This window comes from Gluconobacter sp. OJA (assembly GCF_039638325.1).
In the GTDB taxonomy this organism is placed as follows: Bacteria; Pseudomonadota; Alphaproteobacteria; order Acetobacterales; family Acetobacteraceae; genus Gluconobacter; species Gluconobacter cerinus.
The window spans coordinates 112,801-169,101 of record NZ_JBDIWI010000004.1; the positions used below are offsets into that span (position 1 = coordinate 112,801).

A 56,301-nucleotide genomic window follows, 5' to 3' on the forward strand; every position below is an offset into this window, starting at 1 on the left:
GGTATGGCCGCCAGGATCTGGGCATCAGCCATATCCGTTTTGGCGTGTTCGGAAAGGTAACGGCGTAGAGCCTTGACCCGTTTTCCCTTGACGCGAGCCACGGTGACGCCAGCATCTGCAAGATGGTGGGCAACAGGAAACCAGCTCATGCCGGTTGGCTCCATGATGGCCTGAATGTGGTCATCCGCCCTCAGCCCCATCACGGCTGTCTGAACAAAAGCGGCGAGTGAAGGCTGATCGTGCCTGAAACGAATTGCACGGCCATTAGGGCGGCCATCGTCATAGATCTGAGCGAGGTGATCTCCGCGAATGGCCAGATCAATACCAATGGTACGGAATGTCATAGTCGGTCCTTTCTGGTGAGGGAACCAACGCTACGGTCACAGTCAGGTGTGTCATTCGTGGCCGATCAACTTCACTCAAAGCAGACGCCACAATCTTGTTACTCTTGCCCCGTCAGCGCGGCCGGACCGGGTTCATGCTTCACAAAAGACGAGACGATCGGCGGATCTCTCAGGGACTTCAGCCCCGAACCGGCCTGGTTCGCTCTGAGAGTATAGACCCGGTTCCCGGCATGCCGGGAACCGGGTCTGATCCACAACCACGTCTCCGAAGCCTGCGCTTCTCCGACTTTCTCCATGGCATCAAACCCGGTCCCGCTATCGATACCTGGGATTTGTAGCCAAAGAACGGGATGGCAAGATCGCTGGATGGCATGGTTCCATCATCCTGCTGCTTCGCCTTCGTGAACTTCAGCGTCCATCGTGCATGCCTGTCCTTGTGCGACAGTTTGGAGGGCTTGTCCTGCCAGTCTTCAGGAATACGGCCTGCTCGCAGATCCGCTTTCTCTGCGTTTGTATTGCGCTGCTTCGGAGCCGCTACGAGCGTGGCATCCAGGATCTGGCCTGACATCGGCAGATAACCAGCGCTGCGCAGGGTCGCATCAAAGCGCTCAAACAGTCTTTCAATGGCCCCCGCCTGTGTCAGGCGTTCACGGAACAGCCAGATTGTTTTGGCATCGGGCACCCGATCTGAAAGTCCCAGACCAAGGAAACGCATAAAGGAGAGGCGATCGTTGATGAGATACTCTGTCCGCTCATCAGACAAATTGTTGAGCGTCTGGATCACCAGGATCTTGAACATCAACACCGGATCAAATGGCGGTCGCCCGCCCTTGCTTCCATCTGAATAGGCCAGAGCCTTCTCCAGATCAGGGCGGAACACCTCAAAATCCACAGTCCGGGAAAACGCTTCAAGCTGATCGCCAAGACCGCTCAAACGAGCAAGCCGCTCTTCAACATCAAAGAAACCAGGCTGTTTCATTATTCATTCATCCACCCAATCACCACAGGAGGTATGGAATCACAGATACGCACTCAAAACCATGGAGTTTTTAGAACCCTCCATGTATAAAGGCATCTTAAAAAGAGAGAGCTTTTTAGGATGCCTGTGAGGCGCAGTAATGAACTATGCGCCTCCATTGTTAGTCTGTGACGCCAGTGTCTGGTCCGAAAGTTTCGTAACGGAGATGTTTGGCAGGAATGCCGGCTTTGACCAGGCCCTGAATCGTATCATGCATGAAGCTCACTGGCCCACAAAGATAAACCGTGGCGCTGTGAGGAATACGGTTTGCGATCCACTCGGCGTCTGGACGTCCGTCTACGGATGTCAGACGCGTTTCAAGAGTGATTCGACCGCCTGACTTGCGAGTGATATCTGCAAGGCGGCCAGAAAATGGCGCGGCATCAGCAGAATGAGCGATCTGTATGATGCTCACAGCCGGGCCATGGGAGCGGGCCGCAAGATTTTCGATCATGCCGATCATCGGTGTTGCTCCAATGCCCGCGAAAACGAATGCTACTGGAGCATCAAAGTGTTCCGGGAGAACGAAGTTTCCAGCCGGCGGGGAAAGACGTACTGTGTGGCCCTCACAGTCCTTACTGTTCAGCCAGGAAGAAACCACACCATCCTGCACGTGGCGCACGCTGATGGCGTAAACTTCGTGGTTCGGGCGGGAAGTGATGCTGTAGTTACGACGCGTCTGGCCGTAGCCCGGAATATCCAGATCGACACCCAGAAACTGACCCGCGACAGGCTGGATGACAGGTTTACCGTCTATGGGCTTCAGCTCAAGTGTCGTGACATTTTCACATTCGCGGATTGCATGGACAATTTTGAAGGTACGCCAACCGGTCCAGCCACCTTCGGCGTGAGTGCTGGTATCATAAAGCTGATGTTCACGACCGATCAGGATATCAGCAAGAGCCCAATACGCGCGACCCCAGGCATCAAGAATAGCTGGTGTGGCAGCATCACCGAGAACATGCTGGATCGCTCCCAGAAGAGCTGTTGCGACATGCGGATAATGTTCGGGAAGAATTTCCAGACTGACATGTTTCTGCGCAATGCGCTCTACAGCGCTTCCCATAACACCAAGATTATCGATGTTTTTGGCATAGGCCAAAACGGCCATAGCGAGAGCACGCGCCTGTGTACCTTTGGACTGATGGGTAGGATCGAACAGTTCGGAGATGGCTGGGTTTGCCAGAAGACGGCTGTACATCTCGGTTGTAATAGCCAATCCATGCGCTTCAAGCGCAGGAACGGTAGCCTTGATGATGGCGATGACGTCTGGAGTGAGACTGCGATCTGAAGTGGACATGGTCCGTCCTTTATAGATGTATATTATCTACACCTTTAAGGGCGTGACTTCTTTCTGTCAATCTGTCAAAGGCCTCGTATGCGCTTAACACTTCATACCGATTACGCACTGCGGACCCTTCTTTATCTGGGCGCGCGTCCGACTGTACGCATCTCAATCCGAGCCATTGCGGAAGCTTATGGAATTTCTGAAAATCATCTTGTGAAGGTGGTGCATCGGTTAGGACAGGGAGGGTTCATCAAGACCATCCGAGGCCGGGGCGGAGGCTTGCTATTGGCTCGTCCTGCGGAAGAGATCAGTATTGGGATCGTGGTAAGGTTCACGGAAGAGGACATGACACTCGTAGACTGCAATGGCGCGTCTCCGGGCGGGCGCGCCTGTCTGCTGTCCCCGAATTGTCCATTGCGAAGCGTTTTGGGAGAGGCCTTGCAGGCTTTTCTGGGAGTTCTTGATCGTTACACTCTAGTCGATCTTATGAAGCCGACAGATCTCGCCATACTGTTTCCAGAGCTAGGTTTCGTGGACAAAGGTTGACATTAACTTCCGTGATTGATTCAACGCTGCCTTTTGGAGGCGTCGTTGGGCGAGCGAATTGGGCTTTCGGACGAGGAATGGACAATCATTGGGCCGCTGCTTCCGCCTGAGACGGGTCGTGGCTGCCGCCCGACACGAGGTAACCGGCTGTATTTCGAAGGCATGATGTGGATTGTCCGAACAGGGTCGCAATGGCGGCACCTGCCTGATGACTATGGTAAATGGAACAGCGTGTTCCGACGTTACCGACGATGGGTGATGACGGGCGTGTTCGACGCGATGCTCGAAACGCTGGCTGAAATGGTGGAGCGAGATGCCACCGCTGATATGATCGACAGCACAGTGGTCCGAGCACATCACTGTGCCGTAGGTATAAAAAAGGGTCTCAGGAAACCGAGGCGCTTGGCCGATCGCGTGGTGGTTTCACCACCAAACTGCACGCCCGATGCAACGCCAGGGGACGGCCACTCGGTTTTGTCCTGACGCCGGGACAGAGGTGGCCTCATTTTTCGGACAGGTGTCTAAGCTCTCATGACCGTCATTAGGGGAGTGCAGTTGCAAGAAGCCTACACCATGACTGGTGTCTGGTGTGACCAAAAACTGATAGTGGACCTGACGGGTGTGCCGCGAGCCGATCGACGACGATTGATCATGCTCTCATCCGCGGGTTGGCTACCGCATTTCCCATTTCCGTCGTGGGCCTTCCTCTCTCTATAGACGGGCGTCGGTCGAAACCTGCCCCAGCTTACAACGAGGATTACCCATCTTGCCTGGTCTTCGCGGCACGCCCGTCAGGTCCGATGACCGGGCGAAGGAAGCCGTGTCAGGTTGGTTGCACGCGGCGACCGATATCCCAGATGAAGCCGACCAGCTCGCGCGCGATCGCCGTGATTACTTTCGGCAAGGCTTTACCGGATGCCGCTAAAGTTCGGTAGCGCTGGCACAAGCGAACTTGCGCCTTCCATGCAATTGCCCTGATTTCCTCTGGCAAGTCCTCGACACGCGCCCGATAACGGCGCTCCTCGCGTGCCGGCAGGCGGTATGACCAGGCTGCCTCAACCAGCATTGCGCGTGTTTCTCGGTTTCCGGTTTTTGTGATGGCGCCGCGACGGGTACGGGTGCCACTGGAAGCCTCTGATGGCACGAGACCAAGCCAGCCCATGAGTTGTTTGGGTGTTTCAAAACGGCTGAGGTCCCCGATTTCTGCAGCAAGCGTTATGGCCACGATGGGGCCGACACCGCGCAACGCCTGCAATGCCTTTACTACTGGCGCGAGTGACCAGCGCGGTAACGCCTCCATGAGCATGGTGTCCAGTCGATCGCAACGCTGCTGAGCTTCTTCAATGCGTCGGATGCTTTCACCCAGAATAAATTGCTGATGTGGTATTTCAAATGCCTGACTTCCCAGCCATCTCCAGTGCGCTTTTGTCCAGTTCGTACGACCGGTGAATTTACGCCCATGGCGCAACAGAAACCCCAGAAGCATCTGTCGGCAGGCAACAAGATCCTGTCTGACCTGGCGCCGACTGCGTACGAGGTCTCGCATAGCCTCGTGTGCCGGATCCGGGATCCAGATTGCCGTCAACTCACCCGATCGCAACAGTCGCGCCAACATTTCGGCGTCTCTCCTGTCCGTCTTCACCCTGTCGGCTGGCTTGCGCGGTATTACAGATGGGGCGATGACACTGCAGTCCATACCCATGCCCAGCAACTGGCGATGGATGCCGTACCCGCAGCCACCTGCCTCATAGCAAAAGTGGAGTGTCGCATCAGGCGTAGCCAGGCGCGACACCAGACGTCGTATGGCCTCGGGCGTGTTGAGAATTGTCCCGTGGAACCGGATTTCTCCCGATCGCCCATCGTCTGCAACAGCCACGGCAATCGTCTCTTTGTGGACATCCAGACCGATGAATTTTACCGTCGACATTGTCATTCTCCTCTCGTGACAAAGTGAGCTTACGCTCCTCCTGACCTCGGAAGGCGAGGCAAATGACGGTCATTGGGTCTATAATCCGACCTGAGAGAGGACGGGTTTTATGGGCAAGGTTACGCGCAAGAGGTATGCAGCGGAGTTCAAATCACGGGTTGCGCTGGAGGCGATCCGCGGGGAGCTGACGCTGGCGGAACTGGCTTCGAAACATGGTGTGCATCAGACGATGATTGCCCAGTGGAAGCGCCAGGCAGTCGAGGGCATGGCGGCAACCTTTTCGGGGAAGGCGGTGTCTGAGCCCCCGGTCAGCCCTGCTGATGTGGAGAAACTACACGCGAAGATAGGCGAGCTTCTCGTGGAACGGGATTTTTTACGCGATGCCTCTGCTCGGTTGGGCGTGATCAGAGGCGGCAGATGATTGACCCGAAGCGAGCACGTCTGCCGATCATCCGGCAATGCACGCTGCTACAACTCAACCGGTCGGGCGTGTACTATCGGCCTGTGCCACAGAACGAGGCCAATCTGGCGTTGATGCGGCTGATCGACGCCCAGTTCCTGGAAACGCCGTATTATGGCTCGCGGCAAATGACATGGCATCTGCGCCGCCTGGGACATGAAGTCGGTCGCACGCGGGTCCGGCGGCTCATGGCGATTATGGGGCTGCGGGCGATCTACCAGAAGCCACGCACGAGTGTGCCCCATCCAGAGCATCGGAAATATCCGTATCTGCTGCGGGATCTGGTCATCGACCGGCCCAACCAGGTCTGGTGTTCCGACATCACGTATATCCCCATGGAACGGGGATTTCTCTATCTCGTGGCGATCATGGACTGGTTCACGCGCAAGGTCCTGTCCTGGCTGGCGTCTGTCGAACACGATGGACGCGGAGTTCTGTATCGAGGCGCTCCGGGATGCGCTGATGCGCTACGGCACCCCGGAAATTTTCAATACGGACCAGGGCTCACAATTCACGACGCCCCGTTTTACCGGGCTCCTGGAAGAGCGTCAGATCCGTATCAGCATGGATGGACGTGGGCGCTGGCTGGATAACGTGTTCATCGAGCGTCTGTGGCGGTCGCTGAAATACGAATGCGTCTACCTGCACGCCTTTGAGACCGGATCAGAACTTCGAGTGGGGCTCACGAAATGGATCACCCATTATAACGGGCAGCGTCCGCACGCAGCACTGGCTGGACGCACGCCCGATGAGGCGTATCATGACGTGCCGACGCCCTCTGGTCCGGGGTTAACCCCGAACCAGAGGGCCAACAGCAGCGCCGTCAGAATGGCGGCATGACAACAACCGGGTATAGCTTATTCAAACCCAAAAACTGTCCGAACAGACGGGTCCACCTCTCTTCAAACGCTACCCGATTGGGTTCTTTCATCTCGATATCGCAGAGGTCCAGACCGCTGAAGGCAAGCTGTACCTCTTCGTTGCCATCGATCGGACAAGCAAATTCGCTGTCACACAACTCGTCGGGAAAGCTGATCGGAAGACAGCCTGGGAATTCCTCGAACATCTCCTGAGCATCATCCCTTACCGGATCCACACTATTCTGACCGATAACGGCATCCAGTTCGCTGATCAGCCCCGTAACCGCAATACGGCCTGGTCTCGCCCCATGCGCTTCGACATGATCTGCGAAGCTCACGGGATCGAACATCGTCTGACGAAACCCAATCATCCCTGGACGAACGGTCAGGTTGAGCGGATGAACCGGACGATCAAGGAAGCAACCGTCAAACGCTTCCATTACGACAGTCATGAGCAGTTGAGGACACACCTCAACGACTTCATGGCAGCCTATAATTTCGGGCGAAGACTCAAGACCCTCAGTGGCCTCACACCTTACGAATACGTCTGCAAAATCTGGACTTCAGAGCCAGAAAGATTCATCATCAATCCAACCCATCAAACCCCGGGACTAAACACCTTATGTGTTTCCAGCCTGTTATGATGACCTCATGAACGCCCCTGGCCAGGGGCGTTCATGAGGTGAGATACAGCGCTTAACACCTGGTAGCCTGACCACGTTTTCTAGCAGGCTGATCTCGCCTCTCTTCACCGTCTCGAACAGTTGACGGCGGCCCGCCTTCGGGACCGCGAACATAAGAAAGAGAGAGTGATATGTCTGCGCAAACCGTCATTGGAATAGACGTGTCCCGAGACTGGCTCGATGGCTTTTGCCTGCCAGAAAAGCAGAGATTTCGTTTTCAGAATTCACCTGATGGCCATGCCAGATTACTGGAAACTCTTCAGAGTATGCCGGACGGTCTCAAAATTGGGTTTGAAGCCACCGGTGGACAGGAATGGGCACTCTGGCGTCTTCTCATCAGTATGGGACTCAATGCAGTCCAGTTGCCTCCTGCACAGATCAAAGCTTTCGCACTCTCCATGGGGAAACGCGCGAAAACCGATCAGATCGATGCGGAATTGATTGCGCGCTTTATGGCTTTTCGTCCAGAAGCAGGACGAACACTGCCGGATGTAAAACTCCAGTTTCTGCGGGTACTGACGGTGCGCAGAGCTCAGATGGTGGAGGCACGTAAACGGCTTTCTGCCCAGATTTCGGCGCGCCGCAAACAGGGTGTGAGCGCTGAACTGGAGGACATGGACAGCAGTCTCAAAGCATTTCTCGAAAGCCAGATCAGCGAGCTCGAACAACGGATTGAAAGCGTTATCGCAGAGGCAGAAGAACTCTCCGCGAAAGCAGAACTTCTCCGCTCCATTCCTGGTATCGGCCCGGTATCAGTCTCCATGCTTCTCGCAGAAATGCCGGAACTCGGCCGTATGACGGCGACAGAAGCTGCTGCCATGGCCGGACTTGCACCAATGGCTCACGATAGTGGCGCGATGCGGGGGAAACGTGTCATTTCAGGGGGAAGAAGATCTCTCCGTCACGTCTTGTTCCAAGCAGGATTGGCAGCTGCCTGCCATAATCCTGTTCTGAAAGCTGTCGCCAAACGCATGAAACAGCGGGGTAAGCCACATAAACTGGTGATCGTCGCTATCGCACGGCGTCTCATCACAATCGCCAACGCCGTCCTCAAAACAGGCCTGCCATGGCGCATTAGCTCCGCCGCTTAAACACAGTTGCTAATCCGGCGTCCAATCTTCAGAACGTAATCCATTTACCCGAGTAAATTCTCGTAGGTTTCCGCTTACAACGACCAGTCCTTTGCTCCGGGCATGCCCCGCAATCATTAAGTCATACGGTCCGATAACACACCCACGGGCTTCCAGATCAGCCCTGATTTCTGCTGTATGTGCTGCTGCATCATCGTCAAATGGCAAAACAGACAAACGCGCAGCAAAATGCTCTACCTCCCGTCGGATTTTTGCCGGATTTTGAGATCTTTCCGCCCCATAGAGGAGTTCGTAAAGCACAACATCTGAAATACAGAGGGCCTCGGCGTTATCGTTGAAACGCTCGCGTAAGCCCTTTGGACGGTCACGCAAGACACGGATACAAAAATTTGTATCCAGAAGATAACGTAGCATCAAAAGCTTTCGCGGTCCTGCATTGCAGGTTGATTGCGTTCGGGTAATTCAGTGCCGGAGGACGAAAAAAAATCATCCCATGCGGCATGCGCAGGCGCAATAATGCGTCGTACGCCATCGGGAATGATCACGACATCCTTCAGGCCAAGGTCAAAGGCAACTGCTTTGGGAAGCCGTACAGCCTGAGAGCGATTGGAAAGAAAGAGAGTTGTGCGGGCAAGCATGGCATCCTCCATAAGGGATATACTAAACGTATATCCATAAATTGATCTGATACCAACAAAATTCGTTCAGCTTTGAATTGGGCTATTTTCCGTCACCGTTCTGGAAGCCAATGTCCATAACAAACATCAAAATAGACGACGGCTTTTTATCTTTTTCCGCCGAGATCAGACCTACCCCTCTTCCCCCGAAGAAGATTAGCCATAGTGTATTTCATACTCCTTAAGATTCATTCCAATCCGATAGGGCCCTTCGAACAGATCCCCAAGGGCCAGACGCCTTCGCAAGGTCAAACGGCGTTGGGCCAGATGATACATTCGGTCATGCAGCAGATGGCAGCGTTGACAGAGTGCACGCAGATTGCGCCACCGGTTGCTGGTGGGGTCGTGATTTAGATGCGCCGCTGCCAGAACTACCTTCGTCTGTCGCATTTGCAGATGCTCGATCAGGTCCGGGGGTGAAACCCGTCTGCCTCGGCCATTGAACCAGTGCCCTGTTTCCGGATGTTTCCATCGGCCACCCGGTAAGACCTGAAGGAATTGTCCATGGGGTCGACCACACCGCTGGCACAGTCCCCTAGCCCGCTCGAACCGCACCTGTCGGCTCAACTCGGGCCAGTTGAGAGGATATAATGCTTTCAGTTCCGGTCGGATCGGCATTTCTATCCTTTAGCACAAAAACAACGTTTAACGACGACGTCTTGCGGAGCCTGACCGCCTCCTCTCCTAGAAAAGATCCACCCCGAGCATATCGCAACCCCTGGTGGAAAACGGAAAACCAGCCCTATGCTCTCGACCATGACGTCCTCTGTCTCCGATCCCGTCCGTCTCGCCGAAGCCCTCCTCTTCCAGAGCAGCGGTCCTGTGTCCCGAATGACGCTGGCGCGGGCTCTGGGAGACGACGTAGAAATCGTCCAGATCCTGAACCAAGTGGCCAGACGCACCGAGGGGCTGGGGTTTGAGTTGGTCGCGGCCGGAGACGGCTGGATGTTCCGCACCGCCCCCGACCTGGAGGAAGCCCTGAGGGCGGTATTGGAGCGACCGCCAGAACGCCTGCCCCGGGCCGTGCTAGAAGTGCTGCTGCTGATCGCTGCGCGTCAGCCGATCACACGGCCCGAGATTGAAAGCTTCCGGGATGCCGCCCTTTCGCAGAAGACCTTGGCTCTTCTGCAGGAAAAGGATCTTATTCGCAGCCTCGGTCGCAAGCCAGTGCCAGGCCAGCCGCAGCTTTGGGGGACGACCGAGACCTTCCTCGTGACCTACGGCCTGAGGTCCCTGGCCGAACTGGATCCGCTCCTCGAAGGTCTGAGAGGCCCGCTTTAAGGCCTTTGGGGCTCTTTCTGCGGGCTTCTGGGACTGCTTTTGCTTATTTTAACACGTGGTAATGTTCTCTTACCGCGTGTTAGATCAGGGTTGCCTTAATTGCTGTCTCACGGCAGACTTGTTGAGTGTTTCAGAGGGAAGATCACCGGCATGACAGTCCCGACAGAGCCTGCAGAGCGTCTTTCCGCAGCGCCCTCCCCCGCCTTGCAGAGTGCTCTGGACGCGGCAAAGGACAGTGCCCGAGCGGCAGCCTATGCGCCCGAAACCCTGCGGGCCTATGCCCATGACTGGCAGGCCTTCTGTCATTGGTGCGACGAACACGACACGTCCCCGCTTCCGGCCGCTCCTCCTGTCGTCGCGGCCTGGCTGCACAGTCTGGCCCCGCACTTCAGCCGCTCGGCTCTCAACCGTCGCCTGGCGGCCGTCGGCTATCAGCATCGCATGCGGGGGTTGGAGTGGAGCTCCGGCCATGCGGCCATCCGCACCACTCTCCGCGCGGCAGGGCGTATGTATGGCGCGCCGCAGAAACAGGCCGCTGCCCTCACCTCCCAGGAACTCCGCAAGCTCGTCGCACCCGAGCATAGCAAAACCGCCGAAGCGCTGGCGGATCTGCGCGATCGGGCCCTTCTGCTGATCGGCTTTGCCGGGGCGCTGCGACGTTCGGAACTGGTTGCTCTGACGACGGAGACCGTCCGGATCGTGGCAACCGGCTTGAAGCTCCATATCGCCCGCAGCAAGACAGACCCCGAACACCGGGGCGAAGACATTTTTTTGCCGCGCGGCAAGCATCGCGAAACCTGCCCTGTCCTGGCTCTAGAGCGATGGCTGAAGAAGGCCGAGATTATTGACGGTCCCCTCTTCCGGTCGATCAACCGCTGGGAGCAGGTGGGACGCGATGCCCTGCATCCGGATGCCGTCCGGCAGATCCTGCTGCGCCGCGCCAGGGTGGCCGGACTTAAGGTGCCTTCCGGGGAACGCCTCAGCCCGCATGGGCTCCGTGCGGGCTTTGTCACCGAGGCCTTCCGGGCCAATGCCCGGGACGAGCAGATCATGGCACACACCCGCCACCGGGACCTGCGCAGCATGCGCCGCTATGTCCGTCGGGCCCGTCTGGACCTGGACTCTCCCGCCCATCTTCTGGACCTGTAGCCCATGCCACAAACGACGGCTGAAATCATCGCGGACCTTGATGCGACAGTCGCGCGCCTGGAAGCCTATCGTCTGGAACTGGAAGCGCGCCCCGTTGCCCACGGGTATCTCGAACCGGGCCCCAGTGACGACGATGAACCGGGGGTCGGCTTTCGTCTCCCCACTCGTCCAGCGCTCACCCGCCACACCCCAAGGCCACCGGCAAGCGGCACGGCGTTTTCAATCGCCGGGTCAGAGCTCTTAGAGCCGAAAACCTCTCTTTATCGTCCGCTATTCAATCCTCAACCGGACTGGCTGGCACATGTCTTGACCGTCACAGGGTCAGAAGCCGTGCTGGCCCGGTTCCGGGCGGCAGCTGCGGGGACTGGCCGTCTATCGTGGGGGCCGGATGTCACCAACCGTGAAGATCTGAGCCGGATCTTTCCCGTTGGTGACGCCCGGACAGCCGCTTTGATCGACCAGATTGTCCAGAGCCAGACGGTCCTTCTCGAACGGGAGGCAGGATCGGGCTCAGTTCCGTTTGATCTTAATGCCCTTTGTCCCATCCCTCTGGATCTTCTCTCCCTCGGCCCCGCTTCCTCCATGACACAAGCGTGGCTGTGGGAGCACTGGGGAACCTCCCGGCCACTGCAGCAGGTCGACGTCATGGATGGGCATCCGAAAAAGAGCACCAACCGCTGGAGTGTTTCTTTCTGGTCGGCGGACTGGACGCCCTGGGCGGCTCTTCAAACCATTGCGACCCAGTGGTCCGACCTCAGCTTTTCCATACGCCCGCTTTACGATGTCTAAGGGACTGCTTTTGGAAGTTGGAGCCTGGCAGGGCCCGCTGGAGGCGCTCCTGCAGGCCGTCCGTCGTCGTGCGATAGATCTTCGGACGCTTCCGCTGAGGGAGCTGATCGACCAGTTTTTGACCTGCGTGGAAGAGCGGCTTAAAAACCGTCCGCTCGAACAAACTGCGAACGATATTGTTCTGGCAGCGACCCTTCTTCAAATGCGCTCAGCTCTTCTGCTTCGGGAAGATACGAAAGAGCACCTTGCCGCCCATTCAGCTGCCAAGCAGATCCAACGCGCCCTACTTCGAAAGGACACGCTTTTGCGTGCCGTGGAGTGCTTTGAAACTCGGCCTGTGCTGGGCGAAAGTGTTTTTGAGCGCGGAAAACAATCCCCCTCGCCTTCTGCTGCTGAAACAGCGTCTTCAATCCTCACCCGGGATCTACTGGACGCGCTTTTGTCAGCATCTCGTCGGAGGGCAAGGCTGCGGCCTCCAGAGAGTATCTTCCAGCCTTCTTTTGTACCACGTGTTTCTGTTCAGGACGCTTTGGCATGGTGGCAGCGGAAAATTCGGGACCATCCGGAGAGCACGTGGGACCTCGTCGAGGGCGTGATGAGTCTTTCTCCCCGAGAAAGTCTTCAAAGCCTCACCCAGCGCAAGGCCGAGTGGGCTGCTCATCTTTCGGCAGTTTTGGAACTTGAAAAACGAGGAGAATTATATCTTAGGCAGTTGCACCTGCCACGAACATTTGCAGTTGATCGTCCCTGACCAGCTATCCCGGCAAGCTTACTGTCGCACTGAGCGGATTCAGAAATATCTTCGATATCTCACTGAATTTATGGCTAATTTTATCCTATATTTAGAAATTAGGCCATTAGAATCAATATGTTTGGTTCTCTATTCAAACGGTACGATGAGAAATTTTTGCACCGCCGAACGGCCAGCTTATTGTGCCACTCAGTTGTTTGGACTCTTCTCGCTCTATCCCCCTCGCTGTCCGCATCATCTTCTTTCACACCTTTTGGACTCTACTCGCCCCCTCTTGGACTTTCCTCGCTCATTGCCGACAGCCGCAATCCACAGCGATTTGAATTTAAAACAGTTATCCCTTGGGATCTCCTCGCCCATTTCTTGGGCTTTGCTCGCTATAATGGCGGTTATCCCTTGGACTCTGGTCGCACATATCTAATAGATATATCTAATAATCTTCCTAGAGCACGCGAGCAGAGTCCAAACCACGGCGAGTGGAGTCCAACGGAGTTCTGTGGAGAACTCGCCGCGAGCAAAGTCCAAATTGACACCCGATCGCCGGCCATGGAAAGTCACGTTCATGGGTGAAATACACAACCTTCTTGAACGCCATGGACTCCATGAAGCTCGGCGACAGGCGTCTCTCGATGGGCAGCTAAGCCGTGTATGTGTCGATGCTGCTCATGAAGTATTAAGTGATGAAGCTTTACAAATTGGCATCACTCATTCGGGCTTTGCGATGGCTGCTCTGCCTCATAAAAAGACTGAAGAGACCATATGGGAACGTGAAGGCGGAGGAATCAAGCTCCTTATTGAAAGCGGCTTAAACGACGACAAAACTCCCGTTGGTATTCCATACGGCTCAATGGCTCGTATGATTCTCCTCTATTTACAAACTCAAGCAGTAAAAACACAATCCCGTGAAGTCGAACTTGGCTCTTCAATGAACGCTTGGCTTAAAGTAATGGGAATTACTGTTGGTGGGAAAACTTATAATTCCGTAAGAGACCAAGCAAAAAGAATAAGTCAGTGCAGGCTAACATTTTTTCGCGTTCACAATGGAGCGAAGATGGTTAGTAATGGAGCATTTGTACGGGATGCAATCTTTCCAATTCAGGAAGATGAAAATCAACCTTCGTTTTGGAGAGAAGTTGTTCGCTTAGACGAAAGTTTTTACGAAAGCTTGATTGACCATCCTCTACCACTTCGGGAAGTAGCGATTCGTCAAATATCCGGAAAATCAAAAGCGATAGATACATATATTTGGTTAGCTTACAGGCTACATATACTCAAAGAACCAGTATCTATCTCGTGGCATGCTTTCAAAGGGCAGTTTGGACCAGAATATGCGCGTATGCGTGACTTCAAACGTGATATTACAGGCCCACTAAAACTAGCCCTCTCTGTTTATCCAGAAGCACACGTAGATGTTGATATGGAAAAAGGGTTGATACTATATCCCTCCCCTCCTCCAGTACCAGAGAGACGTATACTAGGTCGTTAAATATATAACTATTAAATCGGACAATAAAGATAAGGCCAAATATTGCTTGTTGGGCGAAACAATAAGCAATTTGGATAATGCCTATATCGCTTTAGAATCATCTGAAAAATTATCGCTTGCCCAGGCAATAAAGCTATCAGGACGAATGAGCGGGGCATAAAGGCCCCAATAGCCCTTCGCATTACAAGCAATGTAAGAAAGCTGATCCTGATAACAATCAGAAAGTTTTCGCAAAGAATCGCTCTTACTGAGATCAAGTAGAAGAGTTTTTCCGTTTAAAAGATGTTCCTTCAGGTGCGTCCGGTCACTCAGTTCGAAATCACCAGTGACGTGCCCCCTTTTTTGTATCCACTCAAAAGGAGAGTTCCGGTTTTTTATGGCTTTGGGTTGATGGGATGACAAGGGTCTCGGGGGCATGCCCCCGAGACCCTTGTCTGGCGACCTGATCCGGTGTCCTGCCACCCAGCTGGGAATGGGGGCGCACCGTATTGTAGTCTTCCCGCCAGTCAGCCAGAACCTGTCGCGCATGGCTGAGGGAGGTGAACAGCGTTTCGTTGAGGCATTCATCCCTCAATCGGCCATTGAAACTTTCGACAAACCCGTTCTGCTGCGGTTTCCCCGGGGCGATATAATGCCATTCGATCTTCATCTCATCGGCCCATTTCAGGATGGCATGGGATGTGAATTCCGTCCCGTTGTCGCTGACAATCATGAGAGGTTTGCCATATCGCTCCACCAGCACCGTCAGTTCCCGCGCCACACGTCTGCCTGACAGCGATGTGTCGGCAACCAGTGCCAGGTTCTTACGACTGAAATCGTCGATAACAGCCAGAATGCGGAACCGGCGGCCACAGATCAGGGCATCCGAGACAAAATCCAGGCTCCAGCGCTGTCCGGGTTCCTGGGGGATGGTCATGGGAGAGCGCGTTCCCAGTGCCCTCTTTCGACCGCCCCGATGACGGACTTTCAGACCTTCCTCCTGGTAAAGGCGGAACAGCTTCTTGTGATTGGGACTGAAGCCTTCCCGCGCCAGAAGATACCCCAGGCGGCGATAGCCAAAGCGGCGTCGTTGGTCCGCCAGTTCCCGTAGGCGCTGGCGCAGGGCAGCATCGTCCGCTCCGGTAGAAACATACCGCGCGACACGCCTGGCAACACCAATAAGCGCACAGGCTCGGCGTTCACTCAGGGTCAGAGCTTCCTGAATGTGTCGGACCGCCTGCCGTTTCGCGACAGGCGTTACCACTTTTTTCCAACAATTTCCTTCAGGGCCGCATTATCCAGCATGGCATCCGCAAGAAGACGTTTCAGGCGGCTGTTTTCATCTTCCAGCGCCTTCAGCCGTTTGGCCTCGGATACCTCAAGGCCACCATAACGGGTCTTCCATTTGTAGAAGGTCGCGTCACTGATCCCGTGCTTACGGCAAAGATCAGAGACCTTCAGCCCGGATTCCTGTTCCTTCAGGATCCCTATGATCTGCTCTTCCGTAAAACGACTGCGCTTCATCCGTCCGTATCCTTCTCGATCGGACTCTACTTTTAAATGGTTACATTTCCGGGGGGCACGTCAGTTGGCATTCTGGTGCCAGTCCAGAATATTCCCGCCACCCCCTCGATATCCGATATCGCGATGTTTGACGCCCTTGATCGCATGATGACACACGATATCGCTGTCATGGAGGCTGCCGACCGGGAACTGACAGCACGACTGGTCAGCACGTTACGCGCCGTTCCGGCTATTGAGCACGGGCTGCCGAAGCAGGTCATGTCCGAGCAGCGTGTCGAAGCTGTCAGTATCGGTGGGCCCAGCGCATCCTGTACGCAGACAATTATGATGACCTCGAACGGTCAGTCGGCGCCGATCGTTCATGTGTCGAGCACCGGAGGCAAGGCCTGCTCAACGCTTGTATCATCACTGACCGTTGGAAAGCCCGAGAGTCAAAAGCCTGAGGCCATGACCTTGACCCCCGCCGTGGATACGCGGAAGACAGGTTCCGTGAACGAGCATGCCGGGAGTGTCCTGTAAAAAGCAGTCCCTTCCCGCAGGAACGAAGCGATGCGGTTCAAACGGACGGTGAACGCTTTTGATCTGTGTCGTGTCCTGCATGGCGATACGCTCCGTTGTGGGAAAGCCCAACAGAAGGCGTGAAACAGTATAATTCGGTTATTGGATGGGAAAACGGTTATGGATGATATTTCTCTGAAACGTTCCTGGCACAGCAGGGACTGGTCCCGCCTCATCAGACTGTTCAGCGGCCTGACATTCTATGAGCGCTTTGAACAGGCGATCATCTTGACCCTGATCGCGCTCATTATGCTGGTCAGCGCCGTTGCGACGATGCATCTGATCGGGGCGGTCTGGCATCTGGTTGTCGACGTCGGGGTCGATCCTATCAACCAGACAGTTTTTCAGACGATTTTCGGTGCGATCTTTACTGTCATCATCGCCCTTGAATTCAAGCATTCCTTGTTGGTCGTTCTTGCCCAACATGAGAACGTCATCCGGGTGCGGACCATAGTTCTGATCGCCCTGTTAGGGATTGCCCGCAAATTCATCCTGCTGGATCTGCATGAGGTAACCGCCGCAGAATTGTTCGCTCTTTCAGCCGCTGTTCTGGCTCTGGGTATCGTCTACTGGTTGGTTCGCGATCAGGATGCACGCGTCGCGCGAGATGCCCGGGAACAGGCACGTCTCGAAGACACTGCCCTGTCCTGCCGCAAGGCTAAATATCCCTCGGCCTGAACTGTCAAGGAGAAGGCGGCACGAGAAAGTGCCACCTTCTCCTAAGGTTCATATTACATGACGTGCGACGAAGGCGTATTCTTTGTTGTCTCCTGGCCTGATCGGCTCAGATGATCTGTGTCGATCGCCCGGAAGGGCGGGATGGGCTGTCCGGGATAATAAACCGGCCCATTATAGTTCTGATCCAACTGGCTTTCATTCAGCCGGTCAATCAGCATATCGCCTGTGCCGTCCACATAACGAGTGCGCGGCTCGCTTTTTTGCGTTGCAGAAGTCGACGGTGCCGTTCTTGCATCGAATGATGTCTGGGTCTTCCGGGTAACACCATCAGCATATGCACCCGATTGGCACAGCAGAGGCGCAATCAGGGCCAGGCACGACAAAACTCCTCTCATTCTTTTCATGCTCATGATCTTTCGAGACTTCCCCTGGTCGTTCAGCCGACCGGGGAAGAGTTTTTGTCACGCCATCAGGCAGCCTCTTTCTGCGCCTCAATCTGAGGCACAACTTGCCCTGCAGGCGTGGTGGACGACGTGATTGCGATACGGCGCGGTTTCAGCGCTTCCGGTATCTCACGCCTCAGGGTGATGGACAGGCGCCCGTTCTCGAAGCGGGCGTCGGTGACTTTCATATGCTCGGCCAGAGCGAAGCGACATTCGAACTCTCTGCCTGCAATGCCGCGATGGAGATACTCGATCGCGTCTTGAGGCTGGGGCGCCTTTCGCCCTGTCACGACCAGAGTATTACGCTCCTGCGTGATCGTAAGGTCATTCTCGGCAAGACCGGCAACTGCCATGTCGATCCGGTAATCATCCTCACCGGTCTTGAGGATGTCGTAAGGCGGCCAATTATCGACCGTCGGAATCCGGTTGGCGAGATCAAGAGCGTTCAGCATTCTGTCAAAGCCGATGCTTGAACGGAACAGGGGTGCAAAGTCAACAGTGGCTCTCATAGCCATATTCTCCTTTGAGCAACATGGACACAAGATTAATGCAGCTTCTGACTGCACGCCGACCCCTTTCGGCAGCCAGCAATCTGTATCTGGATTTCCCTTCAGAGTCTTCAAGAGGCGAAAATGAAAATAACACTGTACCCCCGACTCTCTCCATATCGTGGATCTGAAATACTGCGGCTTAGAGAAGAAACGTTGGAAGAACGACGTCTGCTCTCCGAAAACTGATGTAGGCCTTAAAATGTCGATAGAGAGGGCGGAAGCGGAACTACCGCTATAGAGAGCCGGAAGGAAAGCTCTCAGTCCGAACCCGCATAATGGTCTGCCGACTTGTGGAGAATTTTCTGGCAAGTGCAGAAACGCTCATACCCTCCGCCAGGTCCTTGAGGACGCCTTGCTTCTCACCTTCTGACAGTGTGGAAGGCCGCCCCAAGGTCTTCCCTTCTGACTTTGCCCGCCTCAAACCAGACTGCGTGCGCTCAATCAGCAGATCCCGCTCGAACTGTGCGACAGCATTCAGAACCTGCATCGTCATTGTGCCGGAGGAACTGGTCAAATCAGCACCGCCAAGTGCGAGGCAGTAAACCTTCACTCCCATGGCTCCCAGCATTTTAACCGTGGTGCTGACATCCATCGCATCGCGACCAAGACGATCAAGCTTGGTCACGATCAGAACATCTCCAGCTTCCAGTCTATCCATAAGGCGAGCAAAGCCACGTCGTTGCGCAATAGAGGTACTCCCGGAAATCGTTTCGGTAACAACCCGACGAGGCTCAACCTGAAAACCGGCGGCTTCAATTTCCTGAATCTGGTTCTCGGTCGTCTGTCCGACGGTTGAAACGCGGACGTAGGCAAAAGTGCGTGGCATGGGGCTCATTTCGTTCGAATAGGATGTCCGAAATATGAACTATGTCCGAAATACTGTAAAGGTAATTTGCGGACAGATCGCTTCGCCCCTGTCCGTAAACGATCGTTTTCGGACACCCGAATTTTATGGCACCAACAATAAAAATGACCTAAACACGGAAAATGACTCAAACCAAGATTGCAACCTTTTAGAACGGGAGATCAGTTACATGATTCGTGTCAACGTTATGCCGAATGGTCGACTTGTTCTGCCGGTTGGCTTGCGTAAGTCGCTTGGCGTCGAAAAAGGCGGCCAGCTCATGGCGGAGATCGTAGATGGGCAAGTTCGCTTAATGACGCCTGATGCCTCGCTTGATCGGGCCAGGGCACTGTTCCGAAAATATGTCCCGGCCGGCACCTCGATTGCGGACGAAGTCATTGCTGAGCGACGCGCTGAAAATGCGCTCGACAGCCATGACGATGGGGTGAAGCGCTGATGCCGATTTGCGTCATCGACACATCCGCTGTCTTTGCGGACCTGAATGAGGAAACAGGGGCTGAAGAAGCTCGGTACTGGCTGCGCGATGCAGCCATCTCCGCAATCAACCTGCAGGAGATCGTTTCTAAAGCTGTTGATAAAGGCGTCCCGGCCGAAGGAATATCCGAACTTATCTCAGCTTTGCGCCTAGACGTGCGGCCTCTTGATCAGAACCTGGCTCTCGCGGCCGGATTGATGCGCGATGCGACCAAGCGGGTTGGTCTCAGTCACGGAGACCGTGCCTGTCTGGCGCTAGCCAAAAAAATGGGTCTCCCCGCGGTCACGGCCGATCGGGCATGGGCTGAAATTGCGGACGCAATCGGAGTTGAGGTGGTTCTCATTCGATAGTCGTACGCAGTGTAAACCCTATGCAGGTTTTCTGTTCCACGGCTGCTTGCCCCCCAGAAGGAGCCGCTCGAAATAAGCGGATCTTCCGGTTTCGCCTTCATCTCGGACATTCAAACGCCCAAATGACTCTCCGTAGAGCCGACCAGACATTAGCATATTTTTGATTGACACATACCCTCCCCTATAGGGTAGGGAAAAGGCATGGCACATGAAACTCACCCTCTCATCAAGCGCCGCCTGAAACAGGCGCACGGGCACCTCGCAAAAGTCATGGAGATGATGGATGCCGGGCGGTCATGTTCAGACCTGGCGCAGCAACTCGAAGCGATCGAAAGTACGATCCGAGGTGCCAAGCGACTGCTGGTTCAGGATCATCTTGAGCACTGCATCATCGACGCCATCGCGGACGGGAAAATGACCCGTGAAGACGCGATGCAAGAATTTTCCTTCCTCACCAAATATTTTTGAGCAATCGAGCATGATCTCCTCGCGGTTTTATCCTGGATCGTGGGGCGGCAGGATTTGTGTCCTGTCCTGCGTGGGCGCCGCTCTCCTGCGGCCCCCTGTCTCTCTCGCGGCTGACAACACGGTCATTCCGTTTCATGCTGCGCTGGTCGCGGCATGGGAAAACGATCCGGTTCGCCGCGAACTGGTGACGAATACCCAGTCGGCGGACGCGCGCGCTGCGGCGGCGCGGTCCTGGTTCGCGGGTGGCCCCGTCCTGACCGGCAGTTATTATGACGACCGCGCCGCAGGCACCAATCTCGGCTACATCACCTGGCAAGGCGGCGTGTCCGTGCCGCTCTGGCTCCCCGGCCAGGGCAGCGCGACAGAGCGCGTGGCGCAAGCTGATTCCAAGACGGTGTTGTCGCGCGTCGATGTCGAGCGGATGGCTGTCGCGGTTCGTGTTCTCGAACAAACGGGTGCCGTCATCCTCTCTGAACGTCGGGTCATTGCAGGACATGCGATCGTGCGCTCGTTCGAGCATATCGCCGAGTTGACAGCACGTGCCCATGGACATGGTGAGGTGGGCACGGTGGAATTGCAGGCGGTGACGGCGCAACTCGCTGACGCACGCGGCGAGGTCGCGAAGGCGAACACCGAGTTGGCCAGCGCACGTTCCCGCCTTCAAACGCTTCTGGGTGTCCCAGGTGTGCCAGATCTGATGGCTGCCGATCCGCGATGGCTCGACCGGGTTCCCCTCGGTGACACGCGCAAGATCGAGGAGCAGGATCCCCGCGTGCAATCAGCGCATCGAGAGGTCATCGCCGCGCAGGAACAGATGCGCCTGGCACGCGCCAGTTTCATGCCGAACCCGGAAATCGGCGTTGATGCAATCGATCAGGGACAGTACGGCAGCCCGTGGGCGACGCAGGTCGGGGTCAACTTCCGCATTCCCCTACCAAGCGATGTGACGCATACCCCGCAGATCTCGGCCGCGCGTGATCGTTTGGCAGCCTCAACGCGCGCTGAAATCCAGGCCCGAAGGGCCGTGCATGACGAACTCGCCCAGGTCATGGCGAGCCTCGCCGGAACGCGGGAAGCCCTTCTTCAGGCTCGTACGAGCGCCGCGCAGACGATGCGGCGTGCCGACGCCATCGAGCATTCCTGGACCTTGGGTGAAACCCCGCTGATCGAAGCCTTGCGCGCCCGAACCGACGCGTGGCGGTCTCTACTCGCGCTCAATCAGGCGGAAGTATCCTGGCACGGCGCCATCATCCGAACCGGTATTTCGACAGGAACGCTTCCTTGAAAACCAGATATCTTCTGACCGCAGCCTTGCTGATGGGCACGTCTGTCGTCACGCTAGCTCCCGGTCGGGCCGAAACGGCCATCTGGATGCGCTCCGTGCATCTGGACGCGGCCGCGCAGGCCAGCGAAAAACTCTCCATCATTCAGGTCGTATCCGGCACACTGCAGGCCAGTATACCGGCGATGGCTTCGGTGACCAGCAACACGGCGCGATCCGTCGCCATTCGGCCTGCTGGAAGCGGTAAGGTCACTGACGTGTCGATCACGCCCGGCCAGCAGGTCCGTCAGGGGCAGGTCATGATCACCTACACGGATCATACCCTTCACGAACTCTACCTCCAGCAGGATCAGGCCCGCGCCGCGCTAGCCTCTGCGCGAGCGGCCTTAACCGAAGCCACCAAAGCCTATCAGCGCGGACGTGCCCTGGACGGTAGTACCGTGTCGACCGGCGAGGTGCAGCGGCGTCTTGCAGCAAGGCAGCAGGCCGAAGCTGCCCTCGCGGCTCGTCAGGCCGACATTGGAACGATCGAACATCGCCTGCACGAGGAATTCACGTCCGTGACGGAGACCATCGGCCATGGCGAGGATTCGCGGCTGATTTCTCCTGTTAACGGTGTGGTGCAGAGCCTTGCCACGGCGGTTGCAGCAGATGTTACAGCAGGCGAGACAGTCGCGGTCGTGACGGATCTGTCGACGGTGTGGATCGTGGCACAGATCCGACCGCAGGATGCTGCCATGCTAGCCGTCGGAGGCCGCGTCACCGTCCGTCCGTCCGGAAACGCAAACGTTGCGCCGCTGGTTACGACGATCAGTACGATCGACGGCATGGCCGACCCGGCGACCGGGTTATTACGTGTGGTCAGCGTCGTGGAAAATCATACTATCCCCCTGCGCCCTGGAGAGATGCTCGATGCACAGATCGAGACGACGCATGGTGTATCGGGACTTATCGTGCCAACCACAGCCATCCAGGATATTGCCGGACATAGCATCGTCTATGTGCCTGACGGAAAAGGCGCGTTCCAAGCTCATGAAATACGCATCCTTCTGGCGACGGACGATCAGGCGGTCATAGAAAGCGACCTGCATGCCGGCGAGCAGGTGGTTGGCGCGGGCAGCTTCGCTCTCAAGGGCACAGCACTCCTTGCCGATCAGAGCGGCGGCTAAGACCCATGCTGGAATTCATCCAAAAAAATGCCTTCATGTTGCTCGGCCTTGTCGCGGCGCTACTGATCGGCGGACTGATGACGATCCCCGGCCTTCCGGTGGAACCCGTCCCGGATATCTCGCCGCAGCAGGTCATGGTCTCAGTTACCGCTCCAGGCCTCGCGACGGAAGAAGTGGAGAGGCTGATTACTTTTCCGCTGGAATCCAGCCTTACGGGGATACCTGGAGTGGTGGATCTTCGCTCCATTTCGCGTACAGGCGTTTCCGCTGTCTATCTTCAATTTGCTGATTCAACCGACATCGATCTCGATCGCACGCGTGTCAGCCAGCGCCTTGCCGCAGCGAGGGAGGCCATATCCGTTCCGGGGATCGCCATCTCCATGGGACCGCTCGCCACTGGTATGGGCGAGATCATGCAAATCCAGATCAAAGGTGCTGGCTATTCGTTGACCGACCTCAACCGCCTGATGACCTGGAGTGTGGTGCCACAACTGCGCCTGGTGAACGGTGTGGTGGATGTCAACGTCAATGGTGGCGCCGAGGAGACCTTCGAGCTGACACTCGATCCGTCTCGGATGGTCGCTTTCGGTGTGTCTGTCCATGATATCATGCAGGCGATCGATACCAACAACGCCTCCTCGGGCGGCGGGTGGATCGCCCACCATGACGAGCAACAGGTTATCGTTGCTCGCGCCCGCGTCGCGGGGCTGGAGACCTTGAGTGCCATTCCAGTCAAGATGGGGCACAACGGCCACGTCATTCGTGTCGGTGACATGGGAACTGTGGGTATCGGCGCGCGCACGCGCCTGGGGGCTGTCACGCGTGACGGAGAGGGAGAGATCGTCAACGGCGTGGTTCTGATGCAGAATGGCGCCAGTTCGAATGCAACGCTGGCGGCGATCAATGCCGCGCTTCCAGGTATCCAACAATCACTGCCCCCGGGCGTAACGCTGGACCCGTTCTATACGCGTGCGACGCTAACGTCAGAGACGATCGGAACCGTCAAGGAAAACCTGGCGCTCGGGGCCGCACTCGTCATTGTCGTGTTGATCGTGGTGCTGGGCGACTGGCGCGCGGCGCTTGTCATCGCTTCGGTCATTCCTGCAGCCCTGATTTTTGCCATGGCGGGCATGCGCTGGTTTGGCGTTTCGGCAAATCTGCTCAGTCTGGGTGCGATCGATTTCGGCATGATCGTGGACAGCTCCCTTGTGGTAGTTGAGCATCTTCTCACAACACGTGGCCAGGCAAACGACCAGCGCACCTTCAAGGATCTGGCTGGAAGTGCGCTGACCAGCGTCATCCGTCCGGTCAGTTTCTCGATCCTTATTATCATCCTGGTCTACCTGCCGATCCTTACGCTCGAAGGGATTGAAGGCAAGATGTTCCGGCCGATGGCGCAGACTGTCATCATGGCCCTGTTGGCATCGCTTCTCTACTGCATCGTCTGCATACCAACCCTGGCTGCACTGATGATCCGGTTCGGGGGAGAAGAGCGCGAAACGCGGTTCGTACGCTTCGTTCGCCGCCATTACGAACCTGCCCTGGCCTGGAGCGAGCATCACGGTCGTCTGCTGATCGCAGTCACGGCAGGCACGTTTGCCGTCGCGGTCTTGCTGGCAATGCGACTGGGTGGAGAATTTGTACCGCAGCTTGATGAAGGGGCGCTGCTGGTGACCTCGTTGCGCCTGCCTAGTGCATCTTTGGATACCGTCATCCGAGGCGTAACGGAGCAGGAACGTATTCTCAAGAGCTTCCCCGATGTGGCTACGGTCGTCAGCAATACCGGCACCTCGGCGATCCCCACCGACCCGATGGGGACAGGGGAAACCGACACTTTCATTTTTCTCAAGCCACGCGCGCAGTGGACAACAGCGCGCACCGAAGCAGGACTGGTCGATAAGATGAGTGCGGCTCTGGCTGAACGTCTGCCTGATGCCGAATATTCATGGACTCAACCCATCCAGATGCGCATGGACGATTTGCTGTCAGGCGTACGGACCCAGCTTGCCATTTCGATCTACGGCGATGATCTGGCGACCTTGTCACATCTGGCGGACGAAACGGTGACAGCCTTGGAGAGCGTGCGGGGTGCGGCCGACGTGACGTCAGCTGGCGAAGGCACTGTTCCCTACATGCATGTCGATGTTGACCGGGACGCTGCGGCGCGTCTTGGCGTCGCGGTTCCCGACATTCTCCAGACAGTCGAGGCCGTAGGGGGGAGAATTGGCACCACCGTCACGTTGGACGAAGCCATTGTCCCGACGCAGGTGCGTTTCGCACGGGATGCTGTTCGCTCAATGGACCGGATTGGCCGAATACAGGTGCGTCGTGCCGACGGCACAGGCTGGGTTCTTCTTGGAGATGTCACGCACATTTCGGTTCTGGATGGAACTTCACGTATCGACCGTGACAGTCTGCGGCGGCGAATCATCGTCCAGGCCAATGTACGCGGTCGGGACGTCGCTAGTTTCGTCGCCGAAGCCCGGAAGGTCGTAGCACGACAGGTACATCTCCCGCCCGGATACCGCATGAGTTGGGCTGGACAGTTCCGTAACCTGGAATCAGCGTCCCGGCGGCTTGCGGTCGTCCTGCCAATCGCGCTTGCGCTGATCTTCGGGCTTTTGGTTGCCGCCCTGTCATCGGTCGGTGCCGCCGCGCTGGTCTTCGTCAACCTGCCGGTTGCAGCAACAGGCGGCATTCTGGCGCTGGTCCTGCGCGGCATGCCGTTCAGCATCGCAGCGGGGATCGGCTTTATCGCGCTGTTCGGCGTTGCGATCCTGAACGGCGTTGTATTGATGTCGCAGATCCGGATCTACCGGGGTGAGGGCATGACTGCGGCCAAAGCGGCCTTCGAAGCTGCCCGCGTGCGATTACGTCCCGTCATCGCCACTGCATCAGTCGCAAGTTTAGGCTTTTTCCCGATGGCCTTTTCCGGAAGTGCCGGAGCGGAAGTGGAACGACCATTGGCGACCGTCGTGATTGGTGGCCTCGTCTCCTCCACCATTCTCACGTTGCTGGTTCTCCCCTCACTCTATGCGCTGGCTTTCGGCCGCAAATCTTCCACAGGCAGTGCGCCTTGATGAGACCAACAGACTGCAATCCAAGGGAGGAAAGAGTGTCATGCTGAACATTCTCCGGCACCGTAGTTACCGACATCTATTCGCGGCTCAGGTTATAGCTCTGATCGGTACCGGGCTTGCGACTGTGGCTCTGGGTCTTCTCGCATTTCGCGTGGCAGGTGAGAACGCTGGCGCCGTGCTGGGTACAGCACTGGCCATCAAAATGCTTGCCTATGTTGGCGTGGCGCCGGTCGCCGCCGCGTTCACCGAACGCCTGCCGCGACGGGTCATGCTGGTATCACTCGACCTTATACGCTGTGCTGTCGCCGCCTACCTTCCGTTCGTGAGCACGGTCTGGGAAATCTATGCTCTGATCTTTATTCTACAATCAGCATCGGCCGCTTTCACACCGACCTTTCAGGCGACGATCCCCGATATCCTGCCCGATGAACATGAGTACACAGATGCTCTTTCCCTCTCTCGTGTCGCTTATGACATGGAGAGTGTCATCAGCCCGCTTCTGGCGGCAGCACTTCTGACGCTGGTGTCATTCAACCTTCTGTTCGTCGGCACTGCGATCGGATTTTTGTGTTCTGCAGCTCTTGTTGTCTCAGTCGCCTTGCCCAGCCCGAAGCCAGCAAAACCGCGCAGCATTTATGAGCGTACGACACGTGGCATGAAACTTTATCTTGCGACGCCGCGCCTGCGTGGCCTGCTCGCGATCGATCTTGCTGTGGCAGCGGCAGCCTCGATCGTTCTGGTGAACACAGTCGTGTATGTCCAGGGACACTTTGGGTTGAATCAGCGTGCTACAGCTCTGGCACTTGCCTGCTTCGGGAGCGGCTCGATGCTGGCAGCGTTCGGTCTGCCGCGCATCCTGGACCGTATAGCCGATCGCACCGTCATGCTCGGCGGCGCAAGTTTGCTTGTAGTCGGCTCAGGCCTCGCCATCTTCCTCCCCACCTACAACTGGCTTTTGCCGCTTTGGGTATTACTGGGAATAGGCTATTCCAGTGCTCAAACGCCGACCGGGCGACTGCTTCGTCGCTCCGCTCATGCCGAAGATCGACCTGCGCTATTTGCTGCCCAGTTCGCTCTTTCACATGTTTGCTGGCTTATCGCCTACCCCCTCGCGGGGCGTGTTGGTGCCGCGTATGGATTGCCTGTCTCTGCACTCCTGCTTTGTTTACTGACAGCAGCGGGCGTCGTTATAGCTTTACTCGTCTGGCCCAGACAGGATCCTGACACCTTGATACACGGACACGTCTCTTCCTCTGAGGATAATCCACATCTTAAAGATTTGGAAAATGGCCAACACGCGCATTCCTACGTAATCGACGACCAGCACGCAAAATGGCCACGTAAAACGTAAATTGAGCACCCAGTATAAAAACTTTCGCCGCAAAGCAGACTTTCCGCTTTCCTGAAGGGTTTCGGGCGCCGCGAGGCGTACGAAAGTCTGGGAAGAACGAACCCGCGACACCGGGACTCAGTTATGGGGAATTTGCAACTGGTGCGGGCCTGAGGCGCCCTAGAGCGGGGTCACGTGAAGACATTCGTGACGCGATAAAGGGCATTTCCCTCGGATCCTACGGATGATGATGACAGGACCATCGGTTCCAGGTGCCCATTTTCTGCCGTTTTTTCGCATTTTGCGCAGGTCTGTCGGTGTGCCGGAACGAGACGGTTCCGACAGGCATCGGGTCATGCTGTGGTCTCTGCGGGCTGTCATGGTGATCCTCCGGTCGGATCAGTTGTCCGTGGCGGCCCTCGGGGCTGGCACCATCGGGGAAGGATCTGGATGACGATCATCGGACCACCACAGCATGGGCACGGAAGTGGCATGACCGTTTCAGCTTCCGGGATTTCTGACGCTGGTATGACCTTGAGCAGTTCCCGCACTCGGGCGAGGCTGGCCTTGCGGCTGGAACTGGCCAGAAGGCCATAATGGCGGATACGATGAAATCCCCGTGGCAGAACATGCAGCATGAAGCGGCGGATGAACTCATCCGTGGCCAGTGTCATGACCTGCTGCTGATGCGCGGTATCCCGGCGGTAATCCTTATACCGGAACGTCACGCCTCTTTCATCGAACGCCAGGAGACGGCGGTTCGAGATGGCGACACGGTGGGTATAGCGCGACAGGTAGGCCAGCACCGCTTTGGGCCCGGCAAAAGGGGGTTTAGCGTAGACGACCCAGCGTCTGCTGCGCACAGGGGCCAGATATCGCACAAAGGCACGACGCTCTGCCAAAGAGGCAAGCTGCCCCCGAAAGACCAGCCGGTCGGCATCGAACAGTGCGCGCAGCCGGGTCAGGAACAGGCGGCGGAACAGTTTCCCTAGCACACGGACGGGCAGCAGGAAGGCCGGGCGCGATGAAATCCAGCGCTGGCCATCGGGGGACAGGCCGCCGCCTGGTACGATCATGTGTACATGGGGATGGTGGGTCAGCGCCGACCCCCAGCTATGCAGAACGGCGGTAATACCAATGCGCGCGCCCAGATGCCGGGGGTCGGCGGCGATCGTCATCATCGTCTCCGAGGCAACCTGGAACAGCAGGGCGTAGAGAACGGCCTTGTTCTGGAGCGCGATGTCGGCGATCCGCGCCGGCAGGGTGAAGACGACATGGAAATACCCGACCGGCAGGAGATCGGCCTCCCGTTCGGCCAGCCATGTCCGTGCGGCGTTTCCCTGACAGCGCGGACAGTGACGGTTGCGGCAGCTGTTATAGGCGATCCGCCAGTGTCCACAGTCCCCGCAGGCCGCGACATGGCCACCAAGGGCTGCCGTGCGACAGTGTTCGACCGCCGACATGACCTTGAGCTGCTGCAGGGGGAGACGGCCGGCATGGGCTACCCGCCAGGCAGGACCGGCAGCCCTGAAGATATCGCCAAGTTCGAGCGAGGCGGACATGACGGTGCCCACCGAGGCCCAGGGATCAACCGTCGGGCCTCGCCTGCGTGGTCGTCAGCATGCCCAGCCTGTCGAGCGGACTGATGACGGCCCGCACGGTCCGTGTCGCAACTTTTGTATAAAGAGCCGTGGTCTCCAGACGGGAATGACCCAGCAAAACCTGGATCACGCGGACATCGACACCATCCTCAAGCAGGTGCGTGGCAAAGCTGTGCCGCAGAGTATGAGGCCCCACACGTCTGCTGATCGCAGCGGCCCGTGCTGCCTCGACAACCACGCGATGGAGTTGCCGTGTGCTGATGGGCTTCATGGTATCCTGCCCGGGAAACAGCCAGCCTTGAGGGTGCATCACGCCCTGCTGGCGTCCGGCCTTCCACCACTCCCGTAGCAGGAGCAGAAGATCTGCCGGAAGCATGGCGTTGCGATATCGTCCCCCTTTGCCCCGCTCGACCCTGAGCAGCATACGCTCGCTGTCGATATCACTGATCTTGAGAACTGCGACTTCGGCCACCCGCAGACCTGCCCCATAGGCAACCGACAGGGCGGCCTGATGCTTGAGGCATATGGTCGCGTTAAGCAACCGGGCAACCTCATCGCGGCTCAGCACGACGGGCAGGTTGCGGGGCTGCGCCACCCGGACCAGCCTGCGTGCAAGGTCGGGGCGGTCGAGCGTCTGGGTGAAGAAAAACCGCAGCGCGGACACGATGGCGTTCATGGTCGGTGTCGGCATGCCAGCCGCGTTCTGCGCAATCTGAAACTGGCGCACATCCTCGGCTGTTGCCGTATGGGGTGAGCGCCCCAGAAACGTGGCGAAACGGCCAACATCACGAAGGTAATTGCGCTGCGTCTCCCGGGAGAACCGTCGCACCGCCATGTCATCAAGCAGACGCTGGCGAAGGGGACTGATTGCAGCAATGCACAGGGACTCTGTCATCATCCGGCTCCTTCTGGGGGGAAGAAGCCAGAATGCTTGACCAAATCAGGAGAGTTCCAAACAAAACAGATCGCTCACGCCGTGGTGATAGCCTGCACACCGCACCAATCCCGCGCAGCGGGTTCGTTCTACCCCCCCAGAGCTGCCTGAGAGACACCACGCGGGCGGCCAGATACCGTGATGAGAAACTGGGGCATTTAATGTGAAGATTTATACAACGCACACGAAAGTGCATTTTACGTACGCGTGGGGTGAGCACCGTTAGAATTCGTGTCATCGCTCCACGCCTCAGTTCGGTACGATTTTCTGCGTCGCCACATCGTAGTGGAAGAGATGTAGCTGCCCGTCCTCGATCAGTTTAACGGCTTGGCCAACGTGTTCTGGCAGCACATAAAACCACTCTTTTGGCGAGATCTTCTTTCCAAGACGATCCACGACGAATAATTCGGCAGGGCGTGCGGATATAAAAAAGCGATGCAGAAGATCCTCAACTTTATGGCGGGAGAGGTTCTTGAGGCTGTATGTGGCGACGATATCCACTGGAGCTAGTAGAAATGTTGGATCGTTACGGGCATCAGCTACACGGCGGGCGACATCCTGACTGGTCACACCAATTTTGTGTAAGATCATCCGCTGCTCTCGAATGGCAGGATCCTCTGAGCGCGACCGGGCGACATAGATTGTGCCAGACAGTTCGAGTTGATCACTCTCCCATTCTGGATCAACCGGACCAAGACCCACCTTCTGCACGGTGCGCGCAGTCTTGTCTTCGGATAGCGACTTCCGGAAGGAAGACATTAAGGGATCGCTCTCTGTCCCGTTAGAGAAGATGACCCGTAACCGGTGATCCCGAGAGCCGCCGCGAGAGGTCATCTCAGACTTCTCAGCAATCATGGCGAGCAAACCGTTCCGGATGAAAAAATCCCCTTCTATGGGCTCAATAATGGCCCATTTCTTCACCGCTCTTACTTTTCGCTCTCCCGTCTCAAGAGCACGCTGTACGGCTTCAAAGCGCTCACGAAATTTCTCAAAATCCCGGCAGGGTACAAACTCAGCGCGATGATCGGGTATCGCCCGTTCGCTTGAGGGGGTTGTGTGTTGGAAGGTGACGAGTGAGGGATCAACCTCCAGTTCGTCATCATCAAAGATATCATCGAGACTTTCCGGGATGGCCGCCTGAGGAACCTCGTCCTTCCACGAACGAGGCGGGGCGACCGGCTTTTCGTCGAGAAGACCTAAGCTATCGGCTGCTCTCATTTTTTCTGTCGGTGAAGTCTTTACCGCGCCCCAAGTCATCGCCAGCTTCATCTCGTCATGGGCAAGTGCCTCTGGGTCCGGCAAGCGGCCGTTCTGCTCGACAAAACGGGTAACGTCCAGCAACACCGCGACGCCACGATCTGTGGTGTTTCCACTTCGGGTACCACGTTGTTTGAGATCCAGAAGACCAAACTCGTCGTGTTCGCTGTAGATGTCATCCAGAGAGGGGCGCACCATTATTGTGCTGCCTCGCGTAGACGCTTGGTTTTTTCGGCTTTCAGCCAGGCAAGCGCTTCGGCCATGCGTTTCTCCAGTGTGTTAGCGGAGTTCACATTGGGCTCGCGGCCTTCTGTCGCGCGAAATGCTTTAATGCGCGGCCATAAAGTCCGTGCTTCGTCTCCACTCATATTCACCCGCAAGGCGACCATGGCGGATTGCACATGCGCGAGGATCTCAGCATTCAAGGACTTAGACGCGACTTCGAAGCGTTCCTGAAAGACGTTGATGCTATCAATCAACTCAATATCGATGTCCCGAACATTGATAAATTTCTTCACCATGGCCAGCAGAGTGTTCGGAGCACTGTCAGGTGTCTCCTCACCACCATCGTTCGCTTCGCCTGTCGTGGGGGCACCTTCGGTTGGTGGAGCACCAAGCACGGATTGCGCGCCCGTAATATCCTGCTCGACTTGCTTGCGGGCCAATGTCAGGACGTTCATATGCGCAGCCAGATGCTGTCGAACAGATTCAGCCTCTTCTGTGTCCAACGTCTCGTAACGTCTTTCGATGATATCCGTCAGAACCATTTGCGTTGCGACTTCAGGGGCGGTCTCCGGTGAAAGCACACGGCGATCCATTTCCTGATAGGCCGTCGCCATCAGATCGTTCATGTCCTTTTCACAAATCGCCCGCGCACGGTCTGTGGGTGGCTCCATGAGGCCTTTAATCCCGATGGTGACATTACCTTCGTCATCCGTGCCAATCGGTGCACGAACATCGCCATCTTCCCGACGGTAGAATTTCAGGTTCGGAGCGAGGACCTGCTCCATCAGCAGTGAGCCCGAGATCGCTTTCAGCATATCATTCACAGCATCAGTGACCACGCCCGTTTCAACCCCTGGCTCAGCGACAAGGTTTGTAAACAAGGCACGCGGCTTGCCGGGCGCATCACGCGTCGCACGACCGATGATCTGCACGATCTCAGTCAGAGATGAGCGGTAGCCGATGGTCAGAGCGTGTTCACACCACACCCAGTCAAAGCCTTCCTTGGCCATGCCAAGGGCGATGATGATATCGACTTTGGCTCTGTCAGCGTCATCATCACGCTTACCATCCGCTCTTCTAATCTCATGAGATAGAGCAGTCTTCACATTGTTGCGGCCGGGACCATCATCTACCAGATCAGCAATCTTCAGAAGCCGTCCTTCTGCTGTGCGGACCAAATCAAAGCCGGTCTCAAGGTCTCGACCTTCATGCTTTCCCAAGAAATCAAGGATCCGACCCACCTCGTTGTATTTGTCATCAAATGCCTCAGATGAGCCGCGATGCGGGATATGGATAATCGTCTTTTGATTGGGGTTCAGAACCCCTTCAAGGCCGTTGATGTAGTTCCCTTTATAGAACTCGTAATTGATGCCGAGGGCTTTGAGGAAGGTGTAGCTCTCTAACTGCTCGTAATAGCTGTAGGTAATTTTGGTGAAGCGGTCTTCGTCTTCCTCCCGGAGAACCGGATCTGAATCCCCACGGAAGTAGCTGCCCGTCATTGCCATGATATGGCATGCGTCACGGGTAATCAGGTTCCGCAGAATAACGCCGAGGCGATTGTTGTCCGATGCCGAGACGTGATGGAACTCGTCTATCGCAATGAAGCACCGATCAAACGCTTCGATACCACTGGCCTCGATGACAGCATCAACGCCGAAGCGGAATGTCGCGTGGGTGCAGACCAAAACCTTTGCGTCGCTTTGCAGAAAGGCTTGGAACGCCTTGACCTTTTCTTTGCTCGCGTCGTCGCCCGTCAGGCAGAGGTTCCAGCGCGGCTCAACCTCCCAATTTGCCTCAAAGCCGTAGCTCATCAGGTTGGTAGAGCGAAAAGAGCCACCGATTGACGTTTCGGGAACGCAAACGATCACCTTCTCCAGCCCCTGATGTAGTAGTTTATCAAGTGCCACGAACATGAGTGCGCGGCTTTTACCCGCAGCCGGGGGGGCTTTGAGAAGGAGAAACTGCGCTGCACGAGCATCGTAGGTGCGGGCCTGCATCGGGCGTTGGCCTAATGCATTCGTCTTGGCTGTTGACGTGCCATAGGTGACGTTGAGCATCTCAACCATGGGTCAGGCCTTTTTCTTTTTGCTGGCAGTTTCTAGCGTTTTGATCTTGGCCGCATAGAGCTTGAAGAGTGTTTCCAGGCGTTCCGTGTCGTTGCGGAAGGGACGACCGATATACATGCTCTCCAGCAAGTCATCGTTTTCCTTGTGCACGGCGCGAAGGTCGTCAGGCATTTTGTCCGGATCGTACAAATCCGCGATCGTTTTGGGGTAATGGGAGTAGCGGCATTTCAGGATGCGGCGCGCTGAAGCCGAGAGGGCTTCCAACTGCTCGTCCGTGAATTTCGGGACTGGGAAAGTGTTCCAACCAAGCGTGTTCGAATAGCGGAAATCGGATTTCAATTTGCCGCAGACCGTGCCGATCCAGACGAGATGAAGACGGGACGCAATGAGCGCGATGCACCATTCAGGAGCGTCGTAGAGGACCTGATTGAGGTCCGATGAAATCACGTCAGCTCCCACTCGTTCCACTGGAAGGTACGGGCGGCGCTCTGAAGTAACGCGGGGGACGAGGATGGCGTGGTTTTGGGGAGCGATATGTTCACGGAACTGATGAGGGCGTTCAGCTAGTTCAATGCCGCCTTTATCTTTCATGTTTAAACGAGCGTCTCTAGTTGCAGAAACGCGCTGTGCTATATCCGTAATTTGCAGCGCTTCAGGTAAATCCTCATTGGATATCCAAAGACAATATCTTTCGAAACCCTTCACCACTTCTTGAGAACCCATAAATTTACGAATAAATTTTTTTGATTGGGGGGAGTTATGAATAATTTCCTGTTTCTGATCAGGAAGTAATAGGAGATTTCCCGCGTCATAAGGCATGCAGCCAAAGGTCATTTTAGGCAAAGAAAACAAATTATCATTTGAAGGCGAGATGAATATATTCTGTTCATCTATTAAATAGCTGTTGATGTTTGAAGATGTTTGTGAAACATCACCTTCGAAAATACGCTTTGCCGCTTTCGATGTATTCCGCAGTCCAACAATCACACAAACCACAGCAGCGTTTCCCGCAGCATTATTCCGCCATTTAAAGGACCGGTGCGCAAATCCAATTTCGACGCCTCCGGTGAGGATTTCTGGCCAGAGATTTGCCGCTGATGCACCTTGGCAAATCGAGTTGGTTGAAACCAACGCTGCCTGTATGTTGCGTCCCCGCAGATAATTAGCCGCCTTAAAAAACCACGCCGCAACAAAGTCGAATGCACGAAAGGACTTCACCTTTCCTAAGAAAACGTGGTCCATGCTAGCCTTTTGCTTGAAATCCTGCTGCGCTTTTCCCAGAAATGGGGGATTCCCAACAATAAAAACTTCTTCGTCCTTATTGGGAGGCGCGCATACAGCTTCCCAATCAAGCTCTAGGGCGTTGTCTCTGTGAATGCGGGCAGCATCCCGCAAGGGCAGGGCCGCAGGACAACGTCCGAAAACCGTCTTAAAATTCGCATTGGCCTGATATTCAGCGATGAACAGCGCAAGTTTCGCCGTCTCGGCTGCGAAATCCGAGATCTCAATTCCGTAGAAATGATCAATTTTAATGCGCGAGAACATCTCGCTTGTACCCATGGCATTGCGACCATCAAGCTCCTCCAGACGCTGCATGATACGCGTCTCGCGTGCCCGGAGTTCTCGATAAGACACAACAAGGAAGTTCCCCGATCCGCAGGCGGGGTCAAACACACGGATGTGCGACATACGACCCAGTGTTTGCTGAAGTGCGCGAGCACGGTCCCAGCCTTTATGGATCTCCACGTCTAGATCATCGAGAAAAAGCGGCCCTATAACCTTCATGATATTTGGAACTGAGGTGTAATGCATTCCCAGTTCAGAGCGTTGCTTGGGGTCCGCAACGGACTGGATCATCGAACCGAAAATATCCGGATTGATCTCACCCCAATCCAGCCTGCAGGCCTCACGCAGATAACGGTAGGCAGCAGTATCGAATTTTGGTGCATCAATGGCGCCAGCGAACAGACCGCCATTCACATAGTCTAACTCTCCGGTCCATGCGGGAAGAGCCGTTCGCTGATTCTTGGGAAGATTCATCGCCCGGAAGGCAGCAATAATGGCCTTATGGGCTTCCTCACCTTTATCACCTGCATAGGTGAAAATTAGGCGGGAAAATTGCTGCTCTGGAAAGATGCCGACGTCTTCGGCAAACATACAGAAGATCAGTCGCATCATGAGTTGGTTCATCTCATGACGACGTGCCTCTGTTCCCCAGTCGGGGTTTGCCCTGATTAACGCGTCATAAAGCTTGGCAAGTTTCCCAGTCGCCTTCACATCGATCGGGTTTTCCTCAACGGCGCGATACCGCTCTTTGCCCGCAGCGGGGAGGAAGAAGCCGAACTGATCCCCCAACTCTTTGAAGGCGCAATGAAGTGTTTCGCCCGAGGGGGTATGCTCCGCCGCAATCATCTCACCATCTGTTGCGAGCAAAATGGCGGGTTTGGAGGATTTGGTTTTCTTCGAAGCTCTCAACTGCTCAAGAGTAGTGTCGCTCTTCCCGGCTGGGGCGGGGGCATAATGAAATCTCTTGCCGAACAAGACCCCGCCCGGAAGGTCAGATTTATTGGTCGACCCGTTACGAAGTTTTGAAATTGCCGCCTGTGAGGCATCTGTCGCTTCAGCAAACGAGAAGGGAAATTCTTCTGCATCAAAGGACACCTCTGCGATCTTGGAGAGGGCATCGTAGATTTCAGTCGGGTTCATGTCGGGCCTTGGTGTGCAGCAGAGTTCAGCAGGATCAAACAACTGGCGATATTACTGCAACCGTGTGTCACATATGACAAGGTAAGGCCGGGACGTCCGGAGAAGGATGCCTATGTTTGTGTATCACTGCTTTTGGCTATACCGGCATGAGCCGCCCATGGACTTATGGACAGCCGTTTCACGGCCGCTCGCGTCATGATGGACAGCCCTGCAGGCTGACCACAGGGCGCGGCTCTGCCCACAACGCCACAGGTTCAGCACCAACAACAATGTTTTCATTCTTAAAATAAAATCGGCCGATCCGGTGTTGTCCCCTACCGAAAGTCCCGTGCCTTCAACAGCTCCGATCCCTGAAGCAACGGCGTGCGGTCTTCCAGGCTGAGCACAACGACATGAATCACATCGCCTTCCTTCTGAAGCCTACCCTTGCAGGCCAGAAGACGGGACGCGAGAAGGGGGCGGCGGTATTTTTCCTGCAAATCCTTCCAGACAATCAGATTGGCCGTGCCGGTTTCGTCCTCGATCGTGACGAACATGGTGCCGTTTGCCGTCCCTGGCTTCTGCCGCATCAACACCAGTCCGGTGAGCTGGATCCGGCGTCCATCCCGTAGATACGGAAGATCCCCACAACGAACGCCCCCTTCTTTTCGCAGTCCCTCCCTCAGAAACGCGACGGGATGACCTGTCAGACTGAGGCCCGTGGCCCGGTAATCCTCATGCACCGACGCCCGCTCTGACATCTGCGGTAGGACAATGTCAGGCTCGATTACTTCCGGCAGTGGAAAGTTCCGCCCGCGATCCGCCGCTTCGAACAACGGCAGTGCCGTGTCCGCAAGCCCCTTGATCGACCAGAGAGCAGCACGGCGCATCTGACCAAACACTCGAAACGCATCCGCTTCCGCGAGACATTCCAGGGCCGAGACCGGCACATCCGCACGCCGCCAGACGTCATCAATACTCTCATAATCCGGCATTCGGGCCGCGATCAGGGCCGCCCCGTGTCCGTTCGCCAGCTCGCGCACCATCCTGAACCCCAGCCGGACCGCCGCGTACCGTCCGTTTCGGCCGCGCTCCAGGGTGCAATCCCATCGTGAAGCATTGATACAGATCGGCCGGATCTCGACGCCATGGCGTTGTGCGTCCTGAACAATCTGCGAGGGCGCATAAAACCCCATGGGCTGACTGTTCAGCAGGGCGGCACAGAACACATCCGGATGATGACATTTCATCCAGGCCGAGGCGTAAGCAATCAGTGCAAACGAAGCAGCGTGGCTTTCGGGAAAGCCGTAGCTGCCAAACCCTTCGAGCTGCGCGAAGGTCTGCTCTGCAAACTCCTGTTCATACCCGTTGGCCAGCATCCCGCTCACCAGTTTGTCCCGGAACGGCGACACCCCCCCGGTCATTTTGAACGTCGCCATCGCACGGCGGAGCTGATCCGCCTCGCCTGGCGTAAAGGCCGCGCAATGGATCGCCACCTGCATTGCCTGTTCCTGGAACAGCGGCACGCCCAAAGTTTTCCCAAGGATCCCGCGCAGGGTCTCGGACGGATAGGTGACAGGCTCCAGTTTCTCTCTCCTGCGGAGATAGGGATGAACCATATCTCCTTGGATTGGCCCGGGCCGGACAATCGCGACCTGTATCACCAGATCATAGAAAGTCCTGGGCTTCATGCGCGGCAGCATCGACATCTGCGCCCGGCTTTCAATCTGGAATGTCCCGAGCGTGTTGGCTTTCTGGATCATGCGATAGGTCTGCGGATCCTCGGCCGGGATCGAAGCCAAGTCCATGCGGGTCTGATACACGGTGTGCAGCAGCTCGAACCCGCGACGCAGACAGCCGAGCATTCCCAGACCCAGAACGTCCACCTTCATGAAGCGCAGCACGTCAATATCGTCTTTGTCCCAGACAATAATCTGACGTCCGTCCATGGCGGTCGGCAGCAGGGGAACAAGTTCGTCCAGGCGATCCTCGGTCAGCACAAATCCGCCCGGATGCGTCCCAAGCTGGCGCGGGAAGCCGAGAAGCTGGCGGGCGAGATGAAACGTCAGGCTGAGGCGTCTGTCCTTCAGGTTCAGGCCAAGGTTGGCAGCGCGCGCCTTGCACAGGTCCGGATCCGGCAAGGACGAGGCAATATGTTTGGAAAGCTGGCCGGTCAGATCCTCCGGCAGGCCCAGCACCTTGCCGACCTCGCGCAACGCCCCTTTGGGCTGATAGCGCTGCACGGTTGCACACAGGGCCGCGCGATGACGACCATAATGCCGGTAGATCCACTGGATAACTTCCTCTCGGCGGTCACTCTCGAAATCGACGTCGATATCGGGCGGTTCCTGCCGTTCGGCCGAGATGAACCGCTCGAACAGCAGGCCCGAGCGAACCGGATCAATACTCGTGATTCCCAAGACATAGCAGACGGCCGAGTTCGCAGCAGATCCGCGCCCCTGACAGACAATCCCGAGTGAGCGGGCATGACGCACGATCGTATTCACGGTCAGGAAATACGGTGCGTAGGACAGAGAGCCGATCAGCCTCAGCTCGTGGGCAATCTGCGTCTCGACCTCAGGCGGCGCCCCGGCCGGGTAGCGACGCGGCAGTGCAGCCTGGACCAGGCGTGTCAGGGTCTCCTGTGCGCTTTCGCCCGTCCTCTCGGTTTCGGTCGGATACTGATACGTCAGGTCATCGAGACTGAAGGCGCAGGCCTCGGCAATCCGCCGCGTGTTGGCCAGAGCGTCCGGAAAGGCGGCGAACAGGCGGGCCTGCTCTTCCGGGGCTTTCAGATGACGATCGGCGTGGATATGACGGCGGTTGCCGAGAGCATCGATCGTGCAGCCTTCCCGGATGGCTGTGACCACGTCCTGAAGGACGTGCCGGCGCGCATCGTGGTAAAGAACGTCTCCCGTCACAATGCAGGCCAGTCCCTGGACTTTGCAGAGAGCCGCAAGCGCGTGAAGCCGCGCCCGATCTCTCGGCTGCCGGAGCATCGTCAGCGCGAGAAACCGGGTTCCTTTTTCGTTTGCCCTGTGTCCGGGCAGATCCAGCAGGCTCTGAACGTGCCCGGGAAGCGCTGCCAGATCCTCGGGAGGTAACAGGATCAGGGCGAGGTCCGGGGCCGCGGCGACGAGATCCTCCCAGCCCAGAAGGAAAACATCCCGTTCGCCCCGGTGATGACCAAGCGTCAAAAGCTGGCAGAGACCTGCCCAGCCCGCCCGGTTGCGGGGATAGGCCAGGAGCGCGCTGCCATCGCGTAGAGCCAGACGGCATCCGGGCAGAAGACGAAGACCGGCCTCACGCGCCGCCAGATGAGCGCGGATCACCCCGGCTACAGTGTTCCAGTCGGTCAGACCGATCGTGTCATAGCCCAGGGATTTCGCCTGGAAAACCAGCTCATCCGGCTGGCTGCCCGAGCGCAGGAATGAAAACGAAGACGTGACCTGCAATTCGACGTAAGGCGCCCTCATGGCCTAGCGGCGGTGGGGATGGGGATGTCGGCTGCTGTCAGGCGCGTTGCTGGTCGGCGCGCGCATGACCACGAAGCCCGAGCGTTCCAGATAGGCGACAAGCCGTTCGGCCACCAGACGGGCCATCAGCTCGGCGGCGTCATGCGTCCGCCTGCGTCCGTCATAGCACAACGCGTGCATCAGGACTTCGGCCACGTCCGAAGTGCTGGCCGGGATCAGGTCATCGCGGGGGTCCATTAGAACATCCCCTGTAGAAACCAGTCACCTGAACCGGACCAGCCGTGACTTCCGTCGCCTTTGCGAAACAGCCACAGGCGCAGGCCGGTCGTGGTCTCGACCTGCCAGTAATCGCGGATCGCGCCGTAGGCTTCAGCCGTGTGCCACCACTCGCCAAGCAGACGTTCAGGGCCATCGGCTGCAGCAATGCGATGCGTCTGACGTTTCAGGACGAACTGGCGGGGCGCACCGTCCGGAAGCAGGGCAGTCACCTGCACCCGGACGGGCAGATCGAACAAAGTGTTCGGCCGCGCCCAGAGCATCTGGCCCGCGAAAGGCGGTTTTGCCATGTCGCCTGGAGAAACGCGAGCCTGCCCGTCTTCCGGCCAGGCGGAAAACCGGGGCGCGAGCTGGTGAACCGAAACAACGCCCGGACGATTCAGTAACCGGTCGATCAGAGAGGCCGGGAGGCCCGTTTCAGAGGATCCTGCTTCGTCTGGCAAGACAGACCGCTCGGGCCCGGCTTCCAGCGGTTCGTTCGCGCTCACGGTCAGGATGACGGTTTCAATTCCAAACTCTGGCGCGATCTGCGGGATCTGGTCCTTCAGCAGGCGCGTCAGACGCGTGATGTCAGCCGTGGGATCGGACGTCCCCACGCGGACGGCCTGGATGGATCCGTCCACGCGAACACAGAGAAAGTCGAGCTGCCGTGCCCCCTCCCCGCGTGCCATCAGCCTTTCGCAAACAACCGGCACAAGGGCTGCAATCACTGTAGCAATGGCCTCCGGCGTGCTGATCGGCTCGACCAGAGAGCGGGTCAGGGAGATCCGGTCCACAGGTTGAAACACGCTGAGCGGGCGGACCTGCCGTCCCAGAGCCTCATCGAGACAGGTCAGAAGCTCTGCCCCAAAACGCTTGGCTAGAGGTGCGCGCGGGAGGTCCGCCAGCGCGCCGATCGTGTTTAGTCCGAGACGGCTAAGGCGGGATAGCGTCTGTTCCGGCAAAGGAAGCGCTGAACAGGGCAACGGCTGCAGCGCCTGTTTCTGCTGACCGGGAGGCACGAGACAGATCCGGTCGATCGCCGAGCGGGCCAGGGCGCGTGAGGCAGCGGCCGTATCGCTCAGCGCCACGGAGCAGGAATGCCCCCTCGCCTTCAGGCGTTCCCTGACGAGATCCAGCATGGCCGTCTCACCCCCGTAAAGATGGGCGCATCCGGTGGTATCGCTGTAGAGGCTGTCCGGAGCATCGAACGCGGGCAGCGGCGACAGCCAGATCAACCATGAGCACAGATTGGTCAGCGCGACCCTCTGTGCCTCGGCGTCCTCTTCTGCGGTCAGAAGATCCGGAACCAGGGAGCGGGCCTGTGCCAGCGGCATTCCGGGTGTCAGTCCGGCTGCGAGCGCAGCCGGACTGACACCAGTGACGGTGTGGCGGTTATGTGCCAGCGCGTGCACAACGAGCGGCCTGTCGGGCGGGAAGTCTTCCGGGCGGGAGAGCTGAAGGCGCTCGGTGCGCCAGAAGGGCATCCAGAGAGCGAGAAAGCGGCGCATGATCGGTGCAGTTGAGGATCCAGTGAGCAGGGCGGCCTCCCCTCACCCGCAGCAGCGCGGCAGAAAGGCGTCGGGAACCGGGAAGCGGCATGGCCAGTCCCGGAAAAAATCGTGGCGCTGAGGGATGAGAGAGGATCCGCCAGCGCGTGGCGCACGCGCAGGGATCTTTCCCGGGAGCGCGTGTGAGGGGGGCCGAACGCAGGAAGAAGCCCGTGTTGCCACTCGCCTCTACGGCCAGATTGAGGCGACGGATTTCTTTGAGGGTTGGGACGTGGCTTCCTGCGATCACGGCCAATGCGCGTTCTGGTCCGCGCAACACGTCTTCTGCGACAGCGAGCAGGCTGGCCGGGTCCGTTTCAATGCAGACCAGATGGTCCAGTGGAACACCGGACTGATGCAGCCCGCAGGCGTTCAGTTCGGCAGGTGTGTCGCTGATCCAGAAGACCGGCCCCCTGCCCTCTTTCAGGATGGGCAGCAGCATGGCGAGACTGGCCCCCGTCTCCAGAGGATCGGAGATCAGAAAGTCATGCAGGCTACCCGTTTTGAGGCCACCGCCGAGATGGTCATCGACGGCAGAATGCCCGGTAGGCAGCGTGTCAGTATGGGAATGAGGAAGGCTTCGACGCTCCAGGCGTCGGACCTGCTCGCGCAGTCGCGCCACGGCGTCCGTTGTCATCTTTGTTCTCCTTAATGAGAACATAAAGAGAACAAAGGGGCGCGCGAAGCAACCTAAATTTTGATGGCAGAAATGAAGGTAGTTAGAGATATTTTTATAAGCCTCTGAAAAACCTGAAAAATATTTAACAAGCAATTCTACGCCTGTACATGTGTATATGTACATGTACGCCATAACATGTAATAATTGACATGTAACAAACAACATGTCATTCACTACATGTAACTTTGTAAATGCTGGTTCTGTCGTGAGGTATTTCTATGGCTGTTTTATCTATAGCTTCGGCTAAGGGCGGATGTGGGAAGACCACCTTGTCGATCATTCTGTCGACTGCCCTTGCTCAAAAGGGGTACAAGGTCCGCCTTCTAGACTGTGACTTAAATCAGCACGCTAGCGAGTTTGGGGCGAAAAATGGGATGCAGGATCTCACCGTCAGGCCGTCCATAGACGAGCATAACATCTTGGCTGAGGTAAGAACGGCGGAGAGCGAGAGTGACCTGACGATCATAGATCTGCCTGGTGGATCATCTACTCTAGCCTTGAAGGCTTTGCAGCGTTCCAATTTCGTGCTTGTGCCATGCCAGGCCAGCCTTCCCGATGTGCGCGACGCGTTCAAAACTATCGCGCAGATTGACGATGCAGAGGATCTGGCACGAAGCGCTATTCCTCGCGCTCTTATCTGGAGCCGGGTGCTACCTGGATTTGAATCGAGAGCAGCAAAACACGTTCGGGAGAGTGTTGAGCAGCAAAACGTACCAGTCTTTAAAGCTGCAATGCTGGAAAGAGCTGCTTTCAGAGAAATGCACATCACCGGAACGAGCCCGGTTGAAAACGCAGGTGCATCTCCGGCGGCCCAGAATGTAGAGGCTATAGCAGAGGAGCTTCTTGAGAAGCTATCAGCTCTTGCGGAGAGTGCCAGATGACAAAAACGCCTCTGCCCCCCATCACCGATGCGCTGATGGCTCGTCCCGCTAAACGACCTAATCTACGTGATCTCAAAGCCCCGCAGAGTGTCGAAGACCGCAACGTCTCAGAAAACAGTCGTGCATTGGGGACAAAATGGGGCGCCCAGACATCATTAGATGATCCCGATCCCGCGATGACATCCTTGCGGATGGTTATCCCAGAGTATGTTGACCGACAGCTATCGCTAAAAGCTGCGGAAGCCAAAGTCACAAAGCAATATCTCGTTTTGAAGGCCCTCGCTGAAGTTGGGTACGAAGTGAGGGAAACCGATCTGGTCGAAGACAAGCGTAAAAGGCGACGACGCTGAGTTTCTAAACTATAGGTACATGTTAAAAATTACATGTACCTATATACGATTGAAGGCTCGTGAGTGATTTCTGTCACGCGGCGAATACTACCCGGGAGCGCGTGAGCGACTGTGAGGATGGCCGAGAACGTATGTATTTAATTACATGTGCTTATGTACATGTAATTAAATACATGTAACTAAAAACATCAAATGAGAAGAAACAAGGAAGGGGGAAAGGGCTGGCTGGAAGCCGCCCAGCCCGCAACAGGTGGGTCAACGCGTGTCCTCGCCATGCTCGCCGGCTACGCCGTCTGCGCGTGGCTGCGGGCCGCGTTGATCCTGCCGCTGCGCGGCACTGTTGCAGTCTGAACAGCCCCCAGCCGGACGCGACGATGTTCAAAAACCAGAAATGGATCGAGCATCATGCGCCGTCATTACCTTCCTTACGTCCCAACACCACGCGGTCGGCCGCCCATGCGGTGGACCGATACACAGGAGCCCGTCTCCTGCCGCAAATGCAATGAGCACTGGGCTGGCGGTGATCCGGCCCTGACAATCCCGTGTACGGGCTGCAACGCGCCGGCGCATGAGCCCTGCCGTCGCAGTGCGGGGGGCAATGAGCGGGTGTGTGCGTGCCGGGATGAGGCGGCAACCCAGCTTGGACTCCTCTCACGCTGCGAGGGCCTGAGCTGGGACAACCGGCACGTCAAGCCGCTTCTCCTGCGGGATGCTCCGATCGCCAGTGCCCTGATGTGCCGCTCTGTCCGGACAGGTGCCCCGGTCAGCAGGTTCGTGTCATGACGCCGGATCTGACGTCGTATGACAGTATCATCGTGGCCATCTCGGGCGGCAAGGACGGCCTCGCCTGCCTTTTTGCCCTCCTTGAAGCCGGTGCCCCGGAGGACCGCCTGGAACTGTGGCACCACGAGGTGGACGGGCAGGGGCCGTCCTTCATGGACTGGCCCTCCACCTCGCCCTATGTGAGCGCGCTGGCGCGGGACTTCGGCCTGCCGCTCTATCGCTCCTGGCGCGAGGGCGGCTTCGAGCGGGAGATGCTCCGCAAGGACGCACCGACAGCCCCTGTTCTTTTCGAAAGCCCTGAGGGTCTGATCCGCGCAGGCGGGCAGGGGCCGAACGGGACGCGCCTGCGCTTTCCCCAGGTCTCCGCCAGCCTGACGACCCGATGGTGCTCCAGCGTCACCAAGATTGACGTCGCCGATCGCTCCCTACGCGGCCAGGACCGCTTCCTGAACCGCCGCACCCTGTTCGTAACGGGCGAGCGTGCCGAAGAAAGCCCAAACCGTGCCCGCTATGCCGCCTTTGAGCCGCACCGCACGGATACGCGGCATGGCACGCGACGTCGCCGTCATGTCGATCACTGGCGGCCCGTCCACCAGTGGAGCGAGGCGCAGGTCTGGGACAGCCTGAAACGCTGGAAGGTGATGCCGGCGCTGCCCTACCGCATCGGCTTCTCCAGACTGTCCTGTGCCACCTGTATTTTTGGCGATGCGCGGCAGTTTGCAACGATCCGCTGGCTCGATCCGGCCCGCTTTGAACGCCTCGTGCAGTACGAGCAGCAGTTTGGCTGCACGATCAAGCGCACCGTGTCGCTGGAGCAGCTCGCCGAGCAGGGCAGGCCGTATGCCGCCGCCGTGGCAGCGCCCGAGCTGGCCCGCGCGTGCCTCTCGGCGCGTCCGATCCCGACTGTCTTCACACCAGCCTGGGAGACCCCGGCCGGAGCGTTCGGGCAGGGCGGGGGGCCAACCTGAAAAAAAAGAAGAAAAAACAGAAGGTTGAAAAAAGAAGAAGAGGGGAGGGGGGCAGCACAGGCCAGCCCGCCCTGCAAGAGGTGGGTCCGTCCGTGTCCTCGCTGCGCTGCGGGCCGGGCGGTCCCGACGCTGTGCGTCGCTCTGGCAGGCCGCACTGTCCTGCGCTCGCCGGAGAGGGTCAGGAAAGGAAATAAAGACAATGTCAGACACCCTCGAACGCCCCGCACAGGCGCACGCCTTCGATCTGAAACAGGCCCACGAAGAGGGCTGGACGATCCTCGAAGGCTGCGGACCCGACAATGACGAGACGCATCTGGTGGGTCTGCATTGCAGCGATCCTCAGGCCTGGTGGCGCGTGGCGAGGAAGGCAGGCGAGGGTTCCACCTACCACCGTGAGGCGCTGGCCCGCCTCTCCGAGAACGAGCGCGAGCAGATCCGCCTGCGCTTTGGTCCCCTCTGACCCCGCGCTGATCCGGGAGGCCTGACGCCTCTCTCCCCGAACTGATCCTGTTTTCCGGCCCCCCGGTCTGCCTCCGCGCAGCACCGGGCGCTGCCGCTTGTCCGGAGTTTTTCCATGTCCATGTCCCAACTGAGCTTTTTCGATACCTCAGCACTCGGCGGCAGCCAGTCCAATCTTTACTGGGGTGATCTTCCCGGAGACCGCGCCCTTGAGGAAGCCGCCGCTGCGGTTCGACAGGCGACACAGGCCCCTGCTCCGATCCCTGCCGTCCTGCCGAAGGTGGATTTCGTCCTGAGCGGAACGCGTGGCCTTGCCCAGGGCTGGAAAGAGCGTGCCCGCGACAATCTGGCAGCGATCCGCCTTCTGGCCACGCTGGAAGCAGAAGACCGCAACGCCAGCGCTGACGAGCAGGCCGTGCTCGCCCGCTTTACGGGGTTCGGGGCCGGAGAGCTGGCCAACAGCCTGTTTCCGCGTGCCGGAGAGACCTTCCGGTCCGGGTGGGAAGAGATCGGCAGCCAGCTTGAAGCCCTGACCAGCCAGCAGGAGCGAGCGGGTCTGGCACGGGCCACGCAGTACGCCCACTACACGCCCGAACTGATCGTTCATGCGATGTGGGATCTGGTGGCCCAGATGGGGTTCCGGGGCGGCCGTGCGCTGGAACCGGGCTGTGGCACCGGGCTTTTCATGGCGAGCGTGCCCCCGAAGCTCGCTCCGAAAACCGCCTGGACCGCGATCGAGAACGACCCGCTGACAGCCCGCATCACGCGCAAGCTGTTTCCGAACCAGTGGGTCCGCGCTGAAGATTTTACGACAGCCAAGCTGGCGGAACGCTACGATCTGGTGATCGGCAACCCGCCGTTCAGCAACCGTACGGTCCGGGGCACGGACGAGCTGGGACGCCTTGGCCTGTCCCTGCATGATTATTTCATCGCCCGGTCCATCTCCCGTCTGCGTCCCGGAGCCGTGGCGATGTTCGTGACGTCGCGGTGGACGATGGACAAGTCCGATGCCGGCGCGCGGCGCACGATCTTCGAGACGGCCGATTTCGTGGGTGGCGCACGTCTGCCAGCCGGGGCCATGCGCGACGATGCCGGAACGGATGTCGTGGTGGACGTGCTCGTGTTCCGCCGTCGCGCACCGGGAGAGGATGCAGGCGATGCGACATGGCTGGACGTGGCGGCGCTGGAGGACACCGATCAGGGCGAAGGCCCGCTGCGGATCAACCGCTATTTCGCGGAGAACGGCCAGCAGGTTCTCGGTCGGCACGACTGGACGAGCGGTCAGTTCGGCCCGGAATACACCTGCAAGGCCAACCCGCTCCAGATGCTGGACGAGGCCCTGCCGCTCGCCCTCGGCCGTCTTTCTTCGCTGGCCCGCTTCCCGGCCCCGCAGACGCTCGATGTTGCGACGGTGCAGCACAATCATGCCGCCGAGGTCGGAACAGCCGCAGACGGTGCCCTGCTGAAAGAGGGCAGTTATCTGCTGCACAAAGGCGTGCTGCACCAGATCATCGACGGCGAAACCGTGCTGGTGAAGGTGAAGAAAGGCGAGCAGAAGGAAGGAATCTTTCAGAAGCACGCGGCCATCATCAAGGGTCTGATTCCTGTGAGGGACGCGGCCCGTCTGGTGCTGCGCGCCCAGGTGGAGAACCTGCCCTACAGTGCCCATCAGGCGGATCTCAAGCGCGCGTATCAGGCGTTCAGCCGTCAGTTCGGGCCGATCAACCTGACGAACACCACGACACGGGTGGATGAAGAGACGGGAGAGGAGAAATCCACACAGCGCCGCCCGAACCTTCAGCCGTTCTATGACGATCCGGATGTGTGGCTGGTCAGCTCGATCGAGGAGTATGACGAGAAGAGCCAGACCGGCCGTCCGGGACCGATCTTCAGTGAGCGCGTCATCCAGGCCCCGTCCGAGCCCGAGGTTCACGGCGCCCATGACGCGCTTGCGGTTTCCCTGCATGAAACGGGTGGCGTGGACGTCGAGCGCATGGCGGAGCTTCTGGGCCGCCCCGGTGATGAGGTGCTCGCCGAACTCGGATCCTCGGTCTATCTCGACCCGATCCGCAGCACAGGCGGCCGTGAGGTCTGGGTGACGGCAGACGAAGCCCTGTCAGGCGCGGTCCGCACCAAGCTGGCGCAGGCCCGGGAGGCTGCCGAGCGCGACCGACGCTATCTGCGCAACGTCGCCGCCCTTGAAGAGGTGCAGCCCGAAGACCTGTGCCCGTCCGACATTACGGCCCGTCTGGGAGCCCCATGGATCCCGGTGCCGGATGTTGAGGCCTTTGTTGCAGAGGTCATGGGGGTTCGCACGACCATTCACCACACGCTGGAGGTGGCGACCTGGAGCGTGGACAAGAGCGGGTTTTCCGGCAAGGCCGAGGCCACCTCGGTCTGGGGGACGCAGCGCCGTCATGCCGGGGATCTGCTGGACGATGCGCTCAATCAGGCCAGCCCGAAAATCTGGGACACCTGGCGCGACGAAAATGGCGAACACCGTGAGCTGAACACGAAGGAGACCGAGGCGGCCAAGGAGAAGCTGGCCGCAATCAAGACCGCGTTCGAGACATGGGTCTGGCAGGACACCGACCGCGCCGAGCGTCTGGTGCGGCTGTATAACGATGCGTTCAACAACCTTGTCCCGCGCACGTTCGACGGCTCTCACCTGAAGCTGCCGGGAGCCAGCACGGCGATCAGCCTGCGCGACCATCAGAAGCGGGTGATCTGGCGGATCATCGCCAAGGGCAGCACCTACATGGCTCATGCGGTGGGGTCCGGAAAGACGTTCTCGATGTGCGCGGCCGTGATGGAACAAAAGCGCCTCGGCCTGATTTCCAAGGGCATGATCGTGGTGCCCGGACACTGCCTTGCGCAGATGGCGCGTGAGTTCATGATGCTCTACCCGAACGCCCAGATCCTCGTGGCGGACGAGACGAACTTCGTGAAGGACAAGCGCCAGCGGTTCCTGGCCCGGGCGGCCACAGGCAACTGGGACGCCATTGTCATCACCCATGATGCCTTCAAGTTCGTGCCAGTCGAGAGCGCCTTTGAGCAGGAGATGGTCGAGGACCAGATCGCGTCCTATGAAAGCCTTCTGGAGAATGTGAGCCGCGATGACCGACTGTCGCGCAAGCGCATCGAGCGCCTGAAGGAGGGAATGGAAGCCAAGCTGAAGGCCCTGTCCAGCCGCAAGGATGACATGGTGCATCTTGGCGAGATCGGGGTGGACCAGATCCTCGTGGACGAGGCGCAGCAGTTCCGCAAACTGTCTTTCGGCACGAACCAGTCCGATCTGAAGGGGATCGACCCGAACGGCAGCCAGCGCGCCTGGGATCTGTTCGTGAAAACGCGCTACCTCGCCAAGCGTAATCCCGAGCGCGTGCTGGTGATGGCGTCAGGCTCGCCGATTACCAACACCTTGGGCGAGATGTTCTCGATCCAGCGGTTCATGGACCTGCCAGCCCTTGTCGAGCGTGGCCTGCACGAGTTCGACGCCTGGGCCGCAAGTTTTGGCGAGACCCGCACGGAACTGGAGCTTCAGCCGAGCGGTCTTTACAAGCCTGTCACGCGGTTCTCCGAGTTCGTGAATGTTGCCGACCTGATGGCGATGTATCGCGACTTTGCCGACGTGGTGCAGCAGGACGACCTGCGACGCTACGTCAAACTGCCAGAGGTGGCGGGCGGCAGACGTGAGATTGTCGTGGCCGATAGCGGGGACGCCTTCCGCGAGTATCAGAAGACGCTTGCCGAGCGGATCAAGACGATTGAAGAGCGCACGGGCAAGCCCCAGAAGGGTGACGACATCCTGCTGTCCGTCATCACTGACGCCCGGCACGCTGCCATCGACCTGCGTTTCGTGAGGAACTGGGCGGATAATGACAACAGCAACAAGCTGAACGTCATGATCCGCAAGGTCTTCCAGATCTGGCAGGACACGTCCGCCAATCGCTACACCGACCCTGAGACGGGACGGGAGTACGAGCTGCCGGGTGCCACGCAGATGATCTTCTCGGATCTGGGCACGGAATCCGCCCTGGAGACACGCGGTTTCTCGGCCTATCGCTGGATCCGCGACGAGCTGATCCGCATGGGCGTGCCGCGCGACGAGATCGCGTTCATGCAGCACTACAAGAAGAGCACCGCCAAGCAGGCGCTCTTCCGCGACATGAACTCCGGGCGCAAGCGGATCCTGATCGGGTCTTCCGCGACCATGGGGACTGGGGTGAATGCGCAGCAGCGGCTGATTGCCCTGCATCACCTCGATGTGCCCTGGCTGGTCTCGGACATCATCCAGCGTGAAGGCCGCATCGAGCGGCAGGGCAACCAGAACCCGGTGATCCAGCTCTACGCCTATGCCCTGAAAGGCTCGGTGGACGCGACCAACTGGCAGATGCTGGAGCGCAAGCAGAAGTTCATCTGCCTTGCCATGTCCGGAGACCGGACCATCCGCCGTCTGGAGGATGTGGGGGCGGAAGCCAACCAGTTCGCCATGGCAAAAGCTTTGGCGTCGGGTGACGAACGCCTGATGCAGAAGGCTGGACTGGAGGCCGAGCTGGCCCGTCTGGAGCGGTTGCAGGCCGCCCATCACGACGATCAGTATAACGTCCGTCGCGCCATCGACCGCGCCGAGCGTGACCGTGAGACGGCGCAGGCCGTGATCCCGCGTCTTCAGAACGACATCGCAAAGCGTGAGCCGACACGCGGTGAAGCGTTCCGTCTGGTGCGCAAGGACCGGGAGATGACCGAGCGTGAGAAAGCCGGTCAGTGGCTTCTTTCGCAGGCCCGTCTCGCGGCGAAGTCCGGGGAGAAAGGCAAGTGGACCTTAGGTGCGATCGGCGGTTTCGAGATCCTGTGCGAGACCTGGCGCACCCGCTTTGACGGGGAGGAGACGTGGGACGCGACCCTCGGCCTTGTGCTGGACGGGCGGATCCTCGGCATGGACTTCGACCGCGAGACAAGCCCGGTCGGGCTGGTCAGCCGCATCGAGAACGCATTGCTGCGGTTCGAGGCGGAACTGGCGGACGCACGCCGTCAGGTGGAGGAAGCCGAGCGCAAGCTGCCCGGCTACCGCGCCCGTGTGGGTCTGGCCTTCCCGGAGGCGGCGCTATTGCAGGAGAAACGCGAGGCCATGGCGGCCCTTGAGGCGGATCTGGCAGCCGATACGCAGCGCCGCGAGGAAGCGGATGAGGCTGAAGCTGCCGAGGCAAAGGCAGCGCTGGAAGATCAGGTCGTGGCCGTAGAGGCCGCCTGATGCTGCCCTCGCTGTGTCCATTATGGACACAGTGAGGGGTTCGAAAAGTAGGCGGGAAAAGAGAGTAAAATTGAAAGGCGCCGCGTCGGAATGTATCTGGTTATAAAAATTGCAGCGACAGCAGAGTTAGCTCTTAGAGGAAAAGAGGACTTTTCCTAAGTAAGCTGAAGCATGGGATAAAAAATACTTTTCAATTATGATGTCCCGGACCACCAGGACCCATTCCCATCATTCCAGACTGCTCATATTGGCTAATATAATCACTGTGACGATGCGTTCTGGGATCATCAGTGCTGCTCGCCGCGCAAGCACCAAGAATTAAAAATAGTGTCGTATAAAAAATAGAAACTTTCATTCTATGTATTCCTATATAATAAACGCGCGGAACTCATTTGCAGTAAATTATGTATAAAGAGTCCTGATGTGAGAAGCAATTAATAGATTACTTCCGAATTTGGCGAAACTGTGGACTGACAGGAGGGATTGAGCCGCTGTTTATGGATAACGGGAAACTCGCTTTGCGGTAGGCAAAAGCTCCCGGAAACGTGTCAGTAGGGGACGCATGAACGCATCACTAAACTGACCGAGGGATGATGTGTGCTGCAAGTAATACGAGGTAGCGGTCGGATCCAGGTTGTATTCGTCCAACAGGATCCATTGGCGCAATTCCTGATCAAGGCCTGCCCGCTTTTTTTCGGTTGCTGGGACTTCGACTGCAATGCGTGATCCAGAGGGTTGTTTCGTCGTCAGGGGAAGGAGCAGAACATACTGACGATCATCACGTCCCACAAAGACTGCGGCCACGGCCGTTGGACGATTTTTGCGTCCTTCTGTTTCGCCACTCCCGCTCTGCCAATGCCAGAGATAGGGGTATCGTAGAACCATCCCGGGCCGAAAAGTCTGACTCATGGTTCTGTGCGGGTTTCCAGCAGGTACCCGTCAATCGCATTGGCTACATCGTGGGCCAGATCCTGAGGCATTTCCGTAGTGGCACCGGCAGTACGCTCTGGTGCGCTTCCCACCAATGATTCGTATTGTTCGACACTCAGCATGACCAACCGTGGTTTGCCGCGTTGATTAATTGAAATTGGCCCTTGCAGGGCACTGGCGATGATGTCTCCGGATTTCCGGGACAAATCGCTTGTCGAGAATGTGCGCATAGCGTTCTCCTTTATTTACATAAAATACAGCATTCACAGATCTGATGCAATTTCTGAAAGAAGAGTGCTTTGAAAGAGTGAAGGACAAGAAGGAAAAGGGGGCTGTCACGAACCAGCCAGCCGCGCAAGGCTCAGGCCGGGCGCGCTGCGCGCGGCCTTGCGCGGCTGGCTGGCCCGTGACGCGGGAGGGACATCTGAAAAATCATAGAAAGAGCGTTCCATGGCCGAGCTTCGCCGCGTTGATCCGAGAACCCTTGTGTCCAACCCGAACAATCCGCGCTCTTCCATCGGAAGCCTTGAGGAGCTGCGCAAACTTGCGCTCAACATCAAGGCGATTGGTATCCTCCATCCCCCCGCCGTCCGGGAACTGGAAGACGGCCGCCTGATGATCGTGGCCGGGCATCGTCGTACGCAGGGAGCCATCTATGCGGGTCTTCCTGAAATCGACGTGTATGTCGGAGACCAGAGCGAAGACCTTGATGCCCTGGCCGCCGTCAGTGAGAACTTCGTGCGTCTGGACATGACGGAGCCGGAGCAGTGGAACAGCGTCACCCGCCTGCGCGAGCAGCTCGGCTATACAGACCAGCAGGTCTGTGCCGCCCTGATGGTCACGCCGAGCTATCTCAAGCGTCTCAGCCTTCTGGCGAAGCTGCACCCGCCCATTCTGGATGCCATCGCCCTCGGCCGAGGCCCTGATGAGCGGCAGCGCAAGATCATCGCGCAGGCCTCTCTGGACGAGCAGCGTGACGCATGGGCCGAAATGTTTTCCGAAAGCGTGGAAGACGACGAGGATCCGGCCGAGTATCGCATGAAGGCCGAAGATCCGGAGGACACCGTGGCCTGGGGCGCACTTGCCCGGAATCTTGAACAGAAGGAATGGTACGCCCGCAACGCCCGGTTCGGTGATGATCTTGCGCGCAAGCACAATATCGTCTGGATGGAGGATCTGTTTGCCGAGCCCGGAACGGACAGCCGCTACACGCTTGATGCCACGGCTTACGCCGCTGCGCAGCAGGACTGGCTGGACAATGAGCGGCCCGAAAGCTCCATTGTCCTGACCACGGACGAGTACGGATACATCCGCGCCCCCGAAGGCTTCATTACCATAGGAACCTGGATGGCGACACAGGAGGGTGAGGTGATGGGTTACGGCCTCAATCCCCGAACCCTGAAGATCGTGGAAGAACGCTGCCGTCCTTACAGCGCCGCAAAGGTTGACCACTCGGGCAGCCCTGCCACGCCGGAGGCCCCGAAAGAGCGACCGGACGTCTCCGGGACCGGCCACAAGATGATCGGCGAGCTCCGCACCGTCGCTTTGCGTGACGCGCTTGGTGAGGTGTCCGAGACAGCCGACCCATGGGATCTGATCGCCGCTCTTCTGCTGGCGCTGGAGGCCGAGAATGTCCGGGTGCATGGCGATGCCAGCGGAAACAACTGGTCAGAGCCAACCGCGCGTACGCTCGCGATGGCTGACCTCTTCCCCGAAGGCAGCCTTGTCCGTGACGAAAAACTGATCCGCCGCCATGCCGTCACCGTCCTGCAAAGCATCCTGAACTGCGATGTGTCGATGCACAGCGGCAGCGGTCTGCCCGCGCAGCTCGTGGGCGTTCTGTTCGGTGCCGACCAGAAGATGCCGAGCATGGCCTTTGAGGCGTTCCTCAAATGCTACAGCAAGCCCGGCATTACCAAGGCCGTGCAGGCCGAAGGCCTTGCCCCGCAGAATACGGGCAAGGAGATGCGTGCGGCCCTGATGAACCATGTCGGGGAAGGCCACTGGTTGCCGGAGGTCGCATCGTTTGCGCAGGCGCAGGACGTCTGGACGCAAAAGCAGAAGAAAAAACAGGAGAAGATCCGCGAGCTGGAAAGCGTGGTGGACGACGAGGACCTGGACGAGATGCCTGAGGATGACTTTGATGGAGCAGCCGATGATGAGGCCGATCTGTCGAACAACCCTGTCGTGCCAGTGACGGAGCCGGACTCAGAAGAGACCTTCTCTCTGCAAGCGCCCGAGAGCGAGCCTGAGCCGTCGGATCGTAACGAGGCCATGCAGTTCATGCGTGACCACCTCGAAATCGTGGTCGTGGCCTGAAGCAGGGAGAGGGAAAAGAAAAGGAAGGGAGGGGAGGGGCGCTGCCATCGCGCTCCGTCCGGGTCAAAAGGTGGCTCCTCACCGGCTGCGCCGCTTCCGGTGCCGGCGCACGCGCCGCTTTTGACCCGGCCCTCCCGCGCTGACGCGGAAGAAGACATCCCGAAAATCCAAAGGAAAAGGATCAGACGATGTTCGTCCCCTCACTCGCGCCCATTCAGGTCGGTACCCGCGTTTACACCCATCTCTACAGCCGGGGAGCCGGGATCGTCATGGCTGTTTACGGCAAGGAAAGCCCGACCACCGTGCGGTCCCTGTCGCGTGGCGGGGCCATCGTGTCGGGCGGGAGCGCCTCCTACGATATCGTCTTTGCCTGCGGTTCGATCTCCCGTCGTCTGCCCGAGGCCATTCTGCGCGGTGTCCAGTGGCGGATCGAAGCCGACAAGAAACTGGCAAGCGCTGAGGAGATCGCCTTCCTCCGCACCCATGCCGAAGAGGTTGAGGCTGAGAAGGTAGCAGCCGAAGCGCGCGCGAAAGCCGAACATGCCGCCGAGGTCGCAGCGCTCCGCGTCAATTCGGACTATGCCTATCTGGAGCAGGGCGATGACAGCAGCGGCACGCTGGCGGCCAAAAACATCCGCCGAATGCTGAAAAAGGCGTTCCCGAAGGTCAAGTTTTCCGTCCGCAAACGCGACTACGGCAGTGTGACCGTGCAGACCGAGGAAGATCTGGACGAGACGGCGACCGAAACCCTCCAGGCCATCACCTCGCGGTTCAAGTCCGGATATTACGACTGGCAATCCGACTGCCACCTGACGAGTAACAGCCCCTGGCAGGACGTGTTCGGCAGCTCCGAATATGTGAGCGACTGAGCCTTTTCTTTTTTCGTCCGCCCTTCAAGGCCGCCCGTTCCGGGGCGGCCTTTTCCATTTCTGGAGCCCGACATGCCTGTTTTTATTGTGACGCTCAGCGAGCGCCAGCTTCTCTCCGACCGCGTCAATTTTCAGGTCGAGGCCGAGACCGCCGAGGAGCCGGTCAGTTCGTGCTGGACGCGACGGCCGACGAGGCGAATGAGAGCGGGCTGCGCCCTGTTCACCTGCCGGACGGTCAGAAGACCGTTCTCGAACCTGAAAACGTGGACGGTAACGAAGTCTCCGTATCTGTCCGCCCGGTCGATCAGCCGGACGCCGTGGCCACGCAGCTCGGTGCGTGCTGGCATCTGGATCTCTCCGCCCCTGAAGCGCGCCGCCTTCTTCCTGTCCTGACCGGGGCCATCGTGGACGAAGACGATCCTGTGACGCGCGCGCTCTGTGCCCGTCTGGCGCGACAGGTCGCCAACCTCGCGCAGTAGGAGACGGGAAAAGAAAAAGGGGAAAGGGGGAAAAGGGAGGGCAGGCACCACACCGGAGCCTGTCTGGCAAAGGGTGGGTCGGCCGTGTCCTCGCTGCGCTGCGGGTCGTCCGATCCCGCTGCGTTGCAGCGCCTTTGCCAGCCAGTCCCCGCTGCGGTCGCCGGAAAGGGTCATGGAAGAAAACAGGAGAATGACATGGCCGACATTTCCGATCTGCGTCCCCGCAACCGCACAGAATGGCTCGAACTTGCCGAGTTCGTGGCAGGCATCGTGCTCTTCGCCATCTTCATCGTTCTGGTGGTGGTGCTCCCCTCCTTCCTTTGATACCCCCGAGATCAGGCGCTGTGGAGATCACCATGCCGACATACACGCTCGCCGCAATTCCTGCGGCCTCTCACGGGAGCTTAATCTCCTGTTCATCTCCGGCTCGTTACAAAAAGACGCGGATCGAGGTGGCTGACCTTGCAGGGATCCGGGCAGCCGTTGCCGAGTACGGCACGCGCCTGCACGATGATGACCCGGAGGCCTCCTTCCTTGTGTCTGTCACACCCGAGCGCGGGGGCGATCATCCCGAAAGGTTCAGCGAGGCCCGCTGGAAAGGATCCCTCGGCACCGAACACTGGATCAGGGTCATCCCTGAAGACACACCGTTCAAAGCCTACCTTACTCAGGTCGAGGCGATGCTCGCCCATGAGCTGCGCTCATGAACGGACCGGAGCCCGCGTCCCTCGCATGTCCCGCGCTGCGACGGCCGCCGATCCAGCCTCAGGGCCTCACCGCAACGCAGTTCAGCGACGTGGCCGAGAAGGCGAAGATCGGGAACGCGCTGCTGTCGTTCATCGCACGCGGGTTTCCGCAGAGTGCGTGGAACCGCACGCTCTACAACCGCCTGAGCCAGATGTTCGGGCATATCGCCCATTACGACATCCACGGCTTCTGGGGTGCGCAGTTCTCCACGACACAGGCACGTCTGGGCTTCCTGCGCGGCATCGTCCTGTACGGCTGTTATGGTGATCCCGCCTGGACCTGGTCGGACGTCGAACGCGACATTCGCAACCGCATCATCGGCAGCGGCCTGACCGAGGCCTACACACGCGCCCTTGCCGCAGAGCAGGAGGCACGCGACCGCGCCGATCTGGCGCGTCTGGCACGGCGCTTCCGGATCGCCCTGCCATCCGA

At 58.1% G+C, this 56,301-nt stretch carries 53 protein-coding genes and 3 pseudogenes (2 of these 56 cut by a window edge); 32 read left to right on the forward strand and 24 right to left on the reverse strand.

Annotated elements, in window-relative coordinates; genetic code table 11:
- The 3 genes and pseudogenes from ABDK75_RS15695 to ABDK75_RS15705 form a co-directional block, all read right to left on the reverse strand.
- A protein-coding gene (locus ABDK75_RS15695) for an IS110 family transposase (RefSeq protein ID WP_062105607.1) crosses the window boundary here: on the reverse strand, nt 1-344 show its beginning. It extends 994 nt beyond the left edge of the window; the window shows 344 of its 1,338 coding nt (coding positions 1-344); the start codon lies at nt 342-344; its stop codon lies off the left edge, out of view.
- Between the two features lie 316 nt (nt 345-660).
- Nucleotides 661-1,326: pseudogene (locus ABDK75_RS15700) on the reverse strand (transposase); the annotation flags it as partial.
- A 157-nt stretch (nt 1,327-1,483) separates the two neighbouring features.
- Complete coding sequence (locus ABDK75_RS15705) at nt 1,484-2,662, reverse strand: globin domain-containing protein (protein WP_346006364.1); 1,179 nt, start codon at nt 2,660-2,662, stop codon at nt 1,484-1,486.
- Between the two features lie 78 nt (nt 2,663-2,740).
- Between ABDK75_RS15705 and ABDK75_RS15710 the strand changes: the two genes are divergently transcribed.
- Entirely contained in the window at nt 2,741-3,196 is a 456-nt protein-coding gene (locus ABDK75_RS15710; RefSeq protein ID WP_346006365.1) for an Rrf2 family transcriptional regulator, read from the forward strand.
- Between the two features lie 45 nt (nt 3,197-3,241).
- Nucleotides 3,242-3,679, forward strand: coding sequence for an IS5 family transposase (locus ABDK75_RS15715; protein WP_346006366.1), 438 nt, complete (start codon nt 3,242-3,244; stop codon nt 3,677-3,679).
- Between the two features lie 340 nt (nt 3,680-4,019).
- On the opposite strand, the gene ABDK75_RS15720 is transcribed toward ABDK75_RS15715, so the two are convergent.
- Nucleotides 4,020-5,123 carry an IS110 family transposase gene (locus ABDK75_RS15720; RefSeq protein ID WP_373317500.1) on the reverse strand — a complete coding sequence of 368 codons (1,104 nt, stop codon included), beginning with the start codon at nt 5,121-5,123 and terminating at the stop codon, nt 4,020-4,022.
- A 109-nt stretch (nt 5,124-5,232) separates the two neighbouring features.
- On the opposite strand from ABDK75_RS15720, the pseudogene ABDK75_RS15725 reads away from it, so the two are divergent.
- The 3 genes and pseudogenes from ABDK75_RS15725 to ABDK75_RS15735 all read left to right on the forward strand — a co-directional run bounded on the left by ABDK75_RS15725 (nt 5,233) and on the right by ABDK75_RS15735 (nt 8,217).
- A pseudogene (locus ABDK75_RS15725) lies at nt 5,233-6,423 on the forward strand (IS3 family transposase).
- A 61-nt stretch (nt 6,424-6,484) separates the two neighbouring features.
- A pseudogene (locus tag ABDK75_RS15730) lies at nt 6,485-7,087 on the forward strand (DDE-type integrase/transposase/recombinase); the annotation flags it as partial.
- A 170-nt stretch (nt 7,088-7,257) separates the two neighbouring features.
- On the forward strand, nt 7,258-8,217 hold the full coding sequence (locus ABDK75_RS15735; RefSeq protein ID WP_346006367.1) for an IS110 family transposase: 960 nt from the start codon (nt 7,258-7,260) through the stop codon (nt 8,215-8,217).
- A 9-nt stretch (nt 8,218-8,226) separates the two neighbouring features.
- On the opposite strand, the gene vapC is transcribed toward ABDK75_RS15735, so the two are convergent.
- From vapC to ABDK75_RS15750, 3 genes are all read right to left on the reverse strand, one after another.
- The gene (vapC, locus tag ABDK75_RS15740; protein ID WP_023942105.1) at nt 8,227-8,631 is read right to left on the reverse strand and encodes a tRNA(fMet)-specific endonuclease VapC; all 405 of its coding nucleotides are present in this window, start codon (nt 8,629-8,631) and stop codon (nt 8,227-8,229) included.
- Nucleotides 8,631-8,855: a type II toxin-antitoxin system VapB family antitoxin gene (gene vapB / locus ABDK75_RS15745; protein ID WP_211499663.1), complete on the reverse strand. Its 225-nt coding sequence runs from the start codon at nt 8,853-8,855 to the stop codon at nt 8,631-8,633. Before vapB ends, vapC begins: the two co-directional genes overlap by 1 nt.
- Before the next feature lie 195 nt (nt 8,856-9,050).
- Nucleotides 9,051-9,512: a hypothetical protein gene (locus ABDK75_RS15750; protein ID WP_211509061.1), complete on the reverse strand. Its 462-nt coding sequence runs from the start codon at nt 9,510-9,512 to the stop codon at nt 9,051-9,053.
- A 138-nt stretch (nt 9,513-9,650) separates the two neighbouring features.
- Here ABDK75_RS15750 and ABDK75_RS15755 point away from each other — a divergent pair, with 138 nt between their 5' ends.
- From ABDK75_RS15755 to ABDK75_RS15775, 5 genes are all read left to right on the forward strand, one after another.
- The gene (locus ABDK75_RS15755) at nt 9,651-10,175 is read left to right on the forward strand and encodes an SMC-Scp complex subunit ScpB (protein ID WP_346006368.1); all 525 of its coding nucleotides are present in this window, start codon (nt 9,651-9,653) and stop codon (nt 10,173-10,175) included.
- A 150-nt stretch (nt 10,176-10,325) separates the two neighbouring features.
- Nucleotides 10,326-11,324 carry a site-specific integrase gene (locus ABDK75_RS15760; RefSeq protein ID WP_346004366.1) on the forward strand — a complete coding sequence of 333 codons (999 nt, stop codon included), beginning with the start codon at nt 10,326-10,328 and terminating at the stop codon, nt 11,322-11,324.
- 3 nt (nt 11,325-11,327) lie between these two features.
- Nucleotides 11,328-12,113: a hypothetical protein gene (locus tag ABDK75_RS15765; RefSeq protein ID WP_346006369.1), complete on the forward strand. Its 786-nt coding sequence runs from the start codon at nt 11,328-11,330 to the stop codon at nt 12,111-12,113.
- Complete coding sequence (locus tag ABDK75_RS15770; protein ID WP_346004368.1) at nt 12,106-12,864, forward strand: chromosome segregation protein ScpA; 759 nt, start codon at nt 12,106-12,108, stop codon at nt 12,862-12,864. Before ABDK75_RS15765 ends, ABDK75_RS15770 begins: the two co-directional genes overlap by 8 nt.
- Nucleotides 12,865-13,426: 562 nt before the next feature.
- The gene (locus ABDK75_RS15775) at nt 13,427-14,350 is read left to right on the forward strand and encodes a replication protein RepA (RefSeq protein ID WP_346004369.1); all 924 of its coding nucleotides are present in this window, start codon (nt 13,427-13,429) and stop codon (nt 14,348-14,350) included.
- Nucleotides 14,351-14,431: 81 nt separating this feature from the next.
- Here ABDK75_RS15775 and ABDK75_RS15780 read toward each other — a convergent pair whose 3' ends face one another.
- Nucleotides 14,432-14,767 carry a monooxygenase gene (locus ABDK75_RS15780; RefSeq protein WP_346004370.1) on the reverse strand — a complete coding sequence of 112 codons (336 nt, stop codon included), beginning with the start codon at nt 14,765-14,767 and terminating at the stop codon, nt 14,432-14,434.
- A protein-coding gene (locus tag ABDK75_RS15785; RefSeq protein ID WP_346004371.1) for an IS3 family transposase occupies nt 14,703-15,853 on the reverse strand; the annotation gives its coding sequence in 2 pieces (ribosomal slippage) (nt 14,703-15,595 and nt 15,595-15,853; 1,152 coding nt in all). Before ABDK75_RS15785 ends, ABDK75_RS15780 begins: the two co-directional genes overlap by 65 nt.
- 36 nt (nt 15,854-15,889) lie before the next feature.
- On the opposite strand from ABDK75_RS15785, the gene ABDK75_RS15790 reads away from it, so the two are divergent.
- On the forward strand, nt 15,890-16,372 hold the full coding sequence (locus tag ABDK75_RS15790; RefSeq protein WP_346006370.1) for a hypothetical protein: 483 nt from the start codon (nt 15,890-15,892) through the stop codon (nt 16,370-16,372).
- A 159-nt stretch (nt 16,373-16,531) separates the two neighbouring features.
- Nucleotides 16,532-17,089 (forward strand): phosphate-starvation-inducible PsiE family protein, encoded by a 558-nt coding sequence (locus ABDK75_RS15795; protein ID WP_346004373.1) that lies wholly within the window; start codon nt 16,532-16,534, stop codon nt 17,087-17,089.
- Nucleotides 17,090-17,142: 53 nt separating this feature from the next.
- Here ABDK75_RS15795 and ABDK75_RS15800 read toward each other — a convergent pair whose 3' ends face one another.
- The 3 genes from ABDK75_RS15800 to ABDK75_RS15810 form a co-directional block, all read right to left on the reverse strand.
- Nucleotides 17,143-17,493 (reverse strand): hypothetical protein, encoded by a 351-nt coding sequence (locus ABDK75_RS15800; protein ID WP_152834819.1) that lies wholly within the window; start codon nt 17,491-17,493, stop codon nt 17,143-17,145.
- Between the two features lie 65 nt (nt 17,494-17,558).
- Complete coding sequence (locus ABDK75_RS15805; protein WP_346004374.1) at nt 17,559-18,041, reverse strand: Hsp20 family protein; 483 nt, start codon at nt 18,039-18,041, stop codon at nt 17,559-17,561.
- Nucleotides 18,042-18,315: 274 nt separating this feature from the next.
- A complete protein-coding gene (locus tag ABDK75_RS15810) occupies nt 18,316-18,909 on the reverse strand; it encodes a recombinase family protein (protein WP_346004375.1) in 594 nt (197 codons plus the stop codon).
- 208 nt (nt 18,910-19,117) lie between these two features.
- On the opposite strand from ABDK75_RS15810, the gene ABDK75_RS15815 reads away from it, so the two are divergent.
- The 7 genes from ABDK75_RS15815 (at nt 19,118) to ABDK75_RS15845 (ending at nt 27,123) form a co-directional block, all read left to right on the forward strand.
- Complete coding sequence (locus ABDK75_RS15815) at nt 19,118-19,384, forward strand: hypothetical protein (protein ID WP_099213473.1); 267 nt, start codon at nt 19,118-19,120, stop codon at nt 19,382-19,384.
- Complete coding sequence (locus tag ABDK75_RS15820; RefSeq protein ID WP_099213474.1) at nt 19,384-19,773, forward strand: PIN domain-containing protein; 390 nt, start codon at nt 19,384-19,386, stop codon at nt 19,771-19,773. Before ABDK75_RS15815 ends, ABDK75_RS15820 begins: the two co-directional genes overlap by 1 nt.
- A 201-nt stretch (nt 19,774-19,974) precedes the next feature.
- Nucleotides 19,975-20,241 (forward strand): metal-sensing transcriptional repressor, encoded by a 267-nt coding sequence (locus tag ABDK75_RS15825; RefSeq protein WP_062106603.1) that lies wholly within the window; start codon nt 19,975-19,977, stop codon nt 20,239-20,241.
- A gap of 10 nt (nt 20,242-20,251) precedes the next feature.
- On the forward strand, nt 20,252-21,526 hold the full coding sequence (locus ABDK75_RS15830; RefSeq protein ID WP_346006371.1) for a TolC family protein: 1,275 nt from the start codon (nt 20,252-20,254) through the stop codon (nt 21,524-21,526).
- Nucleotides 21,523-22,692 (forward strand): efflux RND transporter periplasmic adaptor subunit, encoded by a 1,170-nt coding sequence (locus ABDK75_RS15835; protein WP_336763666.1) that lies wholly within the window; start codon nt 21,523-21,525, stop codon nt 22,690-22,692. The genes ABDK75_RS15830 and ABDK75_RS15835 overlap by 4 nt, the downstream gene beginning before the upstream one ends.
- A 5-nt stretch (nt 22,693-22,697) precedes the next feature.
- Entirely contained in the window at nt 22,698-25,772 is a 3,075-nt protein-coding gene (locus ABDK75_RS15840) for a CusA/CzcA family heavy metal efflux RND transporter (RefSeq protein ID WP_336763668.1), read from the forward strand.
- 40 nt (nt 25,773-25,812) lie between these two features.
- The gene (locus ABDK75_RS15845) at nt 25,813-27,123 is read left to right on the forward strand and encodes an MFS transporter (RefSeq protein WP_336763670.1); all 1,311 of its coding nucleotides are present in this window, start codon (nt 25,813-25,815) and stop codon (nt 27,121-27,123) included.
- Nucleotides 27,124-27,479: 356 nt separating this feature from the next.
- Here the strand turns inward: ABDK75_RS15845 and ABDK75_RS15850 are convergent, their stop codons facing one another.
- The 9 genes from ABDK75_RS15850 to ABDK75_RS15890 all read right to left on the reverse strand — a co-directional run bounded on the left by ABDK75_RS15850 (nt 27,480) and on the right by ABDK75_RS15890 (nt 41,788).
- Nucleotides 27,480-28,664 carry an IS91 family transposase gene (locus ABDK75_RS15850; protein WP_346004482.1) on the reverse strand — a complete coding sequence of 395 codons (1,185 nt, stop codon included), beginning with the start codon at nt 28,662-28,664 and terminating at the stop codon, nt 27,480-27,482.
- Nucleotides 28,665-28,689: 25 nt separating this feature from the next.
- A complete protein-coding gene (locus ABDK75_RS15855; protein ID WP_346004483.1) occupies nt 28,690-29,601 on the reverse strand; it encodes a tyrosine-type recombinase/integrase in 912 nt (303 codons plus the stop codon).
- A 285-nt stretch (nt 29,602-29,886) separates the two neighbouring features.
- Nucleotides 29,887-31,092, reverse strand: coding sequence for a GIY-YIG nuclease family protein (locus ABDK75_RS15860; RefSeq protein ID WP_346006372.1), 1,206 nt, complete (start codon nt 31,090-31,092; stop codon nt 29,887-29,889).
- Nucleotides 31,092-33,185 carry a DEAD/DEAH box helicase gene (locus tag ABDK75_RS15865; protein WP_346006373.1) on the reverse strand — a complete coding sequence of 698 codons (2,094 nt, stop codon included), beginning with the start codon at nt 33,183-33,185 and terminating at the stop codon, nt 31,092-31,094. The genes ABDK75_RS15860 and ABDK75_RS15865 overlap by 1 nt, the downstream gene beginning before the upstream one ends.
- Nucleotides 33,186-33,188: 3 nt before the next feature.
- A complete protein-coding gene (locus tag ABDK75_RS15870; RefSeq protein WP_346006374.1) occupies nt 33,189-35,891 on the reverse strand; it encodes a DNA methyltransferase in 2,703 nt (900 codons plus the stop codon).
- 314 nt (nt 35,892-36,205) lie between these two features.
- Complete coding sequence (locus tag ABDK75_RS15875; protein WP_346006375.1) at nt 36,206-39,346, reverse strand: error-prone DNA polymerase; 3,141 nt, start codon at nt 39,344-39,346, stop codon at nt 36,206-36,208.
- 3 nt (nt 39,347-39,349) lie between these two features.
- Nucleotides 39,350-39,526 (reverse strand): hypothetical protein, encoded by a 177-nt coding sequence (locus ABDK75_RS15880; protein ID WP_346006376.1) that lies wholly within the window; start codon nt 39,524-39,526, stop codon nt 39,350-39,352.
- A 56-nt stretch (nt 39,527-39,582) separates the two neighbouring features.
- Nucleotides 39,583-41,112 carry a DNA polymerase Y family protein gene (locus ABDK75_RS15885; RefSeq protein WP_346006377.1) on the reverse strand — a complete coding sequence of 510 codons (1,530 nt, stop codon included), beginning with the start codon at nt 41,110-41,112 and terminating at the stop codon, nt 39,583-39,585.
- On the reverse strand, nt 40,997-41,788 hold the full coding sequence (locus ABDK75_RS15890) for a hypothetical protein (protein ID WP_346006378.1): 792 nt from the start codon (nt 41,786-41,788) through the stop codon (nt 40,997-40,999). The genes ABDK75_RS15885 and ABDK75_RS15890 overlap by 116 nt, the downstream gene beginning before the upstream one ends.
- Before the next feature lie 260 nt (nt 41,789-42,048).
- Between ABDK75_RS15890 and ABDK75_RS15895 the strand changes: the two genes are divergently transcribed.
- From ABDK75_RS15895 to ABDK75_RS15925, 7 genes are all read left to right on the forward strand, one after another.
- Nucleotides 42,049-42,711 carry a ParA family protein gene (locus tag ABDK75_RS15895; protein WP_211501608.1) on the forward strand — a complete coding sequence of 221 codons (663 nt, stop codon included), beginning with the start codon at nt 42,049-42,051 and terminating at the stop codon, nt 42,709-42,711.
- Nucleotides 42,708-43,061, forward strand: coding sequence for a hypothetical protein (locus ABDK75_RS15900; RefSeq protein ID WP_211501609.1), 354 nt, complete (start codon nt 42,708-42,710; stop codon nt 43,059-43,061). Before ABDK75_RS15895 ends, ABDK75_RS15900 begins: the two co-directional genes overlap by 4 nt.
- A gap of 192 nt (nt 43,062-43,253) precedes the next feature.
- On the forward strand, nt 43,254-43,412 hold the full coding sequence (locus ABDK75_RS15905) for a hypothetical protein (RefSeq protein WP_346006379.1): 159 nt from the start codon (nt 43,254-43,256) through the stop codon (nt 43,410-43,412).
- Nucleotides 43,413-43,466: 54 nt separating this feature from the next.
- Nucleotides 43,467-43,844 (forward strand): hypothetical protein, encoded by a 378-nt coding sequence (locus tag ABDK75_RS15910; protein WP_253490369.1) that lies wholly within the window; start codon nt 43,467-43,469, stop codon nt 43,842-43,844.
- Entirely contained in the window at nt 43,841-44,812 is a 972-nt protein-coding gene (locus tag ABDK75_RS15915) for a phosphoadenosine phosphosulfate reductase family protein (protein WP_346006380.1), read from the forward strand. Before ABDK75_RS15910 ends, ABDK75_RS15915 begins: the two co-directional genes overlap by 4 nt.
- 199 nt (nt 44,813-45,011) lie before the next feature.
- Nucleotides 45,012-45,272 (forward strand): hypothetical protein, encoded by a 261-nt coding sequence (locus ABDK75_RS15920; RefSeq protein WP_194268069.1) that lies wholly within the window; start codon nt 45,012-45,014, stop codon nt 45,270-45,272.
- A 114-nt stretch (nt 45,273-45,386) separates the two neighbouring features.
- Complete coding sequence (locus tag ABDK75_RS15925) at nt 45,387-50,525, forward strand: DEAD/DEAH box helicase family protein (RefSeq protein WP_346006381.1); 5,139 nt, start codon at nt 45,387-45,389, stop codon at nt 50,523-50,525.
- 190 nt (nt 50,526-50,715) lie between these two features.
- Here the strand turns inward: ABDK75_RS15925 and ABDK75_RS15930 are convergent, their stop codons facing one another.
- The 3 genes from ABDK75_RS15930 to ABDK75_RS15940 all read right to left on the reverse strand — a co-directional run bounded on the left by ABDK75_RS15930 (nt 50,716) and on the right by ABDK75_RS15940 (nt 51,685).
- Nucleotides 50,716-50,880 (reverse strand): hypothetical protein, encoded by a 165-nt coding sequence (locus ABDK75_RS15930; protein ID WP_346006382.1) that lies wholly within the window; start codon nt 50,878-50,880, stop codon nt 50,716-50,718.
- 140 nt (nt 50,881-51,020) lie between these two features.
- Nucleotides 51,021-51,434: a hypothetical protein gene (locus ABDK75_RS15935; RefSeq protein WP_346006383.1), complete on the reverse strand. Its 414-nt coding sequence runs from the start codon at nt 51,432-51,434 to the stop codon at nt 51,021-51,023.
- Nucleotides 51,431-51,685 (reverse strand): type II toxin-antitoxin system Phd/YefM family antitoxin, encoded by a 255-nt coding sequence (locus ABDK75_RS15940; protein ID WP_339410731.1) that lies wholly within the window; start codon nt 51,683-51,685, stop codon nt 51,431-51,433. The genes ABDK75_RS15935 and ABDK75_RS15940 overlap by 4 nt, the downstream gene beginning before the upstream one ends.
- 220 nt (nt 51,686-51,905) lie before the next feature.
- Between ABDK75_RS15940 and ABDK75_RS15945 the strand changes: the two genes are divergently transcribed.
- The 6 genes from ABDK75_RS15945 to ABDK75_RS15970 form a co-directional block, all read left to right on the forward strand.
- Complete coding sequence (locus ABDK75_RS15945) at nt 51,906-53,774, forward strand: ParB/RepB/Spo0J family partition protein (RefSeq protein ID WP_346006384.1); 1,869 nt, start codon at nt 51,906-51,908, stop codon at nt 53,772-53,774.
- 188 nt (nt 53,775-53,962) lie between these two features.
- The gene (locus ABDK75_RS15950; protein ID WP_346006385.1) at nt 53,963-54,643 is read left to right on the forward strand and encodes an LPD29 domain-containing protein; all 681 of its coding nucleotides are present in this window, start codon (nt 53,963-53,965) and stop codon (nt 54,641-54,643) included.
- A gap of 170 nt (nt 54,644-54,813) precedes the next feature.
- Entirely contained in the window at nt 54,814-55,122 is a 309-nt protein-coding gene (locus ABDK75_RS15955) for a hypothetical protein (protein WP_346006386.1), read from the forward strand.
- A 195-nt stretch (nt 55,123-55,317) separates the two neighbouring features.
- Nucleotides 55,318-55,446 (forward strand): hypothetical protein, encoded by a 129-nt coding sequence (locus ABDK75_RS15960; RefSeq protein WP_272929801.1) that lies wholly within the window; start codon nt 55,318-55,320, stop codon nt 55,444-55,446.
- 32 nt (nt 55,447-55,478) lie between these two features.
- Nucleotides 55,479-55,829, forward strand: coding sequence for a hypothetical protein (locus ABDK75_RS15965; protein ID WP_346006387.1), 351 nt, complete (start codon nt 55,479-55,481; stop codon nt 55,827-55,829).
- A protein-coding gene (locus tag ABDK75_RS15970) for a hypothetical protein (protein ID WP_346006388.1) crosses the window boundary here: on the forward strand, nt 55,826-56,301 show its 5' portion. The gene runs 46 nt beyond the window's last position; only the first 476 of its 522 coding nucleotides appear in the window; it begins with the start codon at nt 55,826-55,828; its stop codon lies off the right edge, out of view. The genes ABDK75_RS15965 and ABDK75_RS15970 overlap by 4 nt, the downstream gene beginning before the upstream one ends.

Excerpts from the sequence above, each read along its gene's own strand:
- ABDK75_RS15705 (WP_346006364.1), bottom strand. The coding sequence starts at position 2,662 with ATGTCCACTTCAGATCGCAGTCTCACTCCAGACGTCATCGCCATCATC.
- ABDK75_RS15710 (WP_346006365.1), top strand. The coding sequence starts at position 2,741 with ATGCGCTTAACACTTCATACCGATTACGCACTGCGGACCCTTCTTTAT.
- ABDK75_RS15720 (WP_373317500.1), bottom strand. The coding sequence starts at position 5,123 with ATGTCGACGGTAAAATTCATCGGTCTGGATGTCCACAAAGAGACGATT.
- ABDK75_RS15735 (WP_346006367.1), top strand. The coding sequence starts at position 7,258 with ATGTCTGCGCAAACCGTCATTGGAATAGACGTGTCCCGAGACTGGCTC.
- vapC (WP_023942105.1), bottom strand. The coding sequence starts at position 8,631 with ATGCTACGTTATCTTCTGGATACAAATTTTTGTATCCGTGTCTTGCGT.
- vapB (WP_211499663.1), bottom strand. The coding sequence starts at position 8,855 with ATGCTTGCCCGCACAACTCTCTTTCTTTCCAATCGCTCTCAGGCTGTA.
- ABDK75_RS15750 (WP_211509061.1), bottom strand. The coding sequence starts at position 9,512 with ATGCCGATCCGACCGGAACTGAAAGCATTATATCCTCTCAACTGGCCC.
- ABDK75_RS15755 (WP_346006368.1), top strand. The coding sequence starts at position 9,651 with ATGACGTCCTCTGTCTCCGATCCCGTCCGTCTCGCCGAAGCCCTCCTC.
- ABDK75_RS15760 (WP_346004366.1), top strand. The coding sequence starts at position 10,326 with ATGACAGTCCCGACAGAGCCTGCAGAGCGTCTTTCCGCAGCGCCCTCC.
- ABDK75_RS15765 (WP_346006369.1), top strand. The coding sequence starts at position 11,328 with ATGCCACAAACGACGGCTGAAATCATCGCGGACCTTGATGCGACAGTC.
- ABDK75_RS15770 (WP_346004368.1), top strand. The coding sequence starts at position 12,106 with ATGTCTAAGGGACTGCTTTTGGAAGTTGGAGCCTGGCAGGGCCCGCTG.
- ABDK75_RS15775 (WP_346004369.1), top strand. The coding sequence starts at position 13,427 with ATGGGTGAAATACACAACCTTCTTGAACGCCATGGACTCCATGAAGCT.
- ABDK75_RS15780 (WP_346004370.1), bottom strand. The coding sequence starts at position 14,767 with ATGCCCCCGAGACCCTTGTCATCCCATCAACCCAAAGCCATAAAAAAC.
- ABDK75_RS15790 (WP_346006370.1), top strand. The coding sequence starts at position 15,890 with ATGGTTACATTTCCGGGGGGCACGTCAGTTGGCATTCTGGTGCCAGTC.
- ABDK75_RS15795 (WP_346004373.1), top strand. The coding sequence starts at position 16,532 with ATGGATGATATTTCTCTGAAACGTTCCTGGCACAGCAGGGACTGGTCC.
- ABDK75_RS15800 (WP_152834819.1), bottom strand. The coding sequence starts at position 17,493 with ATGAAAAGAATGAGAGGAGTTTTGTCGTGCCTGGCCCTGATTGCGCCT.
- ABDK75_RS15805 (WP_346004374.1), bottom strand. The coding sequence starts at position 18,041 with ATGAGAGCCACTGTTGACTTTGCACCCCTGTTCCGTTCAAGCATCGGC.
- ABDK75_RS15810 (WP_346004375.1), bottom strand. The coding sequence starts at position 18,909 with ATGCCACGCACTTTTGCCTACGTCCGCGTTTCAACCGTCGGACAGACG.
- ABDK75_RS15815 (WP_099213473.1), top strand. The coding sequence starts at position 19,118 with ATGATTCGTGTCAACGTTATGCCGAATGGTCGACTTGTTCTGCCGGTT.
- ABDK75_RS15820 (WP_099213474.1), top strand. The coding sequence starts at position 19,384 with ATGCCGATTTGCGTCATCGACACATCCGCTGTCTTTGCGGACCTGAAT.
- ABDK75_RS15825 (WP_062106603.1), top strand. The coding sequence starts at position 19,975 with ATGGCACATGAAACTCACCCTCTCATCAAGCGCCGCCTGAAACAGGCG.
- ABDK75_RS15830 (WP_346006371.1), top strand. The coding sequence starts at position 20,252 with ATGATCTCCTCGCGGTTTTATCCTGGATCGTGGGGCGGCAGGATTTGT.
- ABDK75_RS15840 (WP_336763668.1), top strand. The coding sequence starts at position 22,698 with ATGCTGGAATTCATCCAAAAAAATGCCTTCATGTTGCTCGGCCTTGTC.
- ABDK75_RS15845 (WP_336763670.1), top strand. The coding sequence starts at position 25,813 with ATGCTGAACATTCTCCGGCACCGTAGTTACCGACATCTATTCGCGGCT.
- ABDK75_RS15850 (WP_346004482.1), bottom strand. The coding sequence starts at position 28,664 with ATGTCCGCCTCGCTCGAACTTGGCGATATCTTCAGGGCTGCCGGTCCT.
- ABDK75_RS15855 (WP_346004483.1), bottom strand. The coding sequence starts at position 29,601 with ATGATGACAGAGTCCCTGTGCATTGCTGCAATCAGTCCCCTTCGCCAG.
- ABDK75_RS15860 (WP_346006372.1), bottom strand. The coding sequence starts at position 31,092 with ATGGTGCGCCCCTCTCTGGATGACATCTACAGCGAACACGACGAGTTT.
- ABDK75_RS15865 (WP_346006373.1), bottom strand. The coding sequence starts at position 33,185 with ATGGTTGAGATGCTCAACGTCACCTATGGCACGTCAACAGCCAAGACG.
- ABDK75_RS15870 (WP_346006374.1), bottom strand. The coding sequence starts at position 35,891 with ATGAACCCGACTGAAATCTACGATGCCCTCTCCAAGATCGCAGAGGTG.
- ABDK75_RS15875 (WP_346006375.1), bottom strand. The coding sequence starts at position 39,346 with ATGAGGGCGCCTTACGTCGAATTGCAGGTCACGTCTTCGTTTTCATTC.
- ABDK75_RS15880 (WP_346006376.1), bottom strand. The coding sequence starts at position 39,526 with ATGCACGCGTTGTGCTATGACGGACGCAGGCGGACGCATGACGCCGCC.
- ABDK75_RS15885 (WP_346006377.1), bottom strand. The coding sequence starts at position 41,112 with ATGCGCCGCTTTCTCGCTCTCTGGATGCCCTTCTGGCGCACCGAGCGC.
- ABDK75_RS15890 (WP_346006378.1), bottom strand. The coding sequence starts at position 41,788 with ATGACAACGGACGCCGTGGCGCGACTGCGCGAGCAGGTCCGACGCCTG.
- ABDK75_RS15895 (WP_211501608.1), top strand. The coding sequence starts at position 42,049 with ATGGCTGTTTTATCTATAGCTTCGGCTAAGGGCGGATGTGGGAAGACC.
- ABDK75_RS15900 (WP_211501609.1), top strand. The coding sequence starts at position 42,708 with ATGACAAAAACGCCTCTGCCCCCCATCACCGATGCGCTGATGGCTCGT.
- ABDK75_RS15905 (WP_346006379.1), top strand. The coding sequence starts at position 43,254 with ATGAGAAGAAACAAGGAAGGGGGAAAGGGCTGGCTGGAAGCCGCCCAG.
- ABDK75_RS15910 (WP_253490369.1), top strand. The coding sequence starts at position 43,467 with ATGCGCCGTCATTACCTTCCTTACGTCCCAACACCACGCGGTCGGCCG.
- ABDK75_RS15915 (WP_346006380.1), top strand. The coding sequence starts at position 43,841 with ATGACGCCGGATCTGACGTCGTATGACAGTATCATCGTGGCCATCTCG.
- ABDK75_RS15920 (WP_194268069.1), top strand. The coding sequence starts at position 45,012 with ATGTCAGACACCCTCGAACGCCCCGCACAGGCGCACGCCTTCGATCTG.
- ABDK75_RS15925 (WP_346006381.1), top strand. The coding sequence starts at position 45,387 with ATGTCCATGTCCCAACTGAGCTTTTTCGATACCTCAGCACTCGGCGGC.
- ABDK75_RS15930 (WP_346006382.1), bottom strand. The coding sequence starts at position 50,880 with ATGAAAGTTTCTATTTTTTATACGACACTATTTTTAATTCTTGGTGCT.
- ABDK75_RS15935 (WP_346006383.1), bottom strand. The coding sequence starts at position 51,434 with ATGAGTCAGACTTTTCGGCCCGGGATGGTTCTACGATACCCCTATCTC.
- ABDK75_RS15940 (WP_339410731.1), bottom strand. The coding sequence starts at position 51,685 with ATGCGCACATTCTCGACAAGCGATTTGTCCCGGAAATCCGGAGACATC.
- ABDK75_RS15945 (WP_346006384.1), top strand. The coding sequence starts at position 51,906 with ATGGCCGAGCTTCGCCGCGTTGATCCGAGAACCCTTGTGTCCAACCCG.
- ABDK75_RS15950 (WP_346006385.1), top strand. The coding sequence starts at position 53,963 with ATGTTCGTCCCCTCACTCGCGCCCATTCAGGTCGGTACCCGCGTTTAC.
- ABDK75_RS15960 (WP_272929801.1), top strand. The coding sequence starts at position 55,318 with ATGGCCGACATTTCCGATCTGCGTCCCCGCAACCGCACAGAATGGCTC.
- ABDK75_RS15965 (WP_346006387.1), top strand. The coding sequence starts at position 55,479 with ATGCCGACATACACGCTCGCCGCAATTCCTGCGGCCTCTCACGGGAGC.